This window comes from Kitasatospora sp. NPDC056651 (genome assembly GCF_042792155.1).
Lineage (GTDB): Bacteria > Actinomycetota > Actinomycetes > Streptomycetales > Streptomycetaceae > Kitasatospora.
This window is the reverse complement of record NZ_JBHTWX010000011.1, coordinates 57672-110679: the sequence shown is the minus strand read 5'-3', so window position 1 is coordinate 110679 and position 53008 is coordinate 57672. Positions and strand designations below refer to the sequence as shown.

38 protein-coding genes and 2 rRNA genes (1 of these 40 running past the window's edge) are annotated in these 53008 nt (G+C 73.7%); 28 read left to right on the top strand and 12 right to left on the bottom strand.

Annotated features, from left to right (window positions below):
- The 3 genes from ACFRAR_RS07565 to ACFRAR_RS07555 form a co-directional block, all read left to right on the top strand.
- Nucleotides 1-93 (top strand): 23S ribosomal RNA (locus tag ACFRAR_RS07565); the annotation flags it as partial.
- Nucleotides 94-174: 81 nt separating this feature from the next.
- Nucleotides 175-291: ribosomal RNA gene (gene rrf, locus ACFRAR_RS07560) — 5S ribosomal RNA — on the top strand.
- Nucleotides 292-350: 59 nt separating this feature from the next.
- Nucleotides 351-1196 carry a phosphatase PAP2 family protein gene (locus ACFRAR_RS07555; RefSeq protein ID WP_380695820.1) on the top strand — a complete coding sequence of 282 codons (846 nt, stop codon included), beginning with the start codon at nucleotides 351-353 and terminating at the stop codon, nucleotides 1194-1196.
- A gap of 62 nt (nucleotides 1197-1258) precedes the next feature.
- Here the strand turns inward: ACFRAR_RS07555 and ACFRAR_RS07550 are convergent, their stop codons facing one another.
- Both ACFRAR_RS07550 and ACFRAR_RS07545 read right to left on the bottom strand, forming a co-directional pair.
- A complete protein-coding gene (locus ACFRAR_RS07550; RefSeq protein ID WP_380695818.1) occupies nucleotides 1259-1822 on the bottom strand; it encodes a GPR1/FUN34/YaaH family transporter in 564 nt (187 codons plus the stop codon).
- Between the two features lie 309 nt (nucleotides 1823-2131).
- Entirely contained in the window at nucleotides 2132-4693 is a 2562-nt protein-coding gene (locus ACFRAR_RS07545) for a SpoIIE family protein phosphatase (protein ID WP_380695816.1), read from the bottom strand.
- Nucleotides 4694-5267: 574 nt separating this feature from the next.
- Between ACFRAR_RS07545 and ACFRAR_RS07540 the strand changes: the two genes are divergently transcribed.
- The 9 genes from ACFRAR_RS07540 (at nucleotide 5268) to ACFRAR_RS07500 (ending at nucleotide 18445) form a co-directional block, all read left to right on the top strand.
- Nucleotides 5268-9776 (top strand): HAMP domain-containing protein, encoded by a 4509-nt coding sequence (locus ACFRAR_RS07540; RefSeq protein WP_380695838.1) that lies wholly within the window; start codon nucleotides 5268-5270, stop codon nucleotides 9774-9776.
- A gap of 294 nt (nucleotides 9777-10070) precedes the next feature.
- Entirely contained in the window at nucleotides 10071-10706 is a 636-nt protein-coding gene (locus tag ACFRAR_RS07535; RefSeq protein WP_380695836.1) for a response regulator, read from the top strand.
- 144 nt (nucleotides 10707-10850) lie between these two features.
- On the top strand, nucleotides 10851-13526 hold the full coding sequence (locus ACFRAR_RS07530) for a DNA translocase FtsK (protein WP_380695814.1): 2676 nt from the start codon (nucleotides 10851-10853) through the stop codon (nucleotides 13524-13526).
- 283 nt (nucleotides 13527-13809) lie between these two features.
- Entirely contained in the window at nucleotides 13810-14673 is an 864-nt protein-coding gene (locus ACFRAR_RS07525; protein WP_380695812.1) for a helix-turn-helix domain-containing protein, read from the top strand.
- A gap of 96 nt (nucleotides 14674-14769) precedes the next feature.
- A complete protein-coding gene (rimO, locus tag ACFRAR_RS07520) occupies nucleotides 14770-16290 on the top strand; it encodes a 30S ribosomal protein S12 methylthiotransferase RimO (protein WP_380695810.1) in 1521 nt (506 codons plus the stop codon).
- Nucleotides 16287-16925, top strand: a complete 639-nt coding sequence (gene pgsA / locus ACFRAR_RS07515) for a CDP-diacylglycerol--glycerol-3-phosphate 3-phosphatidyltransferase (protein WP_380695808.1) — start codon at nucleotides 16287-16289, stop codon at nucleotides 16923-16925. The genes rimO and pgsA overlap by 4 nt, the downstream gene beginning before the upstream one ends.
- Nucleotides 16926-16941: 16 nt before the next feature.
- On the top strand, nucleotides 16942-17424 hold the full coding sequence (locus ACFRAR_RS07510) for a CinA family protein (protein ID WP_380695806.1): 483 nt from the start codon (nucleotides 16942-16944) through the stop codon (nucleotides 17422-17424).
- Between the two features lie 306 nt (nucleotides 17425-17730).
- Nucleotides 17731-18099 (top strand): helix-turn-helix transcriptional regulator, encoded by a 369-nt coding sequence (locus tag ACFRAR_RS07505; RefSeq protein ID WP_350739875.1) that lies wholly within the window; start codon nucleotides 17731-17733, stop codon nucleotides 18097-18099.
- A gap of 55 nt (nucleotides 18100-18154) precedes the next feature.
- Nucleotides 18155-18445, top strand: coding sequence for a hypothetical protein (locus ACFRAR_RS07500; protein WP_380695804.1), 291 nt, complete (start codon nucleotides 18155-18157; stop codon nucleotides 18443-18445).
- Between the two features lie 130 nt (nucleotides 18446-18575).
- On the opposite strand, the gene ACFRAR_RS07495 is transcribed toward ACFRAR_RS07500, so the two are convergent.
- Nucleotides 18576-23300, bottom strand: a complete 4725-nt coding sequence (locus ACFRAR_RS07495; RefSeq protein ID WP_380695802.1) for an ATP-dependent helicase — start codon at nucleotides 23298-23300, stop codon at nucleotides 18576-18578.
- Between the two features lie 252 nt (nucleotides 23301-23552).
- Between ACFRAR_RS07495 and ACFRAR_RS07490 the strand changes: the two genes are divergently transcribed.
- The 6 genes from ACFRAR_RS07490 (at nucleotide 23553) to rny (ending at nucleotide 30736) form a co-directional block, all read left to right on the top strand.
- Nucleotides 23553-25163 (top strand): S8 family serine peptidase, encoded by a 1611-nt coding sequence (locus ACFRAR_RS07490; protein WP_380695800.1) that lies wholly within the window; start codon nucleotides 23553-23555, stop codon nucleotides 25161-25163.
- 74 nt (nucleotides 25164-25237) lie between these two features.
- Nucleotides 25238-25432 carry a DUF3046 domain-containing protein gene (locus ACFRAR_RS07485; RefSeq protein ID WP_380695798.1) on the top strand — a complete coding sequence of 65 codons (195 nt, stop codon included), beginning with the start codon at nucleotides 25238-25240 and terminating at the stop codon, nucleotides 25430-25432.
- A gap of 148 nt (nucleotides 25433-25580) precedes the next feature.
- Nucleotides 25581-26732 (top strand): AI-2E family transporter, encoded by a 1152-nt coding sequence (locus ACFRAR_RS07480; RefSeq protein ID WP_380695796.1) that lies wholly within the window; start codon nucleotides 25581-25583, stop codon nucleotides 26730-26732.
- A gap of 217 nt (nucleotides 26733-26949) precedes the next feature.
- Nucleotides 26950-28065, top strand: coding sequence for a recombinase RecA (gene recA / locus ACFRAR_RS07475; RefSeq protein WP_380695794.1), 1116 nt, complete (start codon nucleotides 26950-26952; stop codon nucleotides 28063-28065).
- 4 nt (nucleotides 28066-28069) lie between these two features.
- Entirely contained in the window at nucleotides 28070-29146 is a 1077-nt protein-coding gene (gene recX, locus ACFRAR_RS07470) for a recombination regulator RecX (RefSeq protein WP_380695792.1), read from the top strand.
- A 135-nt stretch (nucleotides 29147-29281) separates the two neighbouring features.
- Nucleotides 29282-30736 carry a ribonuclease Y gene (rny, locus tag ACFRAR_RS07465; protein WP_380695790.1) on the top strand — a complete coding sequence of 485 codons (1455 nt, stop codon included), beginning with the start codon at nucleotides 29282-29284 and terminating at the stop codon, nucleotides 30734-30736.
- On the opposite strand, the gene ACFRAR_RS07460 is transcribed toward rny, so the two are convergent.
- The 5 genes from ACFRAR_RS07460 to ACFRAR_RS07440 all read right to left on the bottom strand — a co-directional run bounded on the left by ACFRAR_RS07460 (nucleotide 30733) and on the right by ACFRAR_RS07440 (nucleotide 35932).
- Entirely contained in the window at nucleotides 30733-32460 is a 1728-nt protein-coding gene (locus ACFRAR_RS07460; protein WP_380695788.1) for an FAD-dependent monooxygenase, read from the bottom strand. The two genes, rny and ACFRAR_RS07460, sit on opposite strands and share 4 nt — an antisense overlap.
- Nucleotides 32461-32582: 122 nt before the next feature.
- Nucleotides 32583-33431: an amino acid ABC transporter permease gene (locus ACFRAR_RS07455; RefSeq protein WP_380695786.1), complete on the bottom strand. Its 849-nt coding sequence runs from the start codon at nucleotides 33429-33431 to the stop codon at nucleotides 32583-32585.
- The gene (locus ACFRAR_RS07450) at nucleotides 33428-34078 is read right to left on the bottom strand and encodes an amino acid ABC transporter permease (protein WP_380695784.1); all 651 of its coding nucleotides are present in this window, start codon (nucleotides 34076-34078) and stop codon (nucleotides 33428-33430) included. The genes ACFRAR_RS07455 and ACFRAR_RS07450 overlap by 4 nt, the downstream gene beginning before the upstream one ends.
- Before the next feature lie 53 nt (nucleotides 34079-34131).
- Entirely contained in the window at nucleotides 34132-35040 is a 909-nt protein-coding gene (locus ACFRAR_RS07445) for a glutamate ABC transporter substrate-binding protein (RefSeq protein WP_380695782.1), read from the bottom strand.
- 118 nt (nucleotides 35041-35158) lie between these two features.
- Entirely contained in the window at nucleotides 35159-35932 is a 774-nt protein-coding gene (locus ACFRAR_RS07440) for an amino acid ABC transporter ATP-binding protein (RefSeq protein WP_380695780.1), read from the bottom strand.
- A 386-nt stretch (nucleotides 35933-36318) separates the two neighbouring features.
- Here ACFRAR_RS07440 and ACFRAR_RS07435 point away from each other — a divergent pair, with 386 nt between their 5' ends.
- Nucleotides 36319-37068 carry a response regulator transcription factor gene (locus ACFRAR_RS07435; protein ID WP_380695778.1) on the top strand — a complete coding sequence of 250 codons (750 nt, stop codon included), beginning with the start codon at nucleotides 36319-36321 and terminating at the stop codon, nucleotides 37066-37068.
- Between the two features lie 6 nt (nucleotides 37069-37074).
- A complete protein-coding gene (locus ACFRAR_RS07430; RefSeq protein WP_380695776.1) occupies nucleotides 37075-38499 on the top strand; it encodes a sensor histidine kinase in 1425 nt (474 codons plus the stop codon).
- Nucleotides 38500-38550: 51 nt separating this feature from the next.
- On the opposite strand, the gene ACFRAR_RS07425 is transcribed toward ACFRAR_RS07430, so the two are convergent.
- The gene (locus tag ACFRAR_RS07425; RefSeq protein ID WP_380695774.1) at nucleotides 38551-39570 is read right to left on the bottom strand and encodes a TAXI family TRAP transporter solute-binding subunit; all 1020 of its coding nucleotides are present in this window, start codon (nucleotides 39568-39570) and stop codon (nucleotides 38551-38553) included.
- Between the two features lie 160 nt (nucleotides 39571-39730).
- Between ACFRAR_RS07425 and miaB the strand changes: the two genes are divergently transcribed.
- Both miaB and ACFRAR_RS07415 read left to right on the top strand, forming a co-directional pair.
- Nucleotides 39731-41233, top strand: coding sequence for a tRNA (N6-isopentenyl adenosine(37)-C2)-methylthiotransferase MiaB (miaB, locus tag ACFRAR_RS07420; protein ID WP_380695772.1), 1503 nt, complete (start codon nucleotides 39731-39733; stop codon nucleotides 41231-41233).
- A gap of 141 nt (nucleotides 41234-41374) precedes the next feature.
- Nucleotides 41375-42073 carry a hypothetical protein gene (locus ACFRAR_RS07415; protein WP_380695770.1) on the top strand — a complete coding sequence of 233 codons (699 nt, stop codon included), beginning with the start codon at nucleotides 41375-41377 and terminating at the stop codon, nucleotides 42071-42073.
- Nucleotides 42074-42101: 28 nt separating this feature from the next.
- Here ACFRAR_RS07415 and ACFRAR_RS07410 read toward each other — a convergent pair whose 3' ends face one another.
- Entirely contained in the window at nucleotides 42102-42362 is a 261-nt protein-coding gene (locus ACFRAR_RS07410) for an antitoxin (protein ID WP_380695768.1), read from the bottom strand.
- Between the two features lie 195 nt (nucleotides 42363-42557).
- Here ACFRAR_RS07410 and miaA point away from each other — a divergent pair, with 195 nt between their 5' ends.
- From miaA to hflX, 5 genes are all read left to right on the top strand, one after another.
- Nucleotides 42558-43517, top strand: coding sequence for a tRNA (adenosine(37)-N6)-dimethylallyltransferase MiaA (gene miaA / locus ACFRAR_RS07405; RefSeq protein WP_380695766.1), 960 nt, complete (start codon nucleotides 42558-42560; stop codon nucleotides 43515-43517).
- A 228-nt stretch (nucleotides 43518-43745) separates the two neighbouring features.
- A complete protein-coding gene (locus ACFRAR_RS07400) occupies nucleotides 43746-44258 on the top strand; it encodes a hypothetical protein (RefSeq protein ID WP_380695764.1) in 513 nt (170 codons plus the stop codon).
- Nucleotides 44259-44281: 23 nt separating this feature from the next.
- Nucleotides 44282-45196 (top strand): diaminopimelate epimerase, encoded by a 915-nt coding sequence (gene dapF, locus ACFRAR_RS07395; protein WP_380695834.1) that lies wholly within the window; start codon nucleotides 44282-44284, stop codon nucleotides 45194-45196.
- A 141-nt stretch (nucleotides 45197-45337) separates the two neighbouring features.
- Nucleotides 45338-47551 carry a RelA/SpoT family protein gene (locus ACFRAR_RS07390; protein ID WP_380695762.1) on the top strand — a complete coding sequence of 738 codons (2214 nt, stop codon included), beginning with the start codon at nucleotides 45338-45340 and terminating at the stop codon, nucleotides 47549-47551.
- Nucleotides 47552-47789: 238 nt separating this feature from the next.
- Complete coding sequence (hflX, locus tag ACFRAR_RS07385) at nucleotides 47790-49292, top strand: GTPase HflX (protein WP_380695760.1); 1503 nt, start codon at nucleotides 47790-47792, stop codon at nucleotides 49290-49292.
- 62 nt (nucleotides 49293-49354) lie between these two features.
- Here the strand turns inward: hflX and ACFRAR_RS07380 are convergent, their stop codons facing one another.
- A complete protein-coding gene (locus ACFRAR_RS07380; RefSeq protein ID WP_380695758.1) occupies nucleotides 49355-50464 on the bottom strand; it encodes a trypsin-like serine peptidase in 1110 nt (369 codons plus the stop codon).
- Between the two features lie 55 nt (nucleotides 50465-50519).
- Nucleotides 50520-51719, bottom strand: coding sequence for a trypsin-like serine peptidase (locus tag ACFRAR_RS07375; protein ID WP_380695756.1), 1200 nt, complete (start codon nucleotides 51717-51719; stop codon nucleotides 50520-50522).
- Between the two features lie 412 nt (nucleotides 51720-52131).
- On the opposite strand from ACFRAR_RS07375, the gene ACFRAR_RS07370 reads away from it, so the two are divergent.
- On the top strand, nucleotides 52132-53008 hold the beginning of the coding sequence (locus ACFRAR_RS07370; RefSeq protein WP_380695754.1) for an IucA/IucC family protein. 926 nt of this gene lie beyond the right edge of the window; 877 of the gene's 1803 nt are visible here — the first part of the coding sequence; the start codon lies at nucleotides 52132-52134; its stop codon lies off the right edge, out of view.

Here is a 53008-nt window from a genome sequence, read left to right as displayed (position 1 = left end):
GGCTCCCAGTAGACGACTGGGTTGATAGGCCGGATATGGAAGCCCTGTGAGGGGTGGAGTTGACCGGTACTAATAGGCCGAGGGCTTGTCCTCAGTTGCTCGCGTCCACTGTGTTGTTCTGAAACAACGACCCGCCCGATCTTTTCGGGTGTGCGGTTGACAGTTTCATAGTGTTTCGGTGGTCATAGCGTGAGGGAAACGCCCGGTTACATTCCGAACCCGGAAGCTAAGCCTCACAGCGCCGATGGTACTGCAGGGGGGACCCTGTGGGAGAGTAGGACGCCGCCGAACAATTATTCCGAAAAGCCCCTTCCCATCCGGGAAGGGGCTTTTTGCGTTACCCTCTGCCAATGCAGAATCTGACCCTGACCTGGCAGTCCGCCGGGGCTGCCGCGATAGGTCTCCACGCGGGTGCGTACGCCGCGGTGAAGGGCCGGAAGCCGGCGCTGTCGGCACTGTTGCGGGAGGCCGGCACGCTACTGGCGCTGTTCGCGCTCTGGCAGTTGGTCGGGCACCTCTCGGTGATGAGTACGGACCACGCGCTGGACCGTGCGAGCTGGATCCACCACACCGAGCAGGTGATCGGACTGCCGGACGAGGCTTCGTGGCAGAAGGCGGTCACGCCGTACCCGGTGCTGGTGAGGCTGGCGAACTACTACTACGCGGTCATGCACTTCGCCGTCATGCTCGGCGTGCTGCTCTGGGTGTTCCTGCGGCACCGAGAGCGGTACGCGTGGGTGCGCAACACGGTGGTGATCACGACCGCGGTCTGTCTGATGGTGCAGTTCATCCCGGTGGCGCCGCCGCGGATGCTGCCGCAGAACGGTTTCGTCGACGTGGCCGCCGAGTACGGACAGTCGGTGTACGGCGGAGCGGTCGGCGGTGTGGTGGTGGCGGCCCAGCTGTCGGCGATGCCCTCGGTGCACGTCGCCTGGTGCGTCCTGGCGGCGGTCGCGGTGATCCGGGTGTCACGGAGTTCGCTGCGTTGGGTGATGGTGCTGCATCCGGTGTTGACGGTCGCCGTGGTGGTGGTGACGGCCAACCACTTCTGGCTGGACGGCATCGTGGCCGTGGCGATCCTGCTCCTCGCCTACGCCGTCCTGGCGTTGGCGGCACGCCGACGGGGCCGGGCCGCCGCCGAGACGGAGAACCGGCCCCGGAGTACCGCCGACGAGCCGCTGGAGCAGGTCGGTTGAGCCGAGGCTGAGCCAGGACCGGTCCGTGGCCGAGCCAGGACCGAGGTCGGTCGGCCGGCAGGTCACTTCACCGGCAGGTTGACCTTCCCCCAGGAGCCGTTGCTGAGTGCGGAGGTGGCCCAGTACCAGGCGGCGAGCCCGGAGAGGGCGGCGATCCAGCCGGCGGCCTTGGCCAGCCCCCCGTAGCCGCCGAAGGTGGCGATGGCGGAGCACAGCAGGGAGAGCGCCAGCAGGCCGTAGACGGCGCGGCTGAGCAGGCCCGCGCCCCAGCTCGCCGCGGTGAGGGTGAGGGCGAGCAGCGCCCACAGCAGCAGGAACAGGCCGGCGGCGTTCTTGCCCGCCCCGCCGGCCACCGACCAGGTCACCCAGAAGGCGGCGAGGCTGGCGAAGGCGGTGCCGGTGAAGCCGTCGCCGCCGCGGAGCTGCCAGAGGCCCGCGAGGAAGAGGGTGATGCCGCCGAGTACGTGGGCGAGACGGGCCGCGTCCCCGACTCCGGCGCCGTGCAGGATGCCGGTGGAGAGCAGGCCGTAGGCGAGAAGGGTGAGACCGAGCGCGAGGTGGCCGAGGTTTCTCGCGTCGGCTCCGGTGGAACGGGCGTTGGTTGCCTCGGTAGCGTCGTTGCTCACCGGAGGCTCCTTTCACTCTGGGCGCGCGCAGGGCGCGGTGACGCTGTGGTGTCGTCGTGACGAGTGGAGATGAGCGGAGACGGGGGCCGCGGGTGGCCGTGCCGAGGGCGCACGGCGGTGAGCGTGCGCGGGCTGCGGGCGTCAGTGATGGGCCATCGCAAGTGATGGGCCGACGGGGAACCGCTGGTCAGGTTCCCGCCGGGAGATGTCCCGGTGGTATCGGTCTACCCTGCTCGGTTCGCTTGTACCGTTGTGAATATAACAATTTGTGACTGCGTCAGTACGGTCTGGGGCCTGAGCCCGGGGGGCTCAGACCTGACGCTGGGTGGGCACCCGCAGGGTCAGGATCGCCATGTCGTCCGACGGCGGCTCCGGGGCGAAACGTTCGACCGCGCGCTGGACCCTCGCCGCGACCGCGCCGGCGGTCAGGCCGGTGCAGCCGGTGAGCACCTCGGCGAGGCCGTCGTCGCCCAGCATCCGCCGGCCCTCGCGGCGTTCGGTGACCCCGTCGGTGACGCACAGCAGGACCTCGCCCGGGGCGAGCACCAGGGTCTCGGCCGTGAGGTCGAGGTCGTCCATCACGCCGAGCAGCGGCTGCGGGGTGGCGGCGCGGTCGACCTGGCCGTCGGTGCGCAGCCGCAGCGGCAGCGGGTGGCCGGCGCAGACCAGGGAGAGCTCGGTGCTGCCGTCCGGCCGGGGCGTCAGCTCGCCGTAGAGCAGGGTGAGGAAGCGGCTGCGCGAGCCCTCGTCCAGGATGGCCGCGTTGAGCCGGCGCAGCACCTGCGGGGCGTCCAGGCCCTCGCGGGCGAGCAGCCGCAGCGAGTGCCGGGCCAGGCCGGTGACCGAGGCGGCCTCGGGGCCGGTGCCGCAGACGTCGCCGATGGCGAAGCCGTAGGTGCCCTCCCGGATGGGGAACAGGTCGTAGAAGTCGCCGCCGACCTCGTTGCCCTCGCCGGCCGCCTGGTAGTAGACGTCGACCTCGACGCCGGGGATCTCCGGCAGGTCCGGCGGGAGCAGGCTGCGCTGGAGGGCCTGGCTGGTGGCGGTGCGCTCGGAGTAGAGACGGGAGTTGTCCAGGGCGAGGGCGGCCCGGCGGGACAGGTCCTCGGCGAGTTCGAGGATCTCCTGGCGGAACCGGACGCCGGCCGGGACGCCGAGCACCAGCAGGCCGATGACCCGGTTGCGGGCGGTCAGCGCGAGCACGACGGTCTCGCCGAGCAGGCCGGCGAGAGCGGGGCCGTCGGTGAGGCCGCCGGCCTCGGCGGTCTCGGTGGGTGCCGTCCAGAACCGGACGCCGTGGCTGGGGCCGGCCTCCGGGGCGGGGGTCTTGTCGAGCAGGTCGCGCAGCGGGTCGATCCGGTCCTCGTCCTCGTGCAGGACGAAGGCGAGCCGGGCCGGGGAGGTGCGGTCGGCGGTGGTGTAGACGGCACACCAGGAGGCGAGGGTGGGGACGGCCATCTGGGCCATCAGCGCGAGGGTCTGCTCGTGTTCGAGGGTGCCGGCCAGCAGGTCGGAGGCCTCGACCAGGAAGGAGAGCGAGCCGCGGCGGAGCTGTTCGAGCTCGGTCAGCCGGGTGCTCTCGACGGCGAGGGCGACCCGGTCGGCGGCGAACTGGAGGCGCAGCGCGTCCTCGTTGTCGTAGCGGCCGGGCGCGGCGGCGGCGATGCCGAGCGAGCCGATCAGCCGGCCCTCGACCTTGAGCGGGACGGTGACCAGGGAGCGCATGCCGCTGTCGGAGAGCAGGGGCAGGCCGGTGGGCCGGGTGACGAGGTCCTCGTGGACGGAGGGCAGCCGGGCCGAGTCGTAGCGGTTGCCGGTCTCGACCGGGAAACGGGCGTGCCGGCGGTGTCCGGCGGTGAGGCCGGTGGCGGCGCGGACCTCGAACTCGGCCTCGTCGTCGGTGGTGAGCAGCAGGTACGCGGCGTCGCCGTCGAGCAGGTCGCGGGCGCGTTCGACGGTGCGCTGGAGGAGGGTGTCGAGGTCGTCGGTGGCGACCGGGCCGGCCAGCAGGTCGAGCCGGGGGCCGGACGGGTCGGGGCTCTCGCCGGGCAGGGCGCGGGCGGGGGAGCGCAGCACCGCGCGGTCGGCTTCGAGGACGAGCAGACAGAGGGTGGAGGGGACGCCCTCGGTGTCGCGCAGCCGGACCTGGAGGCCGTACACCTCGATCTCGTGGCCGTCCCGGCGGCGGATGCCGTAGCCGCCCTCCCAGCGGGCCATCCGCAGGGTGTCGGTCAGGCCGAGGCCGCGGGCGGGGGACTTGGGCCAGACCGCGAGGTCCGCCCAGGGGCGGCCGAGGACGGTGGCGGCGGGGTACTCGAAGAGCGCTTCGGCGTCCGGGTTCCAGGCCAGTACCCGGCCGTCCTCGTCGAGTTGGATGACGGCGACGCGCACCGGGCCGGGGCCGCTGGGCAGGTCGCTGCCGGGAGTGGCGGGAACGGCGTAGCGGGTGCCGAGCACGTGTGCGGGCAGGGCGAGGCGGAACCAGACGGTCTTGCGGCCGGCCCCGTACTCGACGCCCCACCGCTCGGCGAGGGCGGAGCACATCAGCAGCCCGCGGCCGCCCTCGCCGTCGGGATCGGCGTAGCGGTCGGAGTCGGCGACCGGAACGCCGCCGAGGGAGGGCAGGCCGCGTTCGGGGTGGTGGTCGGTGACCTCGATCCGGACGGTCTGCTCCTCGCGCAGGCAGCTGACCTCCGCGGCGGTGCCGGCGTGCACGACGGCGTTGGTGACGAGCTCGCTGACCAGGACGACCGCGTCGTCGACGACCTCGGGCAGGCCCCAGCCGAGCAGCGCGTCCCGGACGAAGCCCCGGGCGGCGGCCGCGGACCGGCCGTCGGGTCCGAAGGTGGCGGCTGCGCGCGCGGTGACCACGTTGCCAGTTCTCCTCTGCTGCTCTTGCCCTGGCTGTCCGGGGTGCGGCGCCGACTCCCCGTGCGCGCCGTCGGGGTGAGCGGCGGCGCTGGGTCGGGTCGTGGCCCGGTGCAGCGCTCCACCCTACTTTCCGGTTGGTTCCCCGTGGGGACGGGGAGTCGAAACAGGCACCAGAGGGTGATTCTGCCCACCTGTTTCGGACGGTGAGGTACGAACCGAGCGCAACCGGCCGTGCACTCGGCGCGGGTGCTGCCAGACTGGGGGGTCCGCGACGGCCGGTGGGAGCAGTACGGTCGTGTGGGTGCCGGAGTGCCGCAGGCCGCCGGTACGCAGCCCAGCCGGGCCGGTTCCCGGGTGCGTGCCGCAATCCGGCACGGACGGTCACCGGACAGTTCACGATCGTGGGAGGGGTCCGTTGAGTTCGGCCACCAAGGACGCAACCGGTACGACGCCGCCGGCCCCGCGCGGCGGGCGCCCCGGGGCCGTGCCGCGGAACGCGGCCGGGCGGCGGGCGAGCCACAACCGTGGTGCCGAGCCCGCCGAACTGCGCAAGCTGCTGTCGGCGCTGACCGCGATGCGGGACGGCAACTTCCGCCGCCGGCTGACCGTCCCGGGGGACGGGCCGCTGGCCGAGATCGCCGCGGTGTTCAACGAGGTCGCCGAGCGCAACCAGCACCTGACGGGTGAACTGGCGCGGGTGCGGCGGGCGGTGGGCCGCGAGGGCCGGCTGAACGAGCGGCTGGAGACCGGCGCGGGCGAGGGCGCCTGGATGGCGGCGGTCGACAACTGCAACGCGCTGATCGACGACCTGGCCCGCCCGATGGCCGAGGTGGGCCGGGTGCTCACCTCGATCGCGGAGGGCGACCTGGCCCAGAAGATGGAGCTGCGCTCGCTGCACAGCAACGGGGTGAGCCACCCGCTGCGCGGCGAGTACCTGAAGATCGGGCGGACCGTCAACGGGCTGGTGGACCAGCTCTCCGAGTTCACCGACGAGGTGACCCGGGTGGCCCGCGAGGTCGGCACCGAGGGCAAGCTCGGCGGCCAGGCCAAGGTCCGCAGCGTCTCCGGCAGCTGGAAGGACCTGGCGGACTCGGTCAACACCATGGCGGGCCGGCTGACCGCCCAGGTGCGCAACATCGCCCAGGTGACCACGGCGGTGGCCAAGGGCGACCTGTCCCGGAAGGTCACCGTCGAGGTGGCCGGCGAGATGCTGGAGCTGAAGAACACCGTCAACACGATGGTGGACCAGCTGAACGGCTTCGCCGCCCAGGTCACGACGGTGGCCAGGGACGTGGGCACGGAGGGCCGGCTCGGCGGCCAGGCCCAGGTGCCCGGCGTGGCCGGGGTCTGGCGGGACCTGACCGACTCGGTGAACTTCATGGCCGACAACCTGACCGGCCAGGTGCGCAACATCGCCCAGGTGACCACGGCGGTGGCCCGCGGGGACCTCTCGCAGAAGATCGAGGTGGACGCGCGCGGCGAGATGCTGGAGCTGAAGAACACCATCAACACGATGGTCGACCAGCTCTCCGGCTTCGCCGAGCAGGTGACCAGGGTGGCCCGCCAGGTGGGCACCGAGGGGCGGCTCGGCGGTCAGGCGCAGGTGCCCTGGGCGGCCGGGGTCTGGCGGGACCTGACCGACAACGTCAACTTCATGGCGAACAACCTCACCGATCAGGTGCGCAACATCGCCCAGGTGACGACCGCGGTCGCCAAGGGCGACCTGTCGCAGAAGATCCAGGTGGACGCGCGCGGGGAGATCCTGGAGCTGAAGAACACCATCAACACGATGGTGGACCAGCTGGGCGCCTTCGCGGACGAGGTCACCCGGGTCGCCCGGGACGTCGGCACCGAGGGCATCCTCGGCGGCCAGGCCAGCGTGCCCGGGGTGTCCGGGACGTGGAAGGACCTGACCAACAGCGTCAACCTGATGGCCAACAACCTGACCAGTCAGGTGCGGAACATCGCCGAGGTGACCACGGCGGTGGCGCGCGGCGACGTCTCCAAGAAGATCACCGTCGACGCCCGGGGCGAGATCCTGGAGCTGGTCACCACCGTCAACACCATGGTCGACCAGCTGTCGGCGTTCGCCGACGAGGTCACCCGGGTGGCCCGCGAGGTGGGCACCGAGGGGATCCTGGGCGGTCAGGCACGGGTGCGCGGGGTGTCGGGCATCTGGAAGGACCTGACCGACAACGTCAACTTCATGGCGTCGAACCTGACCGGACAGGTGCGCAACATCGCCGAGGTCGCCGGTGCGGTGGCCCGCGGGGACCTCTCCAAGAAGATCTCCATCGACGCGCAGGGCGAGGTGGCGGCGCTCGCCGCGACCCTGAACACGATGGTCGACCAGCTCTCCTCCTTCGCGGTGGAGGTGACCCGGGTGGCCCGCGAGGTGGGCACCGACGGCACCCTGGGCGGCCAGGCGAGCGTGCCCGGGGTGGCCGGCATCTGGAAGGACCTGACCGACAACGTCAACCAGATGGCGAACAACCTCACCGGTCAGGTGCGGAACATCGCCCTGGTGATCACCGCAGTGGCCCGCGGCGACCTCTCGCAGAAGATCGACGTCGACGCGCGCGGCGAGATCCTCCAGCTCAAGACCAACATCAACACCATGGTCGACCAGCTGTCGGCGTTCGCCGACGAGGTCACCCGGGTGGCCCGCGAGGTGGGCACCGACGGACGGCTCGGCGGCCAGGCCCGGGTGCCGGGCGTGGACGGCACCTGGCAGGACCTCACCGAGTCGGTGAACGAGCTGGCCAACAACCTGACCCGGCAGGTGCGCGCGATCGCCCAGGTCGCCACCGCGGTCACCAGGGGCGACCTGAGCCTGCGGATCGACGTGGACGCCGCGGGCGAGCTCGACGAGCTCAAGGACAACATCAACCAGATGATCGCCAACCTGCGCGAGACCACCCGCACCAACCAGGAGCAGGACTGGCTCAAGACCAACCTGGCCCGGATCTCCGGCCTGCTCCAGGGTCGCCGGGACCTGGAGGCGGTCGCCTCCCTGATCATGACCGAGCTGACCCCGGTGGTCTCCGCCCAGCACGGCGCCTTCTTCCTCGCCCAGCCGGCCGGCCGCACCGCCGAACTGATCACCGAGGACGACGACGAGAACGACACGGTGCTGCGCCTGATCGGCAGCTACGGCTACCAGCGGCGGGCGATGCCGACCACCTTCCGCCCCGGCGAGTCGCTGATCGGCCAGGCCGCGGTGGAGAAGCGGGCGATCATCCTCAAGGAGGCGCCGCCCGGGTACCTGAAGATCGCCTCCGGGCTCGGCGAGGCCTCCCCGGCCCACATCGTGGTGCTGCCGGTGCTGTTCGAGGGCCGGCTGCTGGGCGTGATCGAACTGGCCACCTTCAGCTCCTTCACCACCGTGGCGCTGGACTTCCTGAACCAGATCGCCGACCTGATCGGCGTCACCGTCAACACCATCAGCGTCAACACCAAGACCGAGGGCCTGCTGCTGGAGTCCCAGCGACTGACCGCCGAACTCTCCATGCGATCCGCCGAGTTGGAGGCGCGCCAGGAGGAACTGGAGCGCACCAACGAGGAGTTGCAGGAGAAGGCCGAGCAGCTCGCCCAGCAGAACCGCGACATCGAGATCAAGAACGGCGAGATCGAGGAGGCCAGGCAGGTCCTGGAGGAGCGCGCCGAGCAGCTCGCCCTGGCCTCCCGGTACAAGAGCGAGTTCCTCGCCAACATGTCGCACGAGCTGCGCACCCCGCTCAACTCGCTGCTGATCCTGGCCAAACTGCTCTCCGACAACAACGAGGGCAACCTCTCGCCCAAGCAGGTCGAGTTCGCCGACACCATCCACGGTGCCGGCTCCGACCTGCTCCAGCTGATCAACGACATCCTCGACCTGTCCAAGGTCGAGGCCGGCAAGATGGACGTCCGCCCGGCCCGGATCGCCCTGGTCCAGCTGGTCGACTACGTGGAGGCCACCTTCCAGCCGGTCGCGCTGGACAAGAACCTGGACTTCGCCGTCCGGGTCTCGCCCGCCCTGCCGGTCACCCTGCACACCGACGAGCAGCGGCTCCAGCAGGTGCTGCGCAACCTGATCTCCAACGCGGTGAAGTTCACCGACGCCGGAGCCGTCGACTTCTCGATCCGCCCGGCCGGCCCGGAGACCCCGCAGCACGTGCGCGAGCGGCTGCTGGAGTCCGGCTCCATCCAGGGCCCGGACGACGAGCTGATCGCCTTCGCGGTCTCCGACACCGGCATCGGCATCCCCGACAACAAGCTGCGGGAGATCTTCGAGGCGTTCAAGCAGGCCGACGGCACCACCAGCCGCAAGTACGGCGGCACCGGCCTCGGCCTGTCGATCAGCCGCGAGATCGCCCGGCTGCTCGGCGGCGAGATCCACGCCGAGAGCGAGCTGGGCAAGGGCTCCACGTTCACGCTCTACCTGCCGCTGCGCACCGAGGCCCCGGAGCCCGTCGGCGAGCCGCGCCAGACCGCGTCGAACGGCCTGGCGCCGCGCGCCATGGTCGGGGTGACCCCGGTGGGACTGCCGGTGCCGGTCGGCGAGAACCCGGCCGACCACTGGGCCCAGGAGGTCCGCGAGCTGGCCGAGGAGCGCCGCCGCGGCGCGGTGGAGCGCCGGCGCAGCGCGGCCCTGGAGGGCGCCGCCGGGCCGCGGGCGATGGAGCCCGCCCCGCCGCGCCCGGCGGCCGCCGGGCGGCGCTTCGACGGTCAGCAGGTGCTGATCGTGGACGACGACGTCCGCAACGTGTTCGCCCTCACCAGCGTGCTGGAGCAGCACGGCCTGACCGTCCTGTACGCGGAGAACGGCCGCGAGGGCATCGAGATGCTGGAGCAGCACGAGAACGTGGCGCTGGTCCTGATGGACATCATGATGCCGGAGATGGACGGCTACGCGACCACCGAGGCGATCCGCCGGATGCCCCAGTACGCGGGCCTGCCGATCATCGCGCTGACCGCCAAGGCGATGAAGGGCGACCGGGAGAAGTCCCTGGAGGCGGGCGCCACCGACCACATCACCAAGCCGGTGGAGACCGACCACCTGCTGTCGGTGATGAACGAGTGGCTGAACGGCGACCGCGCGTGACGGCGGTGGCGGGTGTGAATCCCGGGCCGGGCCCCGGGATTCACACCTGCCGGGCGGCCGGCTTGCTGGCGGACGGACCCGGGAACCCGGTAAGGTCACCGATCGTTGCGAACAGTGACCGGATGGCGACTCATTGGTGAGCGCGCGCCGGAGCACTGACTGCGCGCCGCTCCGGATCGGGTCACGACGGAGCGATGTGCCGGGCGAGGGGGTGCGGCTAGCATGACCGGGGTAGCGGTGGGCAGTACGCGGGTGCCTGCACCGAGCGGCAGGCAGGCGACAGGAGGGCGAGCCCTGATGCAGAAGGCCAAGATCCTCCTGGTCGACGACCGACCGGAGAACCTGCTGGCGCTGGAGGCCATCCTCTCGGCCCTGGACCAGACGCTGGTGCGCGCGGCCTCCGGCGAGGAGGCGCTCAAGGCGCTGCTCACCGACGACTTCGCGGTGATCCTGCTGGACGTCCAGATGCCGGGGATGGACGGCTTCGAGACCGCCGCGCACATCAAGCGCCGCGAGCGCACCCGGGACATCCCGATCATCTTCCTGACCGCGATCAACCACGGCCCGCACCACACCTTCCGCGGCTACGCGGCCGGCGCGGTGGACTACATCTCCAAGCCCTTCGACCCGTGGGTGCTGCGCGCCAAGGTCTCCGTCTTCGTCGACCTGTACGTGAAGAACTGCCAGCTGAAGGAGCAGGCCGCGCTGCTGCGCCTGCAACTGGAGGAGGGCGGCGAGCAGCCCCTCGGCGGGGCGCTGCTGGGTGAGCTGTCCGCGCGGCTGGCGGCGGTCGAGGAGCAGGCGGAGGCGCTCGGCAAGCAGCTGGACGGGGTCGAGGACGCGGGGGTGGCCGCCACCGCCGCGCACCTGGAGCGCAAGCTCGTGGGGCTGCGCCGGGCCCTGGACGCGATGCGGCCGGGCAGCTCCTGATCCCCAGCCGGTTCACCCTTCCGGGTGGTTCCGTGGAGCGACCGGGTGAAACCCGGTCAGTGTGACGATGTGTCTGCGACACGGCCGGGCGCCCGGGCTCGGGCACGTGTGCAGTGGTCGCCCGCCCCGGTAGGCTGCTGACCCATGGCCACTCGCACGCCCGGGAACGCAGCACGTAAGTCGAGTCCGGGACCGTCCAAGAAGGCCGCGGCGAAGGCCCCGGGCAAGCCGCCCGCGAAGAAGGCGGCGGCGAAGAAGGCGGCTCCCGCGAAGAGGACGGCGTCGAAGTCGGCCCCACCGCCGCCGAAGCAGTCCAGGTCGGTGCTGATGGGCGCGCTCAACGCGCTGGCCAGCCCGGTCGCCGCGATCTTCCGGAGCTTCGGCGACGGGGCCAAGAACCTCCACCCGGACCACCGCAAGGACGGCGTGGGCCTGCTGCTGTTCGCGCTCGCGCTGGTGACCGCGGCCGGCACCTGGTTCAGCCCGCAGGGCTGGCTGGGCGAGGGCGCCACCGCCGTGGTGTCCGGCATGTTCGGCCGACTGGACGTGCTGGTGCCGTTCCTGCTGGCCGCGATCGCCATCCGGCTCTGGCGCCACCCGGAGCTGCCGGAGGCCAACGGCCGGATCGTGATCGGGCTGAGCGCGCTGCTGGTCGGTGTCCTCGGCCTGGTCCACATCGGCTGCGGCGCGCCCATGATGGGCAGCGGCGCCTCCCGGATACGGGCGGCCGGCGGGATCATCGGCTGGGCCGTGTCCACGCCGATGATGGCCGCCGCGGGGCCGGCCCTCGCCGTGCCGCTGCTCCTGCTGCTGTCCTTCTTCGGCCTGCTGGTGGTGACCGCCACCCCGATCAACCGGATCGGCGAGCGGGTGCGCGGGGTCGGGATACGGCTCGGCGTGGTCGAGCCAGGGCCGGACGACGAGGAGCGTTGGGGGCGTACGCCGGAGCGCGAGCTGTCCACCGACCCGCCGGAGGACGCCGACCCCGACGCGCTGCCGTTCACCGTGGACACCGACGGTGACGACCCGGGCGACGAGGTGGCCGCCCGCCGGCGCCGCCGCCGTCGCCGGCAGGACGACGACCCGGACGACGCCGAGCGGATCTCGCTGGACAAGGAGCCGCTGGACCCGTACGCCACCCGCGACCTCGCCGCCGGCGCGGCCGCCGACCTGGACGGTGCGCTGGTCTACGGCGTGCCCGCGTCCTCCGCGGTGGCGGACATGATGCACCAGGTGCAGGACCGCACCGCCCCGCCGGAGGAGCCCGCCGTCCCGGCCGCCCGCGGCGGCGGCCCGAGCGCTCCCGAGGAGCACGGCGAGGCGCCGGTGCGGATGGAGCAGCTCCAGCTCGGCGAGGGCGTCACCTACGCGCTGCCCTCGCTCGACCTGCTGGAGCGTGGCGGCCCCGCCAAGGCCCGCAGCGCCCTCAACGACGAGGTGGTCGCCCAGCTCACCGGCACCTTCGCCGAGTTCAAGGTGGACGCCAGGGTCACCGGCTTCACCCGGGGGCCGACGGTCACCCGCTACGAGGTCGAGCTCGGCCCGGCCGTCAAGGTGGAGCGGATCACGGCGCTCGCCAAGAACATCGCGTACGCGGTGGCCAGCCCGGACGTGCGGATCATCAGCCCGATCCCGGGCAAGTCCGCGGTCGGCATCGAGATCCCCAACCGGGACCGCGAGATGGTCAACCTCGGCGACCTGCTGCGCTCGCGCACGGCCGCCGAGGACACCCACCCGATGGTCGTCGGCATGGGCAAGGACGTCGAGGGCCACACCGTGATGGCCAACCTCGCCAAGATGCCGCACATCCTGGTGGCCGGCGCGACCGGCGCGGGCAAGTCGTCCTGCATCAACTGCCTGATCACCTCGATCCTCGCCCGGGCCACCCCGGACGAGGTGCGGATGGTGCTGGTCGACCCCAAGCGGGTCGAGCTGACCGCGTACGAGGGCATCCCGCACCTGATCACGCCGATCATCACCAACCCCAAGAAGGCCGCCGAGGCCCTCCAGTGGGTGGTGCGCGAGATGGACATGCGCTACGACGACCTCGCGGCGTTCGGCTTCCGGCACGTGGACGACTTCAACGCGGCGGTGAAGGCCGGCAAGGTCACCCCGCCGCTGGGCAGCGAGCGCGAGCTGACGCCGTACCCGTACCTGCTGGTGATCGTCGACGAGCTGGCCGACCTGATGATGGTCGCGCCGCGCGACGTCGAGGACTCGGTGGTCCGGATCACCCAGCTGGCCCGCGCGGCCGGCATCCACCTGGTGCTCGCCACCCAGCGGCCCTCGGTGGACGTGGTCACCGGTCTGATCAAGGCCAACGTGCCGTCCCGGCTGGCCTTCGCGACCTCCGCGATGGCGGACTCCCGGGTCATCCTGGACCAGCCCGGCGCGGAGAAGCTGATCGGCAAGGGCGACGCGCTCTTCCTGCCGATGGGCGCGAGCAAGCCGATCCGCATGCAGGGCGCCTTCGTCACCGAGGCGGAGATCGCCAGGGTGGTGCAGCACTGCAAGGACCAGCTGACCGCCGTCTACCGGGACGACGTGACGGTCGGGGGCGGGCCGAAGAAGGAGATCGACGAGGAGATCGGCGACGACCTGGACCTGCTGATCCAGGCGGCCGAGCTGGTGGTCTCCACCCAGTTCGGCTCCACCTCGATGCTCCAGCGCAAGCTCCGGGTCGGCTTCGCCAAGGCGGGCCGGCTGATGGACCTGATGGAGTCGCGCGGGATCGTCGGTCCGAGCGAGGGCTCCAAGGCCCGTGACGTGCTGGTGAAGCCCGACGAGCTGGACGGGGTGCTGGTCACCCTGAGGGGCTGATCCGGGGGGCCGTGCGGGGGCCCGGGCCGTGTCCTGAGCGAGGTGTCACTCGTTCGGAGGAGGGTAGGCGGCGTATGGGGAACCGAACGTCCGTACGCCGCGTCACACGGCGGAAAGGGAACCCGGGGTTCCCTTTCCGGGCCCCGCTGACGGCGTGTCAGCGGGGCGTCGGACTCCGGCGGGATCGGGCGCGCACATTCGGCCCGTTCCGCTTGAGAAACGATCCGCCCACGCCCCTAGACTGTTCCCCAGCAGGTGGCCATCCGCTCGAAAGGCGTGCCCCGTGACCATCGGCAAGTCCCCCGACCACGAGAACGCCCCGTCGTCCGTCGAGCCGACCGACGACGCGGCGCACGCGGCCGATGCCCCGAGCATCGGCCGGGTGCTGTCCACCGCCCGGATCGACTCGGGGCTCACGGTGGACCAGGTGAGTACCGCCACCCGGGTACGGGTGCCGATCGTCCACGCCATCGAAGCGGACGACTTCGAACGCTGCGGGGGCGACTTCTACGCCCGCGGGCACATCCGCCTGATCGCCCGGGTGGTCGGCCTGGACGGCGAGGCGCTGGTCGCCCGGTACGACGCCGCGCACGGCGGCTCGCCCGCCGCCAAGCGCCCGGCGACCCAGCTGGTCGACAGCGGCCCGATCAAGGTGCCCCGCCGCGGCCGGCCGAACTGGGCGGCCGCCATGGTCGCCGCGATCGTCGCCGTGGTCGCGCTGATCGGCTTCAACCTGGTCAGCGGCAAGGGCGGGCACGGCACCACCGGCTCGGCCAGCGCGCCGCTGCCCAGCGGCTCCGGCACCGGCTCGGTGGCCCCCGCCGCGACGACGGCCGTGCAGCCGCCGGCGCCCGCGCCGAGCGCCGCCGCGATCGCCGCCGTCCCGGCCGACAAGGTCACCGTGAAGCTGGTCGCCGAGGGCACCAGCTGGGTCTCCGCGACGGACGGCGGCGGCAAGTCGCTGTTCCAGAACAACATCAGCGACGGCCAGGACCAGACCTTCACCGATCCCAAGCAGATCAAGCTGGTGCTGGGCAACGGCGGGGCCGTGCACGCGTACGTCAACGGGAAGGACCTCGGCCTCCTCGGCAAGGACGGCCAGGTGGTGCACGTCACGTACACCCCCGGAGACCCGCAGGCGGGCTGACCACAGGGGCCGGGCGGCCCACTGATGATCAGCTGATCCGAGGCGCGCGGCCTCCGGGGCGAACGGCACCGGAGCCCGCGCGTTAATCTTGGCCCTATGCCTGAACGCCGTACTGTCGCCCTTGTCACGCTCGGATGCGCCCGCAACGAGGTGGACTCCGAGGAACTCGCCGGGCGACTGGAAGCCGACGGCTGGTCGCTCGTCGACGACGCCGCCGAGGCGGACGTCGCCGTGGTCAACACCTGCGGCTTCGTCGAAGCCGCCAAGAAGGACTCGGTGGACGCCCTGCTGGAGGCCAACGACCTCAAGGGGCACGGCCGCACCCAGGCCGTCGTCGCGGTGGGTTGCATGGCCGAGCGGTACGGCAAGGAGCTCGCCGACGCGCTGCCCGAGGCGGACGGCGTGCTCGGGTTCGACGACTACGCGGACATCTCCGACCGCCTGCAGACCATCCTCTCCGGCGGCCACCACGCCCCGCACATCCCCCGCGACCGCCGCAAGCTGCTGCCGATCAGCCCGGCCGAGCGGCAGACCGCCGCCGAAGCCGTCGCGCTGCCCGGCCACGGCGCCGAGGCCGCCGCCGAGCCGATCGCCGACCTGCCCGAGGGCCTCGCCCCGGCCTCCGGCCCGCGCACCCTGCGCAAGCGGCTGGACGACAACCCGGTCGCCTCGGTCAAGCTCGCCTCCGGCTGCGACCGGCGCTGCTCCTTCTGCGCCATCCCCGCCTTCCGCGGCTCCTTCATCTCCCGCCGCCCCTCCGACGTCCTGCACGAGGCCCAGTGGCTGGCCGGGCAGGGCGTGCGCGAGATCGTCCTGGTGAGCGAGAACAACACCTCGTACGGCAAGGACCTCGGCGACATCCGGCTGCTGGAGACGCTGCTCGGCGAGATCGCCTCGATCGAGGGCGTCGAGCGGGTCCGGGTGTCCTACCTCCAGCCGGCCGAGATGCGCCCCGGCCTGATCGACTCGATGACCGGGACCGCCGACGTGGTGCCGTACTTCGACCTGTCCTTCCAGCACTCGGCGCCCGCCGTGCTGCGCCGGATGCGCCGCTTCGGCTCCACCGACCAGTTCCTGGAGCTGCTGGGCACCATCCGCGGCAAGGCCCCGCAGGCCGGCGCCCGGTCCAACTTCATCGTCGGCTTCCCCGGTGAGACCGAGGAGGACTTCGCCGAGCTGGAGCGCTTCGTCACCCACGCCGGGCTGGACGCGATCGGCGTCTTCGGCTACTCGGACGAGGACGGCACCGAGGCCGCGACCTACGACGGCAAGCTCGCCGAGGACGTGATCGCCGACCGGCTGGACCGGCTGAGCCGGCTGGCCGAGGAGATGACCGCCCAGCGCGCCGAGCAGCGGATCGGCACCGAGGTCGAGGTGCTGATCGAGTCGGTCGAGGACGGCGTGGTCGAGGGCCGCTCCGCCCACCAGGCTCCGGAGACCGACGGCCTGACCACCCTGCACGGCGTCGAGGACCCGAAGGTCGGCCAGTTCTGGCGGGCCGAGGTCGTGGCCAGTGAGGGCGTCGACCTGATCGCCGAGGTGCTGGAGCAGGTGCGCCTGCCCGAGGCCGCGGCGGTCGAGGCCGTGGGAGCCGAGACCCCGGGAGTCGGCGAATGACCAAGGGGCCCGGCGCCCCGGCCGCGGCCCACCCGGGCAGACCGGTGGCCGCGGCGCCGTCCGCCCCGGGGGTCTGGAACATCGCCAACGTGCTCACGATGGTCCGGGTGCTGCTGGTGCCGGTCTTCGTGGCGCTGCTGTTCGCCGGCGGCGGGCACGACCCCAAGTGGCGTTCGGTCGCCTGGGCCTCGTTCGCGATCGCGATGATCACCGACCTGTTCGACGGTGAACTGGCCCGGCGCAAGGGCCTGGTCACCGACTTCGGGAAGATCGCCGACCCGATCGCCGACAAGGCGATCATGGGCTCGGCGCTGATCGGCCTCTCGCTGCTCGGCGACCTGCCCTGGTGGGTCACCGTGGTGATCCTGGCCCGCGAGCTCGGCATCACGCTGATGCGCTTCTGGGTGATCCGCTACGGGGTCATCCCGGCCAGCCGCGGCGGCAAGCTCAAGACGCTGACCCAGGGCACCGCGGTCGGCATGTACGTCCTGCACCTGACCGGCTGGCTGGCCACCGGGCGGGCCGTGCTGATGGGACTGGCGGTGCTGCTGACCGTCGGCACCGCGCTGGACTACATCGGACAGGCGCTGCGACTGCGCCGCGAGGGACAGGCCGCGGCGAACGCGGGCCGCTGAGCGACGGGAGAGCCGGGTGGCGGAGCGGGACTACGAACTGGCCGAGCGGGCGCACGCCGCGCTGCGGGCCGAGGGCGGCACGCTGGCCGTCGCGGAGTCGCTGACCGGGGGGCTGCTGGCCGCCGCACTGGTGGACGTCCCCGGTGCGTCCGCGACCTTCCGCGGCTCGGTCACCGCGTACGCGACCGAGCTGAAGGCCTCGGTGCTCGGGGTGGACGAGGGCCTGCTGGACGTGTACGGGCCGGTCCACCCGGTGGTGGCCCGGCAGATGGCCGAGGGCGTGCGCGCGATGCTGGGAGCCACGTACGGACTGGCGACGACCGGGGTGGCCGGGCCGGATCCGCAGGACGGGCAGCCGGTGGGCACGGTGCACCTGGCGGTCGCGGGCCCGGGGGGAACTCTGGTCAGTTCGCCCCTGCTGTCCGGCGGTCGTGCCACAATCCGTCACGGGGCGGTGACCGCCGCGCTGGAGCTGTTGGTCGGCCGGATCGCGCGCTAGGGGCCCGCCGGGAGGGATCCGGATCCGTCGATCCGGTGCGCGGGCACGGGACAGCTGGAGGATCGTGTTACATCCAACACCCTGGTGGGGCAAGAACCAGGTGGCGAACGAGTTGCGTGACGGTGGCCGGGTGGGCCGCGTCGGGTACCACGAGGGGCCCGCGAACCCGGGTAGGACACCGGAAACAGGAGGGGGACGGCCTTGCAGCCCAGAGTGAACACGACCAGGGTCCCCGCACGCGAAGCGGGCAAGGCGGTACGGTGGGGTCGTGACATCTCGATCCGCAGTCCGAGGAGGGAGGCACCGATGATCCTGCTTCGTCGCCTACTGGGCGATGTACTGCGTCGGCAGCGCCAGCGCCAGGGCCGCACACTCCGCGAGGTGTCGGCGGCCGCCAGGGTTTCGCTCGGATACCTCTCCGAGGTCGAGCGGGGACAGAAGGAGGCCTCTTCGGAGCTGCTCTCCGCCATCTGCGACGCACTCGACGTCCGGATGTCCGAGGTCATGCGCGAGGTCAGCGACGAACTGTCGCTCGCCGAACTTGCGGCGATGGCCACCCTCTCCGAAGGTGATCTGCTGAGGCCGGTACTCGAACCGGTTCCACTGCCCGCTCCCGGCACCGACCGGGCGAACCTGTCGCCCAAGGCCGCCGCGATGGACGTGGTCGCCGCCTGATCCCGGCCTCGACTCCCGGGCGCCCCTGCCCGGGGCGAGCGAAGGGAGGGCGGTCGTGCCGACAGACGCGCAGACGCGCCCGACGGCCCGAATACGGGCCCGGGCGCGGCTGTTCCTCCGGGTGCGGCATCCGGTGCGGTGGGCGCTGGCGGCCTCGGCGGCCGGGCTCGCCTGGTGGCTCCTGGTGGTCCGGGGCCAGCTGGCCGACGGTGCCGCGCTGGGACTGCTCGCGGCCGGCGGCTGGGGGCTCGGTCTCATTCCGGTCCACGCCGACTGGAAGGCGACCGGACCGGTCCGGCGCCGACGCGAGGGGCCGGTGGAGGCGCAGCCGCCGCCGATCGGGTGATTCGAACGTGGCAGGAGGCCGCGGGGTCCTGGACTCCGCGGCCTCCGGCGTTCTCACGGCCTTCCGGCCGTCGTCGTGGCCTCGGCGTCCGACGTCCGGCGTCCAGGTGCCCGGCGTCTCGGCGTCCGGCTCAGGGGCGCAGGCGCAGGCCGCGCGGGGTGGCGTGGAAACCGGCGTCCTCCAGGGCGCGGCCGAGGGCCGAGCCCAGGGCGGGCTCGCCGTTGGCGCGTTCGACCGTGACGCTGCCGAGCGCGCCCTCCCGGACGGCCGCCGAGAGCGCCCCCGCCGCCAGCGCCCGGGTGCCCTCGTCCTCCGGCCAGGCCAGCAGGGACTTCCCGCCGCGCTCGACGTACAGCGCCAGCTCGCCGTCCACCAGGACCACCAGGGCGCCCGCCTTGCGGCCCGGGCGGTGGGCGGTGGACCCCTTGCCGCCGGGGGCGGTGGGCGGCTCGGGCCAGGGCAGGGCGGCGCCGTAGGCGTTGGCCGGGTCGGCGGCGGCCAGCACCAGGGCCTGCGGCGGCTCGCCGGCCGGGGCGGCCGGCCACTCGGCGGCCCGGGCCCGCTCCAGCCGGCCGTGGACCGAGCGAAGCCGGTCGGCCGCGCCCTCCATGGCGAACTGGGCGCCGCCCAGGCCCTCGACGAAGTAGCCCCGGCGGGTCCGGCCGCGTTCCTCCATCGCGGCGAGCACCCGGTACACCCCGGCGAAGCCGCCGGGCACCCGTTCGGCCGCCACCGTGCCCCGGGTGAGCAGGCCGTGCCGGTCCAGCAGGCTCTGTACCTGGGCGGTGGCCCGGACCGTCGGGTCGGCGGCGAAGGAGGGCAGCAGCGACCAGCGCCCGGCCACCGTCGCCGGGCCGCTGCGCGCCGCGCCGCCCACCCGGCCGAAGGGACGCCCGGCACCGCCGTAACGGCCCCGCGGGGTGGAGCGGGGCGCGCGGTGGGCGGTGGCGCCCGCCGTCCGGCCGGAGCCGAGCAGGGCGCGCAGCGGGGCGAGGGTGTCGTTGGTGACGTAACCGGCCCAGACCAGGTCCCAGAGCGCCTCGACGACCTCCGGTTCCGGTGTCTCCTCCGGGAGCTGCTGGACGAGTTGGCGGAAGAACAGGCCGTAGCCGCCGGCCAGCGCGGACATCAGGGCGCCGTGCACCGGGGTGAGCGCGGGCGGGACGGGATCGGGCCGCAGCAGGTGGGCGTTCTCGGCGAGGTGCAGGCTGAGCCAGCCGTCCTTGCCGGGCAGCGCCCCGGCGCCGCACCAGCCGATCTCGCCGGCCGCCGTCAACTCGTCCAGCAGACCGGGGGAGTAGTCGGCGAGCCGGGCCGGGAGGATCAGCTTCTCCAGTGCCGAGGCGGGCAGGGCGGTGCCCTGGAGCTGCTCGACCACCCGGAGCAGGCCGTCCGGGCCTCGCAGCCCGTGGCCGGCCAGGTGCTGCCACTGCGGCAGGAAGGCGGCCAGGGCGCGCGGCGGGACGGGCTCGACCTCCTGGCGCAGGGCGGCCAGCGAGCGGCGCCGCAGCCGGCGGAGCACCTCGGCGTCGCACCACTCGGGGGTGAGGTGCCACTCGGGGCCGGTGGGGCCTCCCGCCGGTCGGAACTGGCCCTGGACCAGGCGGCCGGCGGCGGTCAGCCGGTGCAGGGTGCCGGTGACGACGGCGCTGCCGAGGCCGTAGCGGGCGGCGGCCTCGGCGGCCGTGAACGGGCCGTGGGTACGGGCGTGGCGGGCGATCAGGTCGCCCAGCGGGTCCTTGACCGGCTCGGTGAAGGCCTCCGGGACGCCGACTGGCAGCGGGGTGCCGAGCGCGTCGCGCAGCCGCCCGGCGTCCTCGATCGCGGCCCAGCGCCGCTCGCCGGCGATCCGGACCTGGATCACCCGGCGGGCGGCCTCCAGCTCCAGGGCCCAGAGCGGTTCGGCGCCGCGGAGCGTCAACTCGGCCTCGGTGAGCGGGCCGAGCAGGCGCAGGGCGTCGGCGACGCCCTCGGCGTCCCTGATCCGGCGCTCGGGGGTGAGGCGCTGGAGCTCGGCCTCCAGCTCGGTGAGCACCTGCGGGTCGAGCAGCTCGCTCAGCTCGGCCTGGCCGAGGAGTTCGGACAGCAGCCGGGAGTCGAGCGCGAGGGCGGCGGCGCGGCGCTCGGCGAGCGGGGAGTCGCCCTCGTAGAGGAACTGGGCGACGTAGCCGAACAGCAGCGAGCGGGCGAAGGGCGAGGGCTCGGCGGTGGTGACCTCGACCAGGCGGACGGCGCGGGACTCCAGGTCGCCCATCAGCTCGACCAGGCCAGGGACGTCGAAGACGTCCTGGAGGCACTCCCGGACGGCCTCCAGGACGATCGGGAACGAGCCGTACTCGGAGGCGACTTCGAGCAGTTGGGCGGCGCGCTGGCGCTGCTGCCAGAGCGGGGTGCGGCGGCCGGGGTTGCGGCGGGGGAGCAGCAGGGCGCGGCCGGCGCACTCGCGGAAGCGGGAGGCGAACAGGGCGGAGCCGCCGACCTGTTCGGTGACCAGCTGCTCGATCTCGCCGGGGTCGAACAGGGCGGCGTCGGCGCCGACCGGGGCCTCGTCCGCACCCGGGTGCTCCGTCGGGCCGCCGAAGTCGAAGTCGAGGGCGAGCAGGTCGGCGTCGGGCAGGCGGAGCACGATGCCGTCGTCGGCGTGCATGACCTGCGGGTCCAGGCCGTGTTTCTCGCGCAGCCGGGCGCCGAGGGCGAGCGCCCAGGGGGCGTGCACCTGGGCGCCGAAGGGGGAGTGGATGACGATCCGCCAGTCGCCGAGCTCGTCCCGGAAGCGTTCGACCACGATGGTGCGGTCGTCCGGGAGGTGGCCGCAGGCGGTGCGCTGCTCGGCCAGGTAGTCGAGCAGGTTGGCGGCGGCCCAGTCGTCCAGGCCGGCCCGCTTGAGCCGCTCGGTGGCCTCCGCGGGCCGGAGGGCGCTCAGCTCGCGGGTGAACGCGCCGAGGGCGCGGCCGAGTTCGAGCGGACGGCCGAGGGTGTCGCCCTTCCAGAACGGGAGCCGTCCGGGGATGCCGGGGGCGGGGGTGACCAGCACCTTGTCGTGGGTGATCTCCTCGATCCGCCAGGAGGTGGTGCCGAGGGTGAACACGTCGCCGACGCGGGACTCGTAGACCATCTCCTCGTCGAGCTCGCCCACCCGTCGCCCGCCGCCCTTCCTGCCCGTCGCCGAATCGGACTCCGTGCTGCCAGCGATGAAGACGCCGAACAGGCCGCGGTCGGGGATGGTGCCGCCGGAGGTGACGGCCAGGCGCTGGGCGCCGGGGCGGCCGGTCACCGTGCCGGCCACCCGGTCCCACACCAGGCGGGGGCGCAGCTCGGCGAAGGCGTCCGAGGGGTAGCGGCCGGCCAGCATGTCGAGCACCGCGTCGAAGGCGGACTGCGGGAGGGTGGCGAAGGGGGCGGCACGGCGGACCACGGCGAGCAGTTCGTCCACCGGCCAGGTGTCCAGGGCCGTCATCGCGACCAGTTGCTGGGCGAGCACGTCCAACGGGTTGCGCGGGACGCGCAGCGCCTCGATCCGGCCGGTCCGCATCCGTTCGGTGACCACGGCGGACTGCACGAGGTCCCCCCGGTACTTGGGGAAGAAGACGCCGGTGGAGACGGCGCCGACCTGGTGCCCGGCCCGGCCGACCCGCTGGAGGCCGGAGGCGACCGAGGGCGGGGACTCGACCTGGACGACCAGGTCGACGGCGCCCATGTCGATGCCCAGCTCCAGGCTGGAGGTGGCGACCACGGCGGGCAGCCGGCCGGCCTTCAACTCCTCCTCGACGAGCGAGCGCTGCTCCTTGGAGACGGAGCCGTGGTGGGCCCGGGCGATGACCGGGGGCGCCCCCTTGGCCGCGCCCGAGCCGCCCATCAGCTGGGCCGGGGCGTGCGCTTCGGGGATCGCGGTGCCGGTGGCGCGCTCGTGGGCGATCTCGTTCAGCCGGTTGCACAGCCGCTCGGCCAGGCGGCGGGAGTTGGCGAAGACGATGGTCGAGCGGTGTGCCTCGACCAGGTCGACGATCCGCTCCTCGACGTGCGGCCAGATCGAGGCTTGCCGCTGCGGGTCGGTGCCGGCGGAGCCGCCGGTGGCCGGGGCGGTGGGCAGGTCGTCCAGGTCGGGGACGGGGACGACCACGGAGAGGTCGAAGTCCTTGGCCGAGGCGGGCTGGACCACGGTGGCGCCGCGCCGGGGGCTGAGGAAGCGGGCCACCTCCTCGACCGGGCGGACCGTCGCGGACAGGCCGATCCGGCGGGCCGGGCGGTCCAGCAGCTCGTCCAGCCGCTCCAGGGTGAGGGCGAGGTGGGCGCCGCGCTTGGTGCCGGCGACGGCGTGCACCTCGTCCAGGATCACCGTGTCCACGCCGCGCAGCGCCTCCCGGGCGGCGGAGGTGAGCAGCAGGAACAGCGACTCGGGGGTGGTGATCAGGATGTCCGGCGGGTGGGTGGCGAAGCGGCGGCGGTCGGCGGCCGGGGTGTCGCCGGAGCGGATGGCGACCTGGACCTCCGGTTCCGGCAGGCCGAGCCGGACGGCGGCCTGGCGCAGGCCGGCCAGCGGGGCGCGCAGGTTCCGCTCGACGTCCACCGCGAGGGCCTTGAGCGGTGAGACGTAGAGGACCCGGCAGCGGCGCTTGGGTTCGGCCGGGGGCGGGGTGCTGCTGAGCCGGTCGAGGGCGGAGAGGAAGGCGGCCAGCGTCTTGCCGGAGCCGGTGGGGGCGACCACCAGGACGTCCGTGTCCTGCCGGATGGCGTGCCAGGCCTCGGCCTGGGCGGTGGTGGGGGAGGCGAAGGCACCGGCGAACCAGGCCCGGGTGGCCGGGGCGAAGCCGGCCAGGGGGTCGTCGAGGGGCGGGGTCGGGTGCTCGGGCGCCATGCCCCCATGGTGCCGGGTGGGACTGACAAGCGGGGTCCGCGGGCGAGGACGCCGGGGGAGGGGGTCGGGGAGGTGGCGTCGGGGGCGGGTGCCGGGAAGGGGCGCCGGCCGCAGAGGGTGCAAGCCGGGGAGCAGGATCGACATTCCGCTCATATCGTGAGGAACCGGGGGCTTGATCCACCGGGAGCCGCCGATCCGCCCGGGATCGGCGGCCACCCGTGACCGACCGGACCGGCGAGCGGAGACCGAGCGATGGCGCAGGCGCACCCGTCGGGCAGGCCCGTGCGGCGCCGCCGGATCGGCGGGCCCGCGCGGGTGCTGCTCGGGATGGTGCTCACGGCGCTGGTGGCGGGCGGCGCGGTTCCGTACGTGTCCGGGCCCGGGCGGGCCTACCTCAGCTACCTGGTGCTGGCCGAGGGGCCGGACGCGGCCGGCGCGGCGCTGGCCGGGGCCGAGAGCCGGGCGGCGGGCGGGCAGGTGGTCCAGGAGTATTCGCAGATCGGGGCCGCGCTGGTGTACGCGGCCGGCTCGTTCGCCGAGCGGGTGCGGGCCCGGCCCGGGATCGCCGCCGTCGGGGCGACCAGGACCGTGCCGGTGGTCGCGCCGCCGCGGGAGGTGGCGGGCGCGGGGGACTTCACGGCGGGCGCGGGGGAGTTCGCGGCCGGTGCCCGGCGGGACGGGGACGCGGCCGGCGACGGTCGGGCCGGCGGTGCTCGGTCCGGCGGTGCTCGGTCCGGCGATGATCGGGTCGGCGAGGGTCGATCCGGCCGGGGGAGAGCCGGTGACCGGGCGGACGGCGGGACCACGACGGTCCCGGACCCGGGGGAGGGCGGGGCCTGGAACCTCGCGATGCTCGGGGGCGCCGCCGCCCGGGCCGGTGACGCCGCCGCTGCCGGGCCGGGCGCCGAGGCCCTGCGCCGGGTGCTGGTCGCGGTGCTGGACTCCGGCGTCGACGACACCCACCCGGACCTGCGCGCGGCCGTCGACCCGAAGGCCTCCGCCTCCTGCGCCGACGGCCGGCCCGACGCCCGTACCGGCGTCTGGCGGCCCGACCCCGGGGTGGGCGAGAGCGGGCACGGCACCCACGTCGCCGGGATCGTCGGCGCCGCCCGGGACGGCCACGGCGTCACCGGGGTCGCGCCGGGCGTGCGGATCGCCGCCGTCCGGCTGCTGGGGCCGCTCGGGCAGTACTACGCGGAGAACATCGTCTGCGGCCTGCTCTGGGCCGCCGACCACGGGGCCAGGGCGATCAACAACAGCTACTTCGCCGACCCGTGGAAGTACAACTGCCCCGAGGACCCGGACCAGGCCGCGCTGATCGCCGCCGTCGGCCGGGCCACCGACTACGCCCGGCGCAGGGGCGCGGTGGTGGTGGCCTCCGCGGGCAACGACGGTCAGGACCTCGGCGCCCCGCGGACCGACGACCGCAGCCCCAACGACCGGATCTCGGGGCCGGCCCGCACCCGCTACCTGGGCACCGAGTGCGTGCGCCTCCCCGGCGAGCTGCCCGGGGTGGTGACCGTCACCGCGGTGGGCCGGGACGGGCGCCCGGCCGGCTACTCCAACCACGGGCGCGGGCGGGTCTCGCTGGCCGCACCCGGGGGCGTCCCGGACGGCGGGCCGCAGGGGGCGATCGTCTCCGACTGGCCGGAAGGGCAGTACGCGGCGCTGGCGGGGACCTCGATGGCGGCCGCGCACGTGACCGGGGCGGTGGCGGTGGCGGCGGCGCTGCACCCGGAGCTGGGGTCGGACGGGCTGGCGGCCCTGCTGGCGGCGACGGCGGCGGCCGGGTGCGCTCCCGGGCCCCACGCGTGCGGGGAGCGGCAGTACTTCGGGGCGGGGCTGCTGACGCTGCCCCGGTGACGGGGGCCGGTCGGGACGCTCGCCCGGTGCGGTGGGAGTGGGTGCGCCGTTCCCGGCCCGGGATACTTGGGGGCATGAGGCTGACGGAGTTCTGGCGACGGATGTACGCGCACTTCGGGGAGGCGTACGCGGAGTCGTTCGCGAGCGACCACGTGATGAGCGAGCTGGGCGGGCGGACGGTGCGGCAGGCGCTGGAGGCGGGCTGGGAGGCCAAGGACGTCTGGCGCGCGGTGTGCGACACCCAGGGGATCTCCGGCGTGCTGCGCTGAGTGCCGGCCTCCGGGCGGCATGGGACAGACTGTTCGGGTGACAAGCAGCGCAGAACATAAGAAATCGGACAGGGTGGTGCCGGAGGCCGACGGTACCGGCGGGGAGCCGTCCGCGGGTGATCGGGCGGGCGGGAGCCCGTGGGGCGGGATGCCGCGCTGGCTGCCGCGGGCGATGGTGCTGTTCCTGGTGCTGGTCGGGGCGTTCCAGTTCGCGGACTGGGCCTTCCGGCAGTTGATCGACCTCTTCGTGATGCTGCTGGTGTCCTTCTTCCTCTCGCTGGCGCTGGAGCCGGCCGTCGACCGGCTGGCGGCGCGCGGGGTGCGGCGGGGGGTCGGCACCTTCCTGGTGTTCGTGGCGGTCGGGGTCGCCGTGGTGGGCTTCCTCACCGCGCTCGGCACGCTGCTGGTCGACCAGGTGGCGAAGATCGCCGGGGACCTGCCGCACCTGGTCGACAGCCTGATCGGGTGGATCAACCGGACCTTCCACCAGGACCTCTCGCTGGGTGAGCTGCAGAATCGATTGCTCAAGGACTCCGGCGCCATCGAGAGCTACGTCCAGCAGGCGGCCGACAACGTCTGGGGCGTCTCCTCGACCCTGATCGGCGGGCTGTTCCAGGCCTTCACGGTCGGGCTGTTCACCTTCTACTTCACCGCCGAGGGCCCGCGGGTGCGCCGGACGGTCTGTTCGATGCTGCCGCCGGCCAAGCAGGCCGAGGTGCTGCGGGCCTGGGAGATCGCGCTCGCCAAGACCGGCGGCTACCTGTACTCCCGGGCGCTGCTCGCGGTGGTGTCGTCCGTCGGGCACTGGGTGATGTTCGCGCTGCTGGACCTGCCGTACGCGGCGGCGCTGGCGGTCTGGGTGGGCGTCATGTCGCAGTTCGTGCCCACCATCGGGACCTACCTGGCCGGGGCGCTGCCGGTGCTGGTGGCGCTGACGGTGGATCCGGTGGACGCGCTGTGGGTGCTGGGCTTCGTGGTGGTCTACCAGCAGGTCGAGAACTACCTGCTGCAGCCGCGGATCACCGCGCGGACGGTGGACGTGCACCCGGCGGTGGCGTTCGGTTCGGTGATCGCCGGGGCGGCGCTGCTCGGCGCGGTGGGCGCGCTGATCGCGATCCCGGCGGCGGCGACGCTCCAGGGCTTCGTGGGGACGTACGTGCGGCGGTACGAGGTGGCCACCGATCCCCGGATCGACCGGGGCGAGCAGCGGCGGGCCCGGCGGGAGCTGCGCCGGAAGGCCGTCCGGCGGCTGCGCCGGATGGTCGGCGGGAACGGTGGGGCCGGCGGGGACGGGGGGTGACCCCGGGGGTGCCGCCCCGGGGTGTCTCCGGGGCGGCACGGCGCGGACGTGGGGGCGGCACGGCGCGGACGTGCGAGGCTTGAATCGAACAGATGTTCTTTGTACTCTCCGGCGAGGAGTTTTCCACAGGCCGAGCCCGGTCGGTCTCGTTTGTCAGTGGGACGCGCTAGCGTCGAGGACGATGAAGCGCACAGCACAGAACCCGAGGGAAAAAGCCATGGCAGGTACGGACCGCGAGAAGGCTCTGGAGACCGCTCTCGCCCAGATCGAGCGGCAGTTCGGCAAGGGCTCGGTGATGCGCCTCGGCGAGAAGGCCAACGAGCCGGTCGAGGTGATCTCCACCGGGTCCACCGCCCTGGACGTCGCCCTCGGGGTCGGCGGCATCCCGCGCGGCCGGGTGGTCGAGATCTACGGCCCCGAGTCCTCCGGCAAGACGACCCTGACCCTGCACCTGGCCGCCAACGCCCAGAAGGCCGGCGGCACGGTCGCGTTCGTCGACGCGGAGCACGCGCTCGACCCCGAGTACGCCAAGAAGCTCGGCGTGGACACCGACGCCCTGCTGGTCAGCCAGCCGGACACCGGTGAGCAGGCGCTGGAGATCACCGACATGCTGATCCGCTCCGGCGCGATCGACCTGGTGATCATCGACTCGGTCGCGGCGCTCGTCCCGCGCGCCGAGATCGAGGGCGAGATGGGCGACTCGCACGTCGGTCTCCAGGCCCGGCTGATGAGCCAGGCGCTGCGGAAGATCGCCGGTGCGCTGAACCAGTCGAACACCACCGCGATCTTCATCAACCAGCTGCGCGAGAAGATCGGCGTGATGTTCGGTTCGCCGGAGACCACGACCGGTGGCCGGGCGCTGAAGTTCTACGCCTCGGTCCGCCTCGACATCCGCCGGATCGAGACGCTGAAGGACGGCACCGAGGCGGTCGGCAACCGCACCCGCGTCAAGGTGGTCAAGAACAAGGTCGCCGCGCCGTTCAAGCAGGCCGAGTTCGACATCCTGTACGGCGTCGGCATCAGCCGCGAGGGCGGCCTGATCGACATGGGCGTGGAGCACGGCTTCATCCGCAAGTCGGGCGCCTGGTACACCTACGAGGGCGACCAGCTCGGCCAGGGCAAGGAGAACGCCCGCAACTTCCTGAAGGACAACCCGCAGCTCGCCGACGAGATCGAGCGCAAGATCAAGAGCAAGCTCGGCATCGGCCCCAAGCTGGAGGAGCCGGCCGAGGACGCCGCGGAGGCCACCGCCGCCGACGGCGCCGCCAAGCCGATCACCGCCGCCGCCACCAAGACGGCCGCGGCGAAGAAGACGGCGGCGGCCAAGGCCTGAGTCGTTGACGCAGTACGACACGGTGGGTGGCGATCCGGCAGGTCCGGAGGACGGCGACTACGGGCCGCCGGACTGGTTCGCCGCGGTCGCGGAAGAGCCCGAGCCCGAGCCCGATCCGGGGCACTCGGCCGGGAGGCCCCGGGCCGGTTCACGCTCCCGCGGCGGGCGGCGCGGCCGTCCGTCCGCCACGAACTGGGCATCCGGCCCCGAGCCGGAGTTCGACCGGGCTCCGGCCCGGGCGGTGCGCGGCGCGGCGCCCGGCCCGGAGCCGGCGGAGGCCTCGGTCGAGGCGCTCGGCCTGGTCTCCGCCTCCGAACTGCCCACCGGCCGCCGACGTCGGCGCTCGGCGCTGGTGGCCGAGCAGGTCGCGGAGGCCGCGGGAACCGAAGCGGCCCGGCCCGGCTCGACGCCGGCGGCCGTGGAGAGCGGCTGGGACGAGGACACGGGCGAGGCGGCCGGTCACGGGGGTGCGGCCGCCTCGGCCTCCCGCCGCGGCGCACGCCGCGGCCGGGCCCGGAGCGGTCGGTCCGCCGAGGGCGCACCCGAGGAGGAGGGCGCCGAGCGCGGCTCCCGGCGTCAGACCGAGGAGCCGGCCGATCCGGAGAGCCGAGCCCGGGACATCTGCCTGCGGCTGCTGACCGGCGCCGCCAAGACCCGCAAGCAACTCGCCGACGCCCTGCGCAAGCGGGAGATCCCGGACGAGGCCGCCGACGAGGTGCTCACCCGGCTGGAGGAGGTCGGGCTGATCGACGACGCGGCCTTCGCCACGGCCTGGGTGGAGTCCCGGCACGCCGTCCGGGGCCTGTCCCGGCGGGCGCTGGCCCAGGAGCTGCGCACCAAGGGGGTCGCCGCCGACCTGGTCGAGCAGGCCGTCGCCCAGCTCGACCACGACGACGAGACGGACGCGGCCCGGGCGCTGGTCGAGCGCAAGCTCCGGTCCACCCGGGGGCTGGACGCCCAGGTGCGCACCCGACGGCTGGTCGGGATGCTCGCCCGGCGCGGCTACTCCGAGGGGCTGGCGTTCCGGGTGGTGCGCACGGCGCTGGAAGAGGAGTCGAGTGAACCGCAGGGTGGGGAGTAGTGGCAGTTCTGTGGGCTTCTTGGAGTGCGCCAGGTCAACTCTTGACCGTTTCGTGACCCCCACCTAGCCTCGCCTTCAGTGCCCGGGGCGCCTGTCGTGCGGCGGCCCGTGCGGCGACGGGGGAGTGGGGCGGCAATGGGGACTTCGGCGGGCACCGGCCCGGGCGGTTTGCTGGTGGCGGGATCGGCGGGACTGCTGCTGCTGGTACTCGCCGGGCTGGTCATCGGACGGCTCCGGACGGCCCGGCGCGGCGCCCTGGCCGAGGTCGAGCGGACCCGCCGGTGGGCCGAGGAACAGGCCGTCCGGCAGCGCGTCGAACTCGCCCGCCGCGAGGAGGGCGTGGCCGAGGGACTGCTCAGGCTGCGCCGCAGGGAGGACGAACTGGTCGAACGCTCGGCCGAGGTGGAGCGCTCCCGGAGCGAGGCCGAGGCGTTGGTGGCCCGCCGGGTGACGGTGCTGGAGCGGGCCGCCGGGCTCTCCCCCGATCAGGCCCGCGCCGAACTCCGGCAGGAGGCCGAGGAGTCGGCCCGCCGGGAGGCCGCGGTCACCGTCCGGGAGATCGAACGCGAGGCCAGGGCGGAGGGCGAGCGCCGGGCCCGGGACATCGTCGCCGGGGCGATCCAGCGGCTGGCCACGGAGCAGACCGCGGAGAGCGCCGTCACCGTCCTGCGGCTGCCGAACGAGGACATGAAGGGCCGGATCATCGGTCGCGAGGGCCGCAACATCCGCGCCTTCGAGGCGGTCACCGGCGTGAACCTGATCATCGACGACACCCCCGAGTCGGTGCAGCTGTCCTGCTTCGACCCGGTCCGCCGGGAGACCGCCCGGCTCACCCTGGAGCAGCTGGTCGAGGACGGCCGGATCCACCCGACCCGGATCGAGCACCTGCATGAGCGCAGCCGCGAGGAGGTCGAGCAGCGCTGCGTCCGGGCCGGCGAGGACGCCCTGCTGGACGCCCGGGTCGACGGGCTGCACCCCGAACTCGTCCGCACCCTGGGCTCGTTGCGCTTCCGGGCCTCGTACGGGCAGAACGTGCTCGGGCACCTGCTGGAGTCCGCGCACCTGGCCGGGATGATGGCCGCCGAGCTCGGGGTGGACCCGGAGCCGGTGCGGCGCGCGGCGCTGCTGCACGACATCGGCAAGGCGCTCACCCACGAGGCCGAGGGCAGCCACGCGGCGGTCGGCGCGGAGCTGGCCCGGCGGTACGGGGAGTCACCGGAGGTGGTGCACGCGATCGCCGCCCATCACAACGAGGTCGATCCCCACACCGTGACGGCCGTGCTGACCCAGGCCGCGGACGGCTGCTCGGCCGGCCGGCCGGGCGCGCGCAAGGAGTCGCTGGAGCTGTACGTCCGGCGGCTGGCGCGGCTGGAGGAGATCGCGCGCTCGCACGACGGGGTGGCCGAGGTGTACGCGATGCAGGCGGGACGCGAGGTCCGGGTGATGGTCCGGCCGGACGCGGTGGACGACCTCGGGGCGGAGCTGATCGCCCGTGAAGTCGCCCGCCAGGTCTCCACCGAGCTGACCTACCCGGGCCAGATCCGGGTGACGGTGGTCCGGGAGAGTCGCGCCACGGCGGTGGCCGGTTAGGACGCGCCCCGGCTGGGGGAGTCCACCTGTTCGGGCGCCGGCTGGTCGGCCGGGTCGGGAGCCGGGTCGAGGGTGGCCGGGCCGCCGCGGGCGCGATCGGCGAGGGTGACCAGCTCCTCGGCCACGGCGCCCTGGGTGACGCCGACCAGGTGGCCGTCCGGGCGGATCAGCAGCACGGTGTGCGGTCCGGCGCCCGGGTAGTCCTCGGTGACCAGGACCTCGGCCGGGACGGGCAGGGCGGCGGCGACCTCGGCGAGGCGGGGCATCAGACCGGCGCCGAGCCAGTGCTCGGAGGACCAGACGGCGGTGCCGGGGGCGACCAGCAGCAGCAGGAAGGTGGCGCCGAGCCGGGCGTGCAGGTGGTCGGGGGTGCCGTCGTCGGCGAGCACCGGAAGGTCCGGGACGAGCACGCCGGGGGCGGTGGCGGGCAGCAGTTCGCTGAGCGAGGTGGTGCCGCGCGAGCCGCGCTGCAACGGGACCCGGCCGGGGGCGGTGGCGGGCGCCGTCGGGTAGGCGGGTGCGCCGCCGAAGCGGCCGGTGCCGAGCTGGCCGTCGGCGAGCAGCGGGGCGTGCTTGCGGAAGCCGCCGACCAGCAGCGAGCGCCGGGTCTGCTGCCAGCCGCGCAGCGGGCGCAGCAGCGGCATGGACTGGTCGACCGCGCGCAGCCGGGCGCCGACCGCCCCGCGCCGCTCGGCCTCGTAGCCGTCCAGCAGCGAGCCGCCGGGCTGCGGACCGCCGGAGTGGAGGTGCCAGGCGAGGGCGAGTCGCCAGGCCAGGTTGTCGGCGTCGCGCAGCCCGTCCGGGAGGTTCTGCATGCCGAGCGCGCCGTGCAGGTGGGCGGCGTCGCCGGCCAGGAAGCAGCGGCCGACCCGGAAGCGGGCGGCGAGGCGCTGCTGGGCGGTGTGGTCGGCGGCGGCCAGCAGGTCGAAGCGGGGCAGTTCGCCGCACCAGCCGGTGAGGGTGGAGGTGACCCGGGTGAGCAGGGTGTCGCCGGTGACGATGCCGGGCCAGGTGGCGTGCGGGTCGACCGGCTCGGTGGGGGCGGGTCGACCGGGGGGCAGCCGCCAGTCGAGCCGCCAGACGCCGTCCGGCAGCGGACGGGCGGAGGCCTCGCGGTCGCCCCGCCACGGGGGCTCGCGGTGCAGCCGGGCGCCGTCGAAGGGCAGGTCGACCCGGACGGTGGCGATGGCGTTGCGGTCGACCGCGGGGCGGCCGGGGAAACGGATCTTCAGGAGCTTGCGGACGGTGGATCTCGCGCCGTCGCAGCCCACCAGGTGGCTGCCGCGCCACCAGGTGGTGGAGCCGTCCTGGGTGCCGGTGGTGCGGACGCTGACGCCGTCCCGGTCCTGTTCGAGCTCGACCACCCGGTTGAGCGGGACCAGTCTGATCAGCGGGGTGCCGGTCAGCGCGTCGCGCAGCCCGCGCTGGAGGCGGTGCTGGGGCAGGTGGTAGGTGGGCGAGTCGGTGAGGTCGATCCGCAGCATCTCCTGGCGGCGCCGCCAGACGGCGAAGGAGTCCCACAGCGCGGAGTCCGAGACGGCCCGCGGGTAGCCGATCCGGGTCAGGAAGGCCGCGGTGTCGGCGCCGAGGACGAGGCTGCGCGGACCTTCGGGACAGAGTCCGGAGCCTTCGTCGAGGACGACGGTCGGCACCTCGTGCCGTGCCAGGGCGAGGGCCAGGGCCAGACCGACCGGTCCGGCCCCGACCACGATCACCGGGTCCATGAGGGAACCTCCGGGCACGAACCGGTCGATGGTCCGGCGTCAGTTACGGCTGCCGCATATGCCGCGTGGATGCTCCCGGGAGGTGTCACGAAGAGCAATGCAACAGTTCACCTGCGTGCCCGTCAAGCAGAAGCCGAAGTGCGCCGGTTCGCGCCGCGGCGGCCACGTGCCTCGATCCAGCGTGCGAGCGCGGTCAGCAGCAGGCACATCGCGATGTAGATCGGGCCGATCACCAGCACCACCGGGATGTAGGGGAAGCCCGCGGCGTTGATCGGCTGGCTGGCGATGGCCTTCCCGATGAACAGCAGCTCGTGGTAGGTGATGACGAAGCCGAGCGAGGTGTCCTTGAGGGTGACGACCAGCTGGCCGATCATCGTCGGCAGCATCGAGCGGACGGCCTGCGGCACCAGGATCGACGTCAGCACCTGGGTCTTGCGCATGCCCAGCCCGTACGCGGCCTCGGCCTGGCCGCGCGGGACGGCGTTGACGCCGCTGCGGATGATCTCGGCCTGGACCGCCCCGTTGTAGAGGGTGAGGCCGAGCACCAGCGCCCACATCGGCTGCTGGGCGAAGAAGGCGTAGTAGAGGCCGACGATCAGGATCAGCAGCGGCATCGCCCGGAAGAACTGGGTGAAGCCCACGCAGGCCCAGCGGACCGGCCGGTGGTCGGAGAGCTGGCCGGCCGCCAGCAGGGCGCCCAGGGTGAGCGAGAGCAGCGCGGCCAGCCCGAAGGCCTTGAGAGTGGACAGCAGGCCGTCCACGATCTGCTGCTGGACGAAGGTGTACTGGAAGGCGTCCCAGAGGTCCGGGTCGAACTGGCCGTTCTCGTCGAGCGCGCTGAAGACGTACCAGAGGAGGCCGGCGACCGCGAGGACGGAGAGGACGCCGAACACGCGGTACCGGGCGCGGGCCCTGGGGCCGGGGGCGTCGTAGAGGACGCTGGCCGTGGCCTGGCGCTGGAACAAGCTCATCGGGCCACCGCCAGTCGGGTTTCCAGGAAGCGGAAGAACGTGGCGATCGTCGCGCTGATCAGCAGGTAGGCGCAGGCCACCCAGAAGAAGATGGCGAAGATCGAGTAGCCGCGCTCGGAGAAGGTCTGCTGGGCGCTGTACAGCTCGGTGACGCTGAACGCGCCGGCGATCGCCGAGTTCCTCGGCAGGGCGATGAACACGCTGCTCATCGGGCCCAGGACGGTCCGGCCGGCCTGCGGCAGGACGATCAGGGTGAGGGTCTGGCCGAAGGTCATGCCGAGGCTGCGGGCGGCCTCCGCCTGGCCGAGCGGCACGGTGTTGATGCCGGAGCGGATCACCTCGCAGACGAACGAGGCGGTGTATCCGCCGAGTGCCAGCACCGCGAACACCAGGTGGCTGAAGTGCACGCCCAGCGGCGGCAGTCCGAAGGTGACGGCGAAGAACAGCAGGGTCAGCGGGGTGTTGCGGAAGAGCGTCACCCAGCCGGTACCGAAGGCGCGCAGCACCGGGACCGGGGAGACCCGGAAGGCCGCCAGCAGGGTGCCCAGCAGCAGGGCGAGCAGCGCGCTGAGCGCGCTCACCTCGATCGTCTGTAGGAAGCCGTCGCGGAACAACGCGAAGTTGTCGTCCTCGAACAGGAATCCCATCCGGCGGCCCTCCTCTCAGTTCATGGTCGGGAAGTCGACGTGCGGCGGGCGGATCAGTAGCGGTCGAGGGCCGGGACCTCCGGCGCCGCGGAGCCGGAGGCGCCCAGGGTCGCGTCGTACGCCTTCTTCCAGTCGCCGTTGTCCTCGTGGGCCTTGAGGGCGTCGCTGATCGCGTCGCGCAGCGCCTTGTCGTCCTTGTTGAGGCCGACGCCGTAGTTCTCCTTGGTGAACGGCTTGCCGACGACCTTGAGCTTGGGGGCGTACTTGGAGGCGTAGCCCTTGAGGATCGCGTCGTCGGTGGTGACCGCGTCGACCTCGCCGGACAGCAGCTTCTCGACGCAGGCCGAGTAGGTGTCGAACTGCGTGATCTTCGGGTTGTACTGCTGGATGTTCTTGATCGAGGTCGAGCCGGTGGCGGTGCAGACGTTCTTGCCGCCGGTGCTCTCCGGGCCGGTGATCGAGGTGTTGTCGGCCTTCACCAGCAGGTCCTGGCCGGCGATGTAGTACGGGCCGGCGAAGGAGACGCTCTTCTTGCGCTCGTCGTTGATGCTGTAGGTGCCGACGTAGAGGTCGATCTGGCCCTTGGAGATGGCCGGCTCGCGCTGCGAGGAGACCAGGGTCTGCCACTTGATCTGCTGGGGGCTGAAGCCGAGGTCGGCGGCGATCATCTTGGCGATCTCGATGTCGAAGCCGCTGCGGTCGCCGCTGGCGACGTCCTCCCAGCCGAGGTTCGGCTGGTCGGCCTTGGCGCCGATGATCAGCTGGCCGCGCTTCTTGGCCTCGGCGAGGACCGCGGAGTCGATCTTGACGTCGGTCTTGACCGTGTAGGCCGGCAGCGCCGGGGCGGCGGAGCCGCCGCTGCTCGCGGCGGTGGCGCCGGGCTTGCCGTCCTTGCCGCAGGCGGCGGTGGCGGTGAGCGCGACGGCACAGAGAGCGATGGCGAGGGTGCGGGAAGTCCTCATGCGGGGTGTTCTCCTGGGGGTGGGCCCCGGCGTCAACCGGGCTCTGGAGTCTGGGAGTCGTGCACGGGCAGGGCCGGGCGGCGCCGTTGCCGGTGGTGGCCCCGGCGGTCTCGAAGCGTCAGTGGTGGAGGATCTTCGAGAGGAAGTCCTTGGCGCGGTCGGAGCGCGGCGCGGTGAAGAAGGCGTCCGGGGTGTTCTGCTCGACGATCCTGCCGTCGGCCATGAACAGCACGCGGTTGGCGGCGGAGCGGGCGAAGCCCATCTCGTGGGTGACCACGACCATCGTCATGCCGTCGGCGGCCAGTTGGCGCATGACCTCCAGCACCTCGTTGACCATCTCCGGGTCCAGCGCCGAGGTGGGCTCGTCGAAGAGCATCACCTTGGGCTTCATCGCCAGCGCCCGGGCGATCGCCACGCGCTGCTGCTGGCCGCCGGAGAGCTGGGCCGGGTACTTGTCCGCCTGTGCGCCGACGCCGACCCGCTGCAGCAGCTCCCGGGCGGTCTTCTCGGCCTCCGGGCGGGGCACCTTGCGCACCTTCACCTGGCCGATGACCACGTTCTCCAGCACGGTCTTGTGCGCGAACAGGTTGAAGCTCTGGAACACCATGCCGACCTCGGCGCGCAGCCGGGCCAGCTCCTTGCCCTCGGCGGGCAGCGGCCGGCCGTCGATGGTGATCGCGCCGGAGTCGATCGTCTCCAGCCGGTTGATGGTCCGGCAGAGCGTGGACTTGCCCGAACCGGACGGGCCGATCAGCACGACCACCTCGCCCTGGGCGATCTCCAGGTCGATGTCCTGCAGCACGTGCAGCGCGCCGTAGTGCTTGTTGACGTTGTTCAGCACGACCAGCGGGGCGGCTGCGGGGGTGGAGTCCTCGACGGGGCTCTCGGTCATCGCGCCTGCTCCCTCTGTCGTCGAATGGTGCCCGAGAAGTCTCAACTTCCTTGTGGGGCAACGGTGGTGCGAATCCGGGGGCCGCGGCCGGCGGAGCCGCAGCCCCCGGTGGGCCGACCTTAGGAGCCATGACGGTTCGCCGTCAGCCGATCTGAGCGGAACTTGAGGATCACGAAACGGCCACACGCCGCCCACGCGCCGTTCGCGCGGGCGCCCACGGGGCATGTCACAGCGGAAACCGCTCCGGTGCTCCCCGTCCCCCACGGGCCCGGAGCGCGGTCGAGCCTGGCGCCGGGCCGTTCACTGGCCCATACTGCGCAGGACCGGCACCTGACCGATCGGTCGGGTGATCACCGGCGATCACGTGGGGGAAGGAGGAGAACAGGATGCGACTGCTGCTCGTCGAGGACGACGAACGCGTGGCCGCCGCGCTGGTCGCGGTGCTCGGTCGGCACGGCTTCCAGGTCCGGCACGCCCGCAGCGGGCACGAGGCGCTGGACGCCCTCGTGCCGGACGGCAACGAGCCGTACCGCGTGGTGCTGCTCGACCTCGGGCTGCCCGACCGCGACGGTTTCGAGGTGTGCAGCCGGATCAGGGCCGGCAGCGGCGTGCCGGTGATCATGGTCACCGCCCGCGCCGACGTCCGCTCCCGGATCCACGGGCTCAACCTGGGCGCCGACGACTACGTCACCAAGCCGTACGACATGGGCGAACTGCTCGCCCGCATCCACGCCGTGGCCCGCCGCGGCGCCGCCCCCGCCGCGGTGCCCGCACCCGCGCCCGACACCGTGCCGCGCCAGCGCGGCCCGCTGGAGTCCCGCGGCATCCGGATCGACCGGGAACGCCGCCGGGTCAGCGTGGACGGCCGCGACGTGCCGCTCACCCGCAAGGAGTTCGACCTGCTCGCGCTGCTCGCCCAGAGCCCCGGCGTGGTCTACCGGCGCGAGCAGATCTTCAGCGAGGTCTGGCGCAGCGGCTGGGAGGGCAACGGGCGCACCCTGGAGGTGCACATCGGCTCGCTGCGCAACAAGCTGGCGCTGCCCGGGCTGGTCGAGGCCGTGCGCGGCGTCGGCTACCGGCTGATCCCGGACGGCCCCGCGGCCGACGAGACCCCGTCCGCCCCCGCGGAGCGCTGACCGCACGTGCGCACCCGCCTGCTCGGCATCCTGATCGCCCTCATGCTCTGCGTCCTGGCCGCCCTGGGGCTGCCGCTCGCGGCGGCGGTCGCGGCGGCCGAGCAGAGCCGGGTGGTCGTCGACCGGCTCGACGACGCGGCCCGCTTCGCCCAGGACCTGCCCACCTCCGGGGCCGCCGACTCGGCGCGCAAGGGCGACCCGGAGCCCGCCCCCGGCGACCTCGGCCGCCGGCACGCGATCGACGCCGAGGTCCGCCGCTACCACGACCTGTACGGCGTGCGCCTCGGCATCTTCCAGCGCGACGGCCTGCCGATCTCCTCCGCCCCCGAGGACTGGCGGGTGCCCGACGAGGGCTGGGGCGCCCAGGCCTTCCAGGAGGCGCTGGACGGGCGGCGCAGCCACAACCCGCCGCAGGTCTGGCCGTGGACGCCGGACCGGACGATCACCGTCGCCGCCCCGGTGGTGCGCGACGGCGACGTGGTCGCGGTGGTGCTGAGCGAGTCCCCGACCGGGGCGCTGCGCACCCGGGTGCTGCACAAGTGGCTGGTGATCGGCGCGGGCGAGGCCGCCGCGATGATCGTCGCCGTGCTGCTCGCCGTCCGGCTCACCGAGTGGGTGCTGCGCCCGGTGCGCACCCTGGACCGGGCCACCCACGACATCGCCACCGGCCGGATGGCCGCCCGGGTCGCCCCCGGCGGCGGCCCGCCCGAACTCCAGCGGCTGGCCCGCTCGTTCAACGAGATGGCGGACCACGTGGTGCTCGCCATGGACCAGCAGAAGGCCTTCGTCGCGGACGCCTCGCACCAGCTGCGCAACCCGCTGTCGGCGCTGCTGCTGCGGGTCGAGGTGCTCGGCCTGGAACTGCCCGAGGGCCACGAGGAGGAGCTCAGCGGCGTTCGGGAGGAGGGCGTCCGGCTGGCCCGGGTGCTGGACGACCTGCTCGGACTGGCCACCGCCGAGCACGCCCGCCCCGAACCGGAGCGCACCGACCTGGCCGAGCTCACCCTGGCCCGGGTGGACGCCTGGCGGCCGGTGGCCGAGCAGCGCGGGATCGGGCTGCGCTGGGACGGCCCGGCGCTCGCGATCGGGATGGCCGACCCGATCGGCTTCGGCTCGGCGCTGGACGCGGTGCTGGACAACGCGCTCAAGTTCGGCCCGGCCGGCAGCGAGGTGCGGCTGCGGGTCGCGGTGCGCCGGGACGAGGTCTCGGTGACCGTCGCCGACGCCGGTCCCGGCCTGACCGAGGACGAGCTGTCCCGGGCCGGGGACCGGTTCTGGCGCAGCGCGCGGCACCAGAACGTGGACGGCTCGGGGCTCGGACTGTCCATCGCCCGCACCCTGCTGGCGGCCGGCGGCGGCTCGCTCGGCTTCGCGCCGGTCAAGCCGACCGGGCTCGCGGTGACCCTGGCGGTGCCGCGGCCGGAGAGCTGACGGCCGGAGAGCCGGCAGTCGGAGAGCCGGCGGCTGGAGAGCCGACGGCCCTCAGGGCTTCACCGAGCGGTAGTAGCGCGCCGCGCCGGTGTGCAGCGGGAGCGGGTCGGTGTAGACGGCGGTGCGCAGGTCGACCAGCTGGGCGGCGTGCACCTGGGCGCCGATCTGGTCCCGGCTGTCGATCACCGCGCGGGTCATGCCCTCGACCAGGCCCGGGTCGGCGTCGTCCCGGGTGATCAGCAGGTTGGGCACGGCCACCGTGGCGACGGCGTCCTTCGGCTCGGCCGCCGGGTAGGTGCCCTTGGGGATGGTGGCCGCCCGGTAGGCGTCGGCGCCGCCGCCCTCGGCCTTGTGCAGGGCTTCGGCGAGGTCGCTCAGCGGCACGATCCGCATCGGGATGTGCTCGGAGAGGTCGGTGAGTGCGCTGGTGGGCAGGCCGCCGGACCAGAAGAAGGCGTCCAGCTTGTGCTCGCGCAGCTGGTCGGCGGCGTCGCCGATGCCGGCCGAGACCGGCACGATGTCGTGGTCCGGGTCCAGCCCGGCCGCGGCCAGCAGCCGCTTGGTCACCAGGTTCACCCCGGACTGGGGCAGGCCGACGCCGACCCGCAGGCCCTTGAGGTCGGCGGTGCGGCGCACCGGGGAGGAGGCCGGGACGACCAGTTGCAGGTAGTCGTCGTACAGCCGGGCGATCGCCCGCAGCCTGTCCTTGTCGGCGCCCTGGTAGTCGGCGACCGCGTCGGCGGTGGCGATCGCGAAGGTGTCCTGGCCGTGGAGCACCCGGGCGACGTTGTCCACCGAGCCCTCCGAGTTGTCCAGGGCCAGCCGCACCCCCGGCATCGTCCGGGAGACGTGGGCCTGGAGCAGCTGCCCGTACCGGTCGTAGACGCCGCGCTGCACCCCGGTGGCGAAGCGGACCTCGCCGCGCGGGTACCCGGGCGAACGGCCGGCCGACAGCCACCAGCCGCCCAGCCCGGCGACCAGCAGCACCAGCACCAGCACCGTCCGCCACAGCGGGCTGCGGGCCGCGGTGCGGACGGCGGCGCCGAGAGGGGACGGGGTGGTGGGGGTCATGAGGGGATACTGCCAGGCGCTCCGGCCGAACGGGAGTGGCAGCGGGGCGCGGAAGCACCGGCGGCGGCCGGGGAAGCACCGGCGGCGGCCGGGGAAGCGGCGGTGAAGCCGGGGGGAAGCTCAGGGAAAAGCGCTTCGCGGCTGCCCGTACCCTGGTCTGGTGAGCGGTGAGAGCGGATTGAAGAGCTACAAGGTCGTCACGCACGGCTGTCAGATGAACGTCCACGACTCCGAGCGGCTGTCCGGCCTGCTGGAGGACGCGGGCTACGTCAAGGCCGGGCCCGAGGGCGACCCGGACCTGGTGGTGTTCAACACCTGCGCGGTGCGCGAGAACGCCGACAACAAGCTGTACGGCAACCTCGGCCAGCTCGCGCCGGTCAAGACCCGCCACCGGGGCATGCAGATCGCCGTCGGCGGCTGCCTGGCGCAGAAGGACCGCGAGACCATCGTCAAGCGCGCCCCCTGGGTCGACGTGGTCTTCGGCACCCACAACATCGGCCACCTGCCGGCGCTGCTGGAGCGGGCCGCCGTCGAGCGCGAGGCCCAGGTCGAGATCCTGGAGTCGCTGGAGACCTTCCCCTCCACCCTGCCGACCCGCCGCGAGTCCGCGTACGCGGCCTGGGTCGCCATCTCGGTCGGCTGCAACAACACCTGCACCTTCTGCATCGTCCCCGCGCTGCGCGGCAAGGAGGAGGACCGCCGCCCCGGCGACGTCCTCGCCGAGATCGAGGCGCTGGTGGACGAGGGCGTCATCGAGGTGACCCTGCTCGGCCAGAACGTCAACGCCTACGGCTCCGACCTGGGCGACCGCGAGGCCTTCTCCAAGCTGCTGCGCGCCGCCGGCCGGATCGAGGGCCTGGAGCGGATCCGCTTCACCTCGCCGCACCCGCGCGACTTCACCGACGACGTGATCGCCGCGATGGCCGAGACCCCGAACGTGATGCACCAGCTGCACATGCCGCTGCAGTCCGGCTCGGACCGGGTGCTCAAGGCGATGCGCCGCTCCTACCGGCAGGAGCGTTTCCTCGGGATCATCCGGAAGGTCCGCGAGGCGATGCCGGACGCGGCCATCTCCACCGACATCATCGTGGGCTTCCCCGGCGAGACCGAGGAGGACTTCGAGGAGACGATGCACACCGTCCGCGAGGCCCGCTTCACCAACGCCTTCACCTTCCAGTACTCCAAGCGCCCCGGCACCCCGGCGGCGGAGATGGAGGACCAGGTGCCGAAGGAGGTCGTGCAGGCCCGCTACGACCGGCTGATCGCCCTCCAGGAGGAGATCTCCTGGGACGAGAACAAGAAGCAGGTCGGCCGCACCCTGGAGATCCTGGTCGCCGAGGGCGAGGGCAAGAAGGACGACGTGACCCGGCGGCTGTCCGGGCGCGCCCCCGACAACCGCCTGGTCCACTTCACCAAGCCCGAGGAGCCGGTGCGCCCGGGCGACATGGTGACCGTCGAGATCACCTACGCCGCCCCGCACCACCTGCTCGCCGAGGGCCCGACGCTCGCGGTGCGCCGCACCCGGGCCGGCGACGCCTGGGAGAAGCGCCAGGCCGAGCCCGCCGCCAAGCCGGCCGGAGTGCTGCTCGGCCTGCCGAAGATCGGCGCCCCGGCCGAGCTGCCGCTCGCCGCGCCCGCGGGCGGGGCCTGCTGCGGCGACTGACGCGCGTGCCGTGACGGCGGCCCGGCGGGAGCACCCGAGCTCCGGCCGGGCCGCCGCGCGTTCCCGGCCGGGGCCCCGTCCCCGGACGTCCCGCGTCGCCCTGCGGACGCTCGTCCGAGGACAGGGCCTAAAGTGATCCACATGCTGGTAGCCGCCGCCGTGTGCCCCTGTCCGCCGCTGCTCGTCCCCGAGGTCGCCGCCGGGGCGGCGGCCGAGCTGGACGGGCTGCGGGCCGCCTGCGACGAGGCGCTGGCGGCGCTGGTCGCGGCCGGGCCGCAGCTGGTCGTGGTGGTCGGCACCGGGCCGGCGGCCGAGGTGTGGACCGAGGGCGGGGCCGGCTCCTTCCACCGCTACGGGGTGCCGCTGGTCGCCAAGCTGCCCGGTGAGCGGGTCGAGGGGCCGGAGCTGGCGCCCTCGCTGACCGTCGGCGCCTGGCTGCTGGAGCGTGCCGGGGTGACCCTGCCGACGCACGCCTGCGCGGTGCCCGCCGACGCCCCGGCCGACCGGATGCTCGGCCTCGGCCAGGGCCTGGCCGGTCTCGCCGACCGGGTCGCCCTGCTGGTGGTCGGCGACGGCAGCGCCTGCCGCTCGGTGAAGGCGCCCGGCTACCTGGACGAGCGGGCGGAGGGCTTCGACGCCGCGCTGGCCGCCGCCCTCGGCGCGGCCGACCTGCCGGCGCTGGCCGCCCTGGACCCGGCGCTCGCCGCCGAGCTCAAGGCCGACGGCCGGGCGCCCTGGCAGGTGCTGGCCGGCGCCGCGCGGGGCGCCGGCCTCACCGGACGGCTGGGCTACCAGGACGCGCCGTACGGGGTCGGCTACTTCGTGGCGTCCTGGAGCTGAGTCCGGAACCGAGCCCGGAGCCGGGTCCTCAGGCCTGCGGGCCCTGGCCCTCCGGGCCCCCGTCCCCGTCCTCGGGCTTCGGCTTGTGGGCGAAGTCGCCGACCGCGCCCTTGGCCTTGCCGGTGCCCTGCTCGATCTTGTCGCTGTACTTGCCCTTGGTGGCCTTGTCGATCGCGTCGCCGGCCTTGTCCACGGCCTTCTCGATCTGGTCGCTGTGCTTGCCGGCGAACTCGCTGGCCTTGTCCTTGAGCTCCTCGGCCTTGCCCTTGAGGTTGTCCATCAGACCCATGGCGGTCTCACCCTTCCCTGTCGTCCGTCCATCCCCGTCTCCTGCACAACGTCCGCGCCCGGCAAAGCGTTCGCAAAGCGGAATCGACTGGGGAAACAGCCGGAAACGGTCCCGGGGACAGTCATATGGTCGCGCAGTCCGGGGAGAGCGGCAGCCCGGTCCCCGGCGCGCGGCCGGTTTTGCGAGACTGGAGCGGTGAGCAGCTCCAGTACCCCGCGTGTCGCCCCTTCCCGAGTGGTCTGCGTCGTCGGCGCGACCGCCGCCGGCAAGTCCGACCTGGCCGTCGCCATCGCCCGCAGCCTCGACGGCGAGGTGATCAACACCGACTCGATGCAGCTGTACCGGGGCATGGACATCGGCACCGCGAAGCTCACCACGGCCGAGCGCGGCGGAGTGCCGCACCACCTGCTGGACGTCTGGGACGTCACCGAGGCCGCCAGCGTCGCCGAGTACCAGCGGCTGGCCCGGGCCGAGATCGACCGGCTGCTCGCCGCCGGGCGCACGCCCGTCCTGGTCGGCGGCTCCGGGCTGTACGTCCGGGCGGCGATCGACGAGATGGAGTTCCCGGGCACCGACCCGGCCGTGCGGGCCCGGCTGGAGGCCGAACTGGAGCAGACCGGGCCGTACGAGCTGCACCGGCGGCTGGCCGAGCTGGACCCGGCGGCCGCCGAGGCGATCCTGACGAGCAACGGGCGGCGGATCGTCCGCGCCCTGGAGGTCATCGAGATCACCGGGCAGCCGTTCACCGCCAACCTGCCGAGCAACACCGCCGTGTACGACGCGGTGCAGCTCGGCGTCGCCGTGCCGCGCCCCGAGCTGGACGAGCGGATCACGCTGCGGGTCGACCGGATGTGGGAGGCCGGACTGCTGGACGAGGTCCGGGAGCTGGAGAAGACCGGGCTGCGGGAGGGGAGGACGGCCTCCCGGGCGCTCGGCTACCAGCAGGTGCTCGACCACTTCGCCGGCGAGTGCACCGAGGACGAGGCCCGGGCCGAGACCGTACGGGCCACCAAGCGCTTCGCCCGCCGCCAGGAGTCCTGGTTCCGCCGTGACGACCGGATCCACTGGCTCTCCCGACCGGCCGGAACCGACCCGGTGGAGCTGCTGGAACGGTCCCTGGAACTGATCGGACGTCAGGGAGTTCCGGCCGCGTAGCAGGGGTTTTTGGCCATTCCGGCGGTGCACCTGCGCGCGCAGGCGACCGTGCAGGACCAACCGGCGGTCACGGCCCGATCACGTGATGGCCACGGATCACCCGTCGACCCCGGTCAGGCCAGGAACGCCCCTCTGGACATGCCATCATCGATGCCGTAGGGGTCGGCCGGACGGGCCGACCGTGCCCGGCCGCGAGTCCGCTCGTGTCGAACTGTCAGGGGAGGCCGCGTGTCGACGGGTACCGGCCCCGAATCCGGTCAGAGCGGAAGCGTCACCGCCCCGGCCGAGGAGTTCGACGAGTCGACGATGGGCGACCTCCCCGTGCTGACCGGGCTGGAGGCGCCGACCTCCTACGCGGTCGCGGCGCCCGCCCTGGACACCCGCACCCCGCCCAGCGGCGCGGTGCACGAGCGGGAGATCCGCCCGCTGCGCCGGCTGCGCTGGTGGCAGACGCTGCCGATCGCCCTGGTGGGCACCCTCGGCTCACTGATGTTCGCCTTCCCGCTCGCCTTCGGCTCGGCCGGGGCGCGCGCCACCATGGTCGGGATGCTCGGGCTGCTGCTCACCGCCGCCTCGATGGGTTGGGGTGCGATGGCCGCCCGGCACGCCGGCTACAAGTGGCCGGGACTGCCGCGCCGGGGTTCCGGGCAGCGGGCCGGCTGGAAGGCGATCGCGGTCTACACCCTGATCGCGGTGGTGGCCTGCGCGCTCGCCGTCTGGCGGGTCGCCTACCTGCGCTGAGCCCGTTCCGGAGGCTCAGTACCATCGGGAGGGTGAGCACTTCCTCTCCCCAGCAGGGCGGCATCCCCTTCTTCAAGGGGCACGGCACCCAGAACGACTTCGTCATCGTCCCGGACCCGGACGGCGCCCTGGAGATCGGTCCCGAGACCGTCGCCGCGCTGTGCGACCGGCGGGCCGGCCTCGGCGGGGACGGGCTGCTGCGCGTGGTGCGGGCCGCCGCCGACCCGGCCGCCGCCGGGATGGCCGACCGGGCCGAGTGGTTCATGGACTACCGCAACTCGGACGGCAGCATCGCCGAGATGTGCGGCAACGGCCTTCGGGTCTTCGCCCGCTTCCTGGTCGAGGCCGGCCTGGCCGAGCCCGGCGAGCTGGCCGTCGCCACCCGCTCCGGGGTGCTCACCGCGAGGGTCTCCGAGGCCGCCGAGGACGGCACGCCCGGCGACGTCACCATCGACATGGGCCGGGCCCGGCTGCCCGGGCCGGACGGCATCGAGGTCGCGGTCGGCGGGCGGAGCTGGCCCGCGCTGAACGTCAACATGGGCAACCCGCACGCGGTGGCCTTCGTGGAGAGCCTGGACCACGCCGGGGACCTGTTCGCCGCGCCGCTCACCAGCCCCGCGAGCGCCTACCCGGAGGGCGTCAACGTCGAGTTCGTGGTGGACCGCGGGCCGCGGCACGTCGCGATGCGGGTGCACGAGCGCGGCTCGGGCGAGACCCGTTCCTGCGGCACCGGCGCCTGTGCCGTCGCGGTGGCGGCCATCCGCCGGGACGGCGCCGACCCGGCGGTCACCGGTGAGGCGGTCGCGTACACCGTGGACGTGCTGGGCGGGCGACTGGTCATCACCGAGCACCCGGACGGGCGCGTGGAGATGACCGGGCCGGCGGTGATCGTGGCCGAGGGGCGGCTGGACGGGCGCTGGTGGGAGTCGGCGCGCTGAGGCGGGTGGGGCCGGTGAGGCCGGTGCGCTGAGAAGGACAGCCCGGTTTGCCCATTTCGTGCGGTGGCGAATCCCCCTGATCGGGTGATGCCGTCCGCGAAGGGGGCGCAATTCGCCGTGGAACGTGGTGTGCTCTATGGCATGGACCAGCGGGTTGATAGTCCCTTGGAGGGGATGCGACAAGCCGGGCAGCCCGTGACGGGGCAGCCGACGACCGTGCGGCAGGCCGGGGCCAGGCGGCCCCTCGGGGAACTCGGGCGGGCCGCCCTCGGCCGGGCCGGGCGGGCCGCCCTCCTCGCCACCGGCCGGCCGCCCGTGCCGGACGCCCTGGAACCCCTCGTCCGGGTCCACCGTCGGCACCACCCGCAGGGCGACCTCGGCCTGCTCGCCCGGGCGTACCGGCTCGCCGAGGCCAGCCACCGCGGCCAGAAGCGCAAGAGCGGCGAGCCGTACATCACCCACCCGCTGGCTGTCACCATGATCCTGGCCCAACTCGGCGCCGGGACCACGACCCTGGTCGCCTCGCTGCTCCACGACACCGTCGAGGACACCGAGTTGACGCTGGACCAGGTGGGCGCCGGGTTCGGCCCCGAAGTCGCCTACCTGGTCGACGGGGTGACGAAGCTGGAGAAGGTCGACTTCGGCGCCGCCGCCGAGGCCGAGACCTTCCGCAAGATGCTGGTCGCCACCGGGGACGACGTCCGGGTGATGGTGATCAAGCTGGCCGACCGGCTGCACAACATGCGCACCATCCGGCACATGAAGCCGGCCAGCCAGGTGCGGATCGCCAAGGTCACCCGGGACGTGCTGATCCCGCTGGCCGAGCGGCTCGGCATCCAGGTGCTCAAGGCGGAGCTGGAGGACATCGTCTTCGCCACCCTGCACCCCGAGGAGTACGCCAGCACCCGCGCCCTGATGGCCGGTCACGAGGCCGAGCCGGACACCCTGCTGGAGCCCTTCGCCCACCGGCTCGCCCGGCAGCTGGCCGAGGCCGGGGTGGCCGCCGAGGTGACGGTGCGGCCCCGCCACTGCGTCTCGCTGCACCGGGTGCTGCTGCGGCGGGGCGACGTGCCCGGGCCGGACGGGCGGCCGCAGGCGCCGCGGCCGGCCGACTACGGGCGGCTGCTGGTGGTGGTCGAGGAGAACGCCGACTGCTACGCCGTGCTCGGCGAGCTGCACACCTGCTGGACGCCGCTGCCCGGGGAGTTCAAGGACTTCGTGGCCGCGCCCAAGTTCAACCTCTACCAGTCGCTGCACACCGCCGTGGCGCTCAGCGGCGGCGCGGTGGTCGAGGTGCTGGTCCGCACCCGGCGGATGCACGAGGTGGCCGAGACCGGGGTGGTGGCGCTCGGCGACCCGACCCGGGCGGGCGCCGTCCAGGACACCGACGAACTGGACCGCACCGACCCGGCCCGGCCGGGCTGGCTCAGCCGGCTGCTGGAGTGGCAGCAGGAGACGCCCGACCCGGACGCCTTCTGGTCCGCGCTCACCGCCGACCTGGCCGGGGACCGCGAGATCACCGTGGTGACGGAGAGCGGCGAAACGCTTCAGCTGAGGGCCGGCGCCACCTGCGTGGACGCGGCCTACCTGCTCGGCGAGGAGACCGGCCACCGGTGCATCGGCGCGCGGGTCAACGGGCGGCTCACCGCGCTGTCCACCGTGCTGGCGGACGGCGACCTGATCGCGGTGCTCACCGAGACCCTCCCGGCCGGCGGCGGACCGCCCTCCGGCCCCGACCCCGAGTGGCTGGCGCACGCCCGCACCCCCGCCGCCCGGCTGGCCATCGAACGCTGGCTGGCCGACCACCCGGCCCGGCAGCCCGCGGTCCGCACCGGCCCGGCCGGCGGCCAGCCCGCCCCGCCCGGCCGCCCGGCCGCCGAGCGGGGGACCGCCCCGGTCGCGGTGGCCGGACGGCCCGGGGCACCGGTCCGGCTGGCACGCTGCTGCACCCCGGTGCCGCCGGACGAGGTGGCCGGCTACCCGATCCGCGGCGGAGCGGCGGTCGCGGTGCACCGCACCGGCTGTCCGGCGGGGGAGCGGATGCGCGCGGACGGGCGGCCCGAGCTGGAGGTCCACTGGCAGCCGGAGGGCGCGCCGGCGGCCGGGTACCGGGCCACCCTGCGGGCCGAGGCGCTGAACCGGCCGCGGCTGCTCGCCGACCTCACCGCGGCGATCTCCGGCGCGGGCGTCGGCATCGTCTCGGCCGAGGTCGAGCCGCCGCAGGAGTCCCGGGTCCGGCACACCTACACCGTCGAACTGCCCGAGCCGGCCGTGCTGCCGGTGCTGATGCGGGCGGTGCTCAGGGTCTCCGGGGTGTACGACGTGAGCCGCCCGCAGGCCCCGGAGCGGGCGTAGCGGCGGCGCCCCGGGGGAAATGGGGATGACCGGCCCGCGCCGGGCGTGCGACCATCATGGGGAATTCACGGCCGGTCCACGGCGTTCTCCGGGCACAGGAGCCCGGTCGGCAGCCGGGGACCTGAGGGGTAGCTCACCCCGCCCGGACGGTAGCCGGGGCGGCAGCTGGGCAGACTCCGTACGGGACCGCCGACGCGGCCCCCCGAAGGCCACCCGTACCAGCGAGCCAAAGGACAGAATGACCTCCACGTTCGACACCCGCGACCACGCCGACGCTCCGCGCCGCCTCGACGGTCTGCGGGCGGAAGCCCTCATGGACGAGGACCTCGCGGCCATCGACGAGGACCTCGGCCACCACTACGACGGCGACCAGTACGACCGCAGCGAGCGCGCCGCCCTGCGCCGGGTCGCCGGCCTCTCCACCGAACTCGAGGACGTCACCGAGGTCGAGTACCGCCAGCTCCGCCTGGAGCGCGTGGTGCTCGTCGGCGTCTGGACGGACGGCACCCTGGAGGAGGCGGAGAACTCGATGGCCGAGCTCGCCGCGCTCGCCGAGACGGCCGGCTCCCAGGTGCTGGACGGCGTCATCCAGCGCCGCGACAAGCCCGACGCGGCCACCTACATCGGCTCCGGCAAGGCGAAGGAGCTGCGCGACATCGTCGCCGCCACCGGCGCCGACACCGTGGTCTGCGACGGTGAGCTCACCCCGGGCCAGCTGATCCACCTGGAGGACGTGGTCAAGGTCAAGGTCGTCGACCGGACGGCCCTGATCCTGGACATCTTCGCCCAGCACGCCAAGTCCCGGGAGGGCAAGGCGCAGGTCTCGCTCGCGCAGATGCAGTACATGCTGCCGCGCCTGCGCGGCTGGGGCCAGTCGCTGTCCCGGCAGATGGGTGGCGGTGGCTCCGGCTCCTCGGGCGGCGGCATGGCCACCCGTGGTCCCGGTGAGACCAAGATCGAGACCGACCGGCGCCGGATCCGCGAGAAGATGGCGAAGCTCCGCAAGGAGATCGCCGACATGAAAAAGGGCCGCGACACCAAGCGCCAGGAGCGCAGGCGCCACCAGGTGCCGTCGGTGGCCATCGCCGGGTACACCAACGCCGGCAAGTCCTCCCTGCTCAACCGGCTCACCGGCGCCGGCGTGCTGGTGGAGAACTCGCTGTTCGCCACCCTGGACCCGACGGTCCGCCGGGCCGAGACCCCGAGCGGGCGGCTGTACACCCTGGCCGACACCGTCGGCTTCGTCCGGCACCTGCCGCACCACCTGGTCGAGGCCTTCCGCTCGACCATGGAGGAGGTCGCCGACGCGGACCTCATCCTGCACGTGGTGGACGGCTCGCACCCCGAGCCGGAGACGCAGCTGGCCGCCGTCCGCGAGGTCATCGTCTCGGTCGACGCGCAGAACGTGCCGGAGATCGTGGTGATCAACAAGGCGGACGCCGCCGATCCGCACGTGCTCCAGCGCCTGCTGCGCCGCGAGCCGCACGCCATCGTGGTGTCGGCCCGCAGCGGCGCCGGCATCGACGAGCTGCTGAAGCTCATCGACGACGAGCTGCCGCGGCCGGCGGTCGAGGTGCGGGCCCTGGTGCCCTACACCCAGGGCGCGCTGGTCTCCCGGGTGCACGCCGAGGGGGAGCTGCTCTCCACCGAGCACACCGGTGAGGGCACCCTGGTGCACGCCAAGGTGCCGGCCGAGCTGGCCGCCGAGCTGGAGTACTTCGCGGTGGCCCTCCAGGGCTGAGCCGCGGCGTACGCGAGGGGCCCCGGGACGGATCCGCCGTCCCGGGGCCCCTCGCGCCGTTCCTACCGGACGTTCTTGGCGAAGTAGTCGAAGGCCTGCTTCGCCTGGTCCTGGAGCGAGGGGCCCGCCTGGTAGCCGGCCGGGTTGCGGTTGCCGACCGCGCCGACGCTGATCAGGTTGGGCTTGCCGTCCCTGACGACGAACCAGCCGCCGCCGCTGGAACCGGCCGTCATGGTGCAGCCGAGCACGTACAGCGGCGGGCGGGCCGGGTCGAAGGACAGCCGCCCCGGTGCGACCGGGGAGTCGCAGTGTTCGAGTTCCATGCCGTCGAACGGCCGCTCGGCCGGGTAGCCGTAGGCGGCGACCGCGGTGATCCGGTCGCGCGGGGCGTTGAACCAGATCGGGACCGAGCCGCCGACCGCCTCCTCCAGGGACCTGTCGGAGTCGTCCTCGCCGCGCACCCGGAGGATGCCGTAGTCGTACTGGTCGTGGGCGCCGACACCGCCCTCCTGGAGCCAGGTCGGCGAGACCAGCGCGCGCACCGCCGCCCACCGGCCGTACGGGGCGGCCTGCTGGTCGGGGTAGGGCTTGCCGTGGGCCGCCCGGCCGTCCCGGTTGAAGCCGGGCACGAAGACCAGGCCCTTCAGCCAGCCGCCGCCCCTGCCGTCGTGCAGGCAGTGCGCGGCGGTGTAGACGAGGTTGCTGCGGCCGGGGTTGGCCGGGTCGGAGACCACGGTGGCGGAGCAGGCCGCGTCGCCCTGCGGGGTGGTCATGAAGAGCCGGCCGACCACCGCCCCGGCCGGGCCGTACGGGTGCGGCAGCGGCTGGGCCGGGACGGCGGCGGGCGGGGCGTCCCGCTCGACGCCGTCCGCGGCGGGGGCGGTCAGCGAGTACTCCGGGGTGGGGCGGGGCTTGGCCGCGTCCATCCGGGCCGCCGTCCAGGAGCCGGCCGCCGCGCCGCCCGGGAAGCCGCTGTCGGCGACGTAGCGGGCCCAGTCCTCCACCTTCCAGCCGCTCAGGTCGCCCAGGCTGGTGGGCGCGGACGTGGGCAGGGCGGGGGGAGGGGCGGCGGGCCGGGCCGGGCCGGCCGGGCCGCACCCGGACGCGCCCAGGGCGAGTGCGGCGAGCAGCGCGGCGGCGCCCGCCGCGGCCCGGCTGGTGGTTCTCGGCATGCTGGATCGTCCCCCGTGCTGTGCTGGTGGTTCAATACCGCCCCCGTGGCGGCCGCTACTTCTTGGAGATCCAGTCCAGCGCCTGCTTGGCGACCGCCTCCAGGTACGGGCCGCTCAGCGAGGTGTGCTCCTGGGTGCCGATCGAGGTGTTGCTGACCAGGGCGGTCCGCCCGTCCGGCATGGTGGCGAACCAGCCGCCGCCGCTGGAGCCCTGGGTCATGGTGCAGCCGATGGTCAGCATGGTCGGGCGCTTGGCGTCGAAGGAGAGCCGGGTGGGCTTGCCGCCGTCGCACTTGTACAGCTCCTGGCCGTCGAACGGCTTGGTGAGCGGGTAGCCGGTGGCGGTGACCTTGAGCTGCTCGCGCGGCGCGTCGAACCAGACGGGGACGGCCGAACCGACGGTCTCCTCCAGGGACTTGCCGGTGTCGTTCTGGTTGCGCACGCGCATGACCGCGAAGTCGTACTGGTTGGCGGCGTCGCCGGTGCCGCCGCCCTCGACCATCCACTGCGGCGAGGTGGTGACCTGGTCGGCCCACCAGGTGCCGAGCGGGGCCAGCTCGGACAGCGGGGCCCGCTTGCCGCCGCTGGAGGCGCCCGAGTTGTTGTAGGCGGGCACGAAGACCAGGTCCTTGTAGAAGTTGCCGCCCTTGCCCTCGTGCACGCAGTGGCCGGCCGTCCAGACCAGGTTGCTCTTGCCCGGGTGCTGGGGGTCGGCGATCACCGTCGCCGAGCAGTTGCCGCGGCCGCCCTGGGCGGAGAAGAACACCTTGCCGGAGGGCTGCTTGGTGTACGGACGGGGCACCGCCACGGCCTTGACCGCCGGAGGCTCGGGGTCGGTCACGCCGTCGTCGGTGGCCGGCTTGGGCGTGGCGGGCGCCGGCTTGGCGGCGGGCGGGGCCGGGTCGGCGGGCTTGGAGTCGCCCATCTTGTCCGGGTCCCAGAAGTCCTTCACCACCGGGTTGTTGAAGACGTGCTTGGACGCCCACTTGTCCCAGTCCTCGAACTTCCACTTCTTCAGGTCGTCCCAGCTCTTGGGCAGTCCCTCCAGCAGGCTGGTCGGCAGCCCGGACGGGAGGGTGATCCCGCCGATCACGCCGCCCGCGCCTGGGCCCGCGGCCTGGCCGGACGTCGAGGCGGGCGGCGGCTCGGGGCTGTTCGTGCCGCCCGGCGGGCCGTCCGGCCCGCAGGCGCTCACGGCGAGCAGGGTGCCCGCGGCCAGGGCGGCGGCCAGCGCCGACCGGTGGATCGTTGCCATCTGTGCGTTTCCCCCTGTGCTCGGTGGTTCGGTGCCGGGCGGTGCCGTGTGCCCGGGTGGTGCCGCGGCCGGCGGTTCCACTTCCGGGTGGTGGGTACCCGGCCGATTCGTGCGGCGACGGACCGCCGCCCTGGAGTCTTCCATCGGGGACGAGGACGGCGGTGCCCGCCCCCCGGGTTCCGCGGCCGCCGGGAGATCTCCGATCCGTGACCCGGGCCGGGTCGGTCCGAGGATGCAGCAGGGCGTCCGGCCCCGGAAGCGGACAATCCGAGATCTTCACCCGGACGAGTGAGCAGTCCTTGTGATCACCCATCACGGATAGGTAACCCTTACCTGACGCGACGGTGCGAGCGCCCGCCGACCCCTCCACCACAGTGCGCGTCAGCACCCCCACGCGCCCCAAGGAGCAGCCTTGAGCACCGCCGCCCTCACCGGAGCCCCGCCCGTAGTGCCGCCGCCCGCCGCGGAACGGCCCGTCGGACACGACCTGCTGCTGGACCCCGACCCGACCGTCGCCGCCGAGCAGGCCGGCCTGGAGGCCCTGCTGCGCTGCTGGACGCGGGAGACCGGGGCCCGGCCCGGGCCGGACGGCCGGCTGCGGATCGCCGTCCTCGGCGGCGCCGCCAGGCTCACCGTCCCGGTCCGCTACTGGTCACCGGGCGGCTGGCACCGCTTCGGGCCCGCCACCCTCGCGGCCGGCGAGGGCACCGCCGACGCCCCGGTGGACGCCGTCACCACCGCCGCGCTGCTCGCCGCCGCGGCCGCCGAACGGCCCGACCCCGGGCAGGTCGCCGACCTCGCCGCCCGGGTCGCCGACTCGGTCGTGCGCACCGCCGAGATCCTCGCCCACCGCCGCACCGGCGCCGTCCCCGGCGGGCCGGAGCGCTCGCACTTCCTCGCCGCCGAGCAGTCCCTGCTGCTCGGCCACCCGCTGCACCCCACCCCGAAGAGCCGCGACGGCCTCGGCCCGGCCCAGAGCGCCGCCTACTCGCCCGAACTGCACGGCTCCTTCCAGCTCCACTGGTTCGCGGTGGACCGCGCGCTGCTCGCGGCCGGCTCCGCCGTCGCCGAGAGCGCCGAGCGGCTCACCGCAGGCCTGTTCGACGGCGGCCCGGCGCTGCCGCCCGGCACCGCCGCCCTGCCGCTGCACCCCTGGCAGGCCCGCGAACTCGCCCACCGCCCGGCCGTCGCCGCGCTCCTCGCGGACGGGCTGCTGCACGACCTCGGCCCGGCCGGCGAGCCCTGGTACCCCACCTCCTCGGTGCGCACCGTCTACCGGCCGGGCACCC

What these genes read in the sequence shown, in the direction of transcription:
- ACFRAR_RS07555 (WP_380695820.1), top strand. Translation starts at nt 351, where the DNA reads ATGCAGAATCTGACCCTGACCTGGCAGTCCGCCGGGGCTGCCGCGATA.
- ACFRAR_RS07540 (WP_380695838.1), top strand. Translation starts at nt 5,268, where the DNA reads ATGCGGGACGGCAACTTCCGCCGCCGGCTGACCGTCCCGGGGGACGGG.
- ACFRAR_RS07530 (WP_380695814.1), top strand. Translation starts at nt 10,851, where the DNA reads ATGGCCACTCGCACGCCCGGGAACGCAGCACGTAAGTCGAGTCCGGGA.
- rimO (WP_380695810.1), top strand. Translation starts at nt 14,770, where the DNA reads ATGCCTGAACGCCGTACTGTCGCCCTTGTCACGCTCGGATGCGCCCGC.
- pgsA (WP_380695808.1), top strand. Translation starts at nt 16,287, where the DNA reads ATGACCAAGGGGCCCGGCGCCCCGGCCGCGGCCCACCCGGGCAGACCG.
- ACFRAR_RS07505 (WP_350739875.1), top strand. Translation starts at nt 17,731, where the DNA reads ATGATCCTGCTTCGTCGCCTACTGGGCGATGTACTGCGTCGGCAGCGC.
- ACFRAR_RS07495 (WP_380695802.1), bottom strand. Translation starts at nt 23,300, where the DNA reads ATGGCGCCCGAGCACCCGACCCCGCCCCTCGACGACCCCCTGGCCGGC.
- ACFRAR_RS07490 (WP_380695800.1), top strand. Translation starts at nt 23,553, where the DNA reads ATGGCGCAGGCGCACCCGTCGGGCAGGCCCGTGCGGCGCCGCCGGATC.
- ACFRAR_RS07485 (WP_380695798.1), top strand. Translation starts at nt 25,238, where the DNA reads ATGAGGCTGACGGAGTTCTGGCGACGGATGTACGCGCACTTCGGGGAG.
- ACFRAR_RS07480 (WP_380695796.1), top strand. Translation starts at nt 25,581, where the DNA reads ATGCCGCGCTGGCTGCCGCGGGCGATGGTGCTGTTCCTGGTGCTGGTC.
- recA (WP_380695794.1), top strand. Translation starts at nt 26,950, where the DNA reads ATGGCAGGTACGGACCGCGAGAAGGCTCTGGAGACCGCTCTCGCCCAG.
- rny (WP_380695790.1), top strand. Translation starts at nt 29,282, where the DNA reads ATGGGGACTTCGGCGGGCACCGGCCCGGGCGGTTTGCTGGTGGCGGGA.
- ACFRAR_RS07460 (WP_380695788.1), bottom strand. Translation starts at nt 32,460, where the DNA reads ATGGACCCGGTGATCGTGGTCGGGGCCGGACCGGTCGGTCTGGCCCTG.
- ACFRAR_RS07455 (WP_380695786.1), bottom strand. Translation starts at nt 33,431, where the DNA reads ATGAGCTTGTTCCAGCGCCAGGCCACGGCCAGCGTCCTCTACGACGCC.
- ACFRAR_RS07450 (WP_380695784.1), bottom strand. Translation starts at nt 34,078, where the DNA reads ATGGGATTCCTGTTCGAGGACGACAACTTCGCGTTGTTCCGCGACGGC.
- ACFRAR_RS07445 (WP_380695782.1), bottom strand. Translation starts at nt 35,040, where the DNA reads ATGAGGACTTCCCGCACCCTCGCCATCGCTCTCTGTGCCGTCGCGCTC.
- ACFRAR_RS07440 (WP_380695780.1), bottom strand. Translation starts at nt 35,932, where the DNA reads ATGACCGAGAGCCCCGTCGAGGACTCCACCCCCGCAGCCGCCCCGCTG.
- ACFRAR_RS07435 (WP_380695778.1), top strand. Translation starts at nt 36,319, where the DNA reads ATGCGACTGCTGCTCGTCGAGGACGACGAACGCGTGGCCGCCGCGCTG.
- ACFRAR_RS07425 (WP_380695774.1), bottom strand. Translation starts at nt 39,570, where the DNA reads ATGACCCCCACCACCCCGTCCCCTCTCGGCGCCGCCGTCCGCACCGCG.
- ACFRAR_RS07415 (WP_380695770.1), top strand. Translation starts at nt 41,375, where the DNA reads ATGCTGGTAGCCGCCGCCGTGTGCCCCTGTCCGCCGCTGCTCGTCCCC.
- ACFRAR_RS07410 (WP_380695768.1), bottom strand. Translation starts at nt 42,362, where the DNA reads ATGGGTCTGATGGACAACCTCAAGGGCAAGGCCGAGGAGCTCAAGGAC.
- ACFRAR_RS07390 (WP_380695762.1), top strand. Translation starts at nt 45,338, where the DNA reads ATGGACCAGCGGGTTGATAGTCCCTTGGAGGGGATGCGACAAGCCGGG.
- hflX (WP_380695760.1), top strand. Translation starts at nt 47,790, where the DNA reads ATGACCTCCACGTTCGACACCCGCGACCACGCCGACGCTCCGCGCCGC.
- ACFRAR_RS07380 (WP_380695758.1), bottom strand. Translation starts at nt 50,464, where the DNA reads ATGCCGAGAACCACCAGCCGGGCCGCGGCGGGCGCCGCCGCGCTGCTC.
- ACFRAR_RS07375 (WP_380695756.1), bottom strand. Translation starts at nt 51,719, where the DNA reads ATGGCAACGATCCACCGGTCGGCGCTGGCCGCCGCCCTGGCCGCGGGC.